This window comes from Streptomyces sp. NPDC031340 (assembly GCF_055569945.1).
On sequence record NZ_JBVIIE010000003.1, the window covers coordinates 169235 to 224066 of the forward strand.

Sequence of the window (54832 nt, forward strand, 5' to 3'; positions counted from 1 at the left end):
CCCAGGCCGGGGCGGTCCGGTGCCGTGAGCGCTCCCTCCGACGCCGCCCGGACCGGCGGCCGACGGCCGCGGCTTCACGGTCGCCAAGGGAATTCCGACCAGCACGGATGGGGTCGCGCATCCCGGGAACTCGGCTGGCCCACGATCCGGATCAGCTCGGGAGGCGACGACGTCATGGCAGGGGAGAAGTCGACGAGTGACCTGCCGGAGCCACTGCGCACCACCGTTTCGGTACTGCGCAAGGTGCCCGGCGTCGGGCTGCTGGAAAGGGCGGCCCAAGGAACGCTCGACAAGGTCGAGGAGATCACACCCCGGGGCCGGCGGCTGGCGGTGTACACCGGCGCCGGAGTCCTCGGCATCGCGGGCGTGGTGGAGTGGCCCGTGGCGATCACCGGAGCGGCGGTGGCCTGGCTGACCCAGCCGCGCCACGAAGAAGAGCGCGGCCCTGAAGACGGGGAGGCGGCCCGGGCGCCGTCCGCGGCCGAACCGTCCGAGGCGCCCGAGGCAGCCGAGGTCTCAGAGACCGCAGCGGCGGGGGAGACCCCCGAGGCCCCGGAGGCCCCCGGCGTCTCCGAGCCGACCGCGGCGGAGAGCGCGGAGATGGCGGAGACGGCGGAGGGTGCCGCGGTGCCGCCCGCGCCGGCCCACGCGGTGCCGACGCCCCCGCCCTCCGCCCCGCCCAGGGCGGCCGCGATGGCGTCCACGCCGTCCGACAAGCTGCCCACGCTGCCCGCCGGCACCTCGGCCCCGAAGCCGTCCCAGACGCCGGCCGCGAAGGCCCGCGCCAAGCGGGCCGGCGGGACCAAGGCCGGGACCAAGGCCAAGGCCAAGGTCAAGGCGGCCGCCGCCGAGACCGCCCCGACCGCGCCGCGCGGCCGCGGCAAGGGCTGAGGCCCGCCATGGCGCTCGGACTGCCGAGGATGCCCTCGGCCGTGGCCGGCCTGGCGCTGGCGGGCCCCCGGCTGCTGGCGCAGGGCACCGCGCCGGCCGCCGGGGCGGTGGCCGGGGCGGTGGCCGGAACGGCCAGGGCGGGCGTACGTGGCGCGGACGCCGGCGTCAGAGTCACCCGGGTGGCCCGCAACGCCCTGCCGGGCGGCCATCGCCACTGGCGCTCCGGACGGCGTGCCCACCTCGCGCTGCGGCCCGCCGATCCGGACGTCGTGCGGCGGGCGGGCGGGACGGCGCAGGTGGCGCGGCGGGTGGCGAAGGCCCTGGCCCAACGGCCGGACGTCGCCTACGCCTACTGGGACGGCGGACTGGCCCGCCTGGTGGTGGCCGCCGGGGAGGACGCCGTGACCGACCGGGTCCTGGAGCGGGCCACCGACCTCGCGGAACAGCACGGCCTGGGCGCGGACGACGAGGCGGTGGAGGAGTTCCCGCACCCGGGCGACCCGGCCGGAGTGCGCACCGCCGCGGCGGCCCTGCTGGCGGACGCCGCCGGCATGGGCGCCGGGCTGGCCGGATACGCCCTGCGCCTGCCTGCCTCGCCCCGCCTGGTGACGGCACTGGTGACGCTGCTGCGCGAGAACCCGCGCTTCCGCCGTCTGCTGCGGGAGCGTTACGGCCGTTCCCGCATGGACCTGCTGCTGGCCTCCGTGAACGCTGTCGCGCACGGAGCGGGCCAGACTCCCACCGCCCTGGCGTTGGACGGCGCCCTGCGCGCCTGCCAGCTGGGCGAGACCGTGGCGCGGGCGGCCGCGTTCGACACGCTGCACGACCGGCTGTGCGTTCCCGACCGCCCCGGCGTGCCGGCGGGCGCCTGCCCGCGCCCGCCCCTGCGCGGCTCCCCGGCTCAGGAGTACGCCACCCACGCGGGCACCGGCAGCCTGCTGGGTGCCGCGGCGACGCTGCTGGTCAAGCACGACGTGACGGAAACCGCCGAGGCGGTGCTCGCGGGCTCGCCCAAGGCCGCGCGCTACGGCCCCTCCGCCTTCAACGCCGTCCTGGGCGGCATGCTCGCCCGCGCGGGCATCCTCGTACGGGACACCGAGCGGCTGGGGCAGCTGGAGACGACCGAGTCGGTGCTGCTGCACCCCAGCGCTCTGCGCGGCCGGGGCGCGGGCGCCGACCCGTGGGTCGAGGCAGTCCTCGACGCGGCCCGCACCGCCGGACTGCGCGTCGTGGTGGTGGACGACCCGGCGCTGGCGGATTTCACCACCCTCGCGGACCACCTGATACCGGCCGACCGTCCGCTGCGCGAGGCGGTGGACGTCCTGCGCCGGCGCGGCGGCGTGCTGACCGTCGCCCGGCCGGAGCGGGCGGAAGCCGCCGACGAGTTGTCGGGGCTGCTGGCCGGCGACGTGGCCGTCGCGCTCGCGGACGGGGACGCCCCGGTGGTGTGGGGCGCCGACGTGGTCGCCCCCGGCGGCCTGCCGGACGTGTGGCGGCTGCTGACCGCGGTGCCGGCCGCCCGCGCCGTCGGCCACCGGTCGCAGACCCTGGCCAAGTCCGGCGCGGCCCTGTCCGGGCTGCTGGTGGCCATCGGCGAGGCCCGCCGCGGTCGCCGCGGCCGCGTCATCCCCGGGCTGCGGCACATCCCCGTCGACGCGAGCGCCGCCGTGGCCCTGCTCGGCGGCGCCCGGGCCGCCCTCGGCGTGGCGGTGGCCCGCGCCCCGCATCCCCGGCCCCGGGTGGCCTGGCACGCCCTGTCCCCGGGGGACGTGGAGAGCAGGCTGGCGGACACCCACGAGGAACCGCCGGGCACCTACGAGGACGCGGCCTCCCGGATGCGCCGCGCGGCCGGCGCCGCGGGCCGCGTCCCCGCGCTGGCGCCGGCGCGGTGGACGTTCCAGCTCGCCCGCGCGGTACGCAGCGAACTCCACGACCCGCTCACCCCCGTCCTCGCCGTCGGCTCGGCGGCCGAGGCGATCCTCGGCTCCGCCGCGGACGCCCTGCTGGTCGTCGGCGCACTCGATGTGAACGCCCTCGTCGGCGGCGTCCAGCGGCTGCGCGCCGAGCGCGCGCTGTCCGGGCTGTTCGCGGAACACAAACAGAAGGCCCGCATCGCCCCGGAGGACGAGGAAAGGGCGACGCGCACCGTGGACGCCGCCAAGCTCCACCCCGGCGACGTGATCGCGCTGCAGGCGGACGACGTCGTGCCCGCCGACGCGCGGCTGCTGTGGGCGGACGCCCTGGAGGTCGACGAGTCGGCCCTCACCGGCGAGTCCCTGCCCGTCGACAAGCAGACCGAGCCGACCCCGCGCGCCGCCGTGGCCGACCGGCGGTGCATGGTCTTCGAAGGCACCACCGTCGTCGCCGGGCACGCCCGGGCCGTCGTGGTGGAGACCGGCGAGCGCACCGAGGCGGCCCGCGCCGTCCACCTCGCCGCCCGCACCCCGCCGGCCGCCGGGGTCCAGGCACGCCTGCAGGAGATCACCCGCAAGACACTGCCGCTGACCCTGGCCGGCGGAGCCGCGGTGACCGGGCTGTCGCTGCTGCGCGGCACACCCATCCGCCGGGCCGTGAGCGGCGGTGTCGCGGTGGCCGTGGCCGCCGTCCCCGAGGGGCTGCCGCTGGTGGCCACCGTGGCGCAGCTGGCCGCCGCCCGCAGGCTCAGCCGGCGCGGCGTCCTGGTACGGGCCCCGCGCACGCTGGAGGCGCTGGGCCGGATGGACACCGTCTGCTTCGACAAGACGGGCACCCTCACCGAGAACCGGCTGCGCCTGGTCCGGGTGGCCGACGCCGACGGCACCGTGCACTCCCCGCGGGAGGCGGCTGACAACACCGTGCTGCGGACCGCGGCACGCGCCTGCCCCCGCCTCAACGGCGGCTCCGGCCGGCCCGTGCACGCCACCGACGGGGCGGTTCTGGACGCGGCCGGCGAGGACCCGGAGTGGACGCAGACCGAGGGCCTGGCGTTCGAGGCCGGCCGGGGCTACGCCGCCGCGGTGGGGCACGCCGCGGACGGCACGCGCCGGCTGGTGGTCAAGGGCGCCCCGGAGACGGTCCTGCCGCTGTGCGCGGACCTGGCCGGCACGGCGTCCGACACCGCCCACGCGCTGGCCCGCGACGGGCTGCGCGTGCTGGCGGTCGCCGAACGCGTCCTCGACGACGCCGAGAAGGACCCGGACGTGCTCGGACAACCGCTGGAGCAGCTACGGTTCACCGGGCTGGTGGCGCTGGCCGACGTGCCGCGGGCCACGTCCACCGAACTCGTGCGCGGGCTGCGCGAGGCGGACGTGCGGCCGGTGATGCTGACCGGCGACCATCCGCAGACCGCGCGGGCGATCGCCGTCCACCTGGGCTGGCCGGAGGACACCGAGGTGGTCACCGGCGACGAACTGGCCGCCGCCGACCGGTCCGAGCGGGCCCGGATGCTGCGCGACACCGGCGTCGTGGCCCGGGTGGCGCCCGAGCAGAAGCTCCAGGTCGTGGAGGCCCTGCGGGATGGCGGCCGGGTGGTCGGCATGGTCGGCGACGGCGCCAACGACGCGGCCGCCATCCGCACCGCCGACATCGGCGTCGGCCTCACCACCCGTGGCTCCGCCGCCGCCCGCAACGCCGCCGACATCGTCCTGACCGAAGACGACCTGACAGTGCTCGTCGAGGCCGTCCGTGAGGGGCGCGCCCTGTGGCACAGCGTCGCCGACGCGATCGCGATCCTGATCGGCGGCAACGCCGGCGAGATCGGCTTCGGCATCCTCGGCACCGTCCTCGGCCGTTCCGCCCCGCTGTCCACCCGGCAGATGCTGCTGGTGAACCTGTTCACGGACCTGTTCCCGGCGATGGCCGTGGCGGTCACCCCGCGCGAGGACCATGAGGACCCCGAGCATCCGCTCGGCACCTCCATGCTCGGCACCCCGCTGATGGAGCAGATCCGGCACCGCGCCCTGACGACGTGTCTCGGGGCCACGGCCGCCTGGCTGTTCGGCCGCTTCACACCGGGCACCGCGCGGCGCTCCACGACGATGGCGCTGTGCGCGCTGGTGGGCACCCAGCTCGCCCAGACCCTCGCCGACCGCCGCGACAGCCCGCTGGTGCGCGCCACCTCCCTCGGCTCCGCCGCCGCCCTGGTCGCGCTGGTGCAGGTCCCGGGGGCGAGTCACCTGTTCGGCTGCACGCCCCTCGGCCCGTTCGCCTGGGCCGGTGTGCTCGCGGCGATCGGGCTCGCCGTCACCGGTCAACGCGCCCTGCCGAGGCTGGAGGAGACGGTCCTGCGGCTGGCCGGCCGCCCCGCCGCCACGACGCCGGCCGCCGCCGGGTGAGGTGACACAGGTGCCGGCCGTCGGACGTCCGTACGTCCGACGGCCGGCACCCGGCTGCTCGGCCGCGGACCTACGAACCGAGCTGAGGCTCGGCCGTCTGCGGCTCCTTCGCCCCGACGGCCTCCTCCGGGGACGGCCCGGCCGGCTCCTCCCCGCCGCCGACCGGCAGGCCGACGGGGTCGGGGAGGGCCGGACCTGCCTTCCCGGGAAGGTGGTTGAAGAGCAGGTTCAGCACGATCGCGGTGAGGCAGCCCGCGCTGATCCCGCTGTTCATGACCGTCTGGAACCAGTCCGGGAACTTCTCGTACGCCGTCGGCACCCCGACCGGCAGCACGCCCATGGCCACCGAGACGGCCACCACCGTCAGGTTGCTGTTGCCCTTGAAGTCCACCTCGGACAGCGTCCGCAGGCCGCTCGCCGCGACCGTCCCGAACATCACCAGGCCGGCGCCGCCCAGCACCGGCGCCGGGATCGCCGCGACCACCGCGCCGAGCTTGGGCAGCAGGCCGAGCAGGACCAGGATGCCGCCCGCCGTGGCGACGACCCAGCGGCTGCGCACCCGGGTCATGCCGACGAGGCCCACGTTCTGGGCGTACGCCGTGTACGGGAAGGTGTTGAAGACGCCGCCGAGGACGGTGGACAGGCCGTCGGCGCGCAGCCCGTCGGACAGCGAACGCGGCTGCACCTTACGCCCCGTCAGCTCGCCGACCGCGATGAGGTCCCCGGTCGTCTCGGTCATCGTCACCAGCGCCACCACCAGCATGGAGACGATCGCCGACGCCTCGAAGGCGGGCATGCCGAAGTGGAACGGCGTGCTGACGCCGACCCAGTCGGCGTCCGCGACCGCGCCGAAGTCCGTGAAGCCGAAGGGCACCGCCACCACCAGGCCCACCGCGATGCCGGTCAGCACCGCGATCCGGCGCAGGAACGCCGGCGCGAACCGCTGCACGCCCAGCACCACCACCAGCACGAAGAGGGCCAGGGCGAGGTTCTTCGGCTCCCCGAAGTCCTTCGAACCGACGCCGCCCGCGGCCCAGTTGCCCGCGACCGGCAGCAGCGAGATGCCGATGATCAGGATGACGGTGCCGGTGACCAGCGGCGGGAAGAAGCGCAGCAGCCTGCCGAAGACCGGCGCCAGCAACATGATCGCCAGCCCCGCGACGATCACGGAGCCGTAGACCGCGGGCAGCCCGCCACCCGTCGTGCCGATGAGCACCATCGGCGACACCGCCGCGAACGTGCAGCCCTGCATGATCGGCAGCCGCACGCCGAACCGCCAGAAGCCCACACACTGGATGAGCGTGGCGATGCCGCACACCAGCAGGTCGGCGGTGATCAGATACGCCAGGTCCGCGGGCGACAGCTTCATCGCGCTGCCCACGATCAGCGGAACCGCGACGGCGCCCGCGTACATCGCGAGCACGTGCTGCAGACCGAAGGCGGCCAACTGCCGTGCGGGTGGTACTTCGTCGACGGGATGGAGGGGAGCGGTCGTCGTCATGGGCACTCCAGAGCGGCGGCGAGGAGGAATGAGAATTCCGGACAGCACGAGACCGTATGCGGCTTGAACAGTTTGTTGATTTCTGGCCTGTTGCCGCCCGGTGTCCCGACCCGCAGGTCCGGCGCCGGTCCGATGTCGGTCCGCCGGTGCTCTGCCGGCGCTCCGCCGGGTGCTCCGCCGGCAGGGTGCCGTGCGCGGTGCGACGGCGCGTTCTGTTCCTGCGTTAAGTGATGATGCGGTTACGTTGCGTATGTGCTGAACGCATCATTTCTTGATCTCTCCGCTCGTCGCCCCACGGACGGCACTGTGTCCGTGCGGCCCGCCTGGAGGCTGCGGGAGAGCGAGGGCCCGGTGACGACGGCCTGGTTCGAGGTCCGGCTGACGTTCGACGACGGCGCCCGGGTCGACGCGCTCGCCGTGGTCCGGGACGGAGGCGTGTGCATCGAGGACGTGAAGGCGCAGCCGGCGCTGTCCCTGGACGACCTCGCGGTGCTCGCCGACTGGCTGGAGGATCCGCTGGCCGAGGCGTGCGGCGCGGACGGCGAGCCGCTCTGCGCGCCGGGCGAGCCCTCCGGAGCGCGCCGGGCCCGCCCGGCGCCGCGCGGCATCGAGGAGCGGTGGCTGGTCGCACGGGAGTACCGGGCGGCCCAGGCGCGGGGCGCCGATCCGGTCCTGGCGGTGATGTGCGCGACCGGCCACAGCCGCCGCACCTCGCTCCGGCTGATCGGCCGGGCCCGGGACGCGGGCCTGCTGACGCCACGTCACACGCGACGCTGACCGGCCCGCCCGTCCTGCGGTCCGGCCGTCGCTGCTCGCCGTCGGACTGCTGACCGTCGGACTGCTCGCCGTCGGACTGCTAACCGTCGGACTGCTCGCCGGTGGCGAAGTACCGCGACAGGTCCGTCTCGCACGACGTCTCGCCGGACACCGCCCCGGCGTCCGGCGGGAAGCCCATCTCCCAGTCCAGCCGGTAGCGCTTGAACAGCTCGGCGCGCAGGGTCGCCGGCGGCATCGGCACGTTCGGCAGCACCATCGCGTAGACGGCGCCCATGAGCAGCGAGCGCAGCATCGGATAGTCCGCGTCGACGTCCGGCGACCCGTGCCGGGCCGCCGTGTCCCGCAGCAGCTCGGCCAGGCGCTGCTGCTCCGGGCACTGCACGAAGCCCTCCGCCTGCAGCATCCCCGCCATGTGCTGGCGCATCAGCACCGGCCGGTCCCGGGCCAGTCCCAGGATCGCGTCGATGGCCCGCGCCATCCGCTCACGGCCGTCCTCGGTGCGCGGCTCGCGCTCCAGCCCCTCCTCCAGCGTGCGGTGCATCAGCCGGTGCACCGCGGACTGCACGAGCTGGCGCTTTCCCGGGAAGTAGTACGACACCAGGCCGCGCGCCGAGCCCGCCCGGTCCGCTATGTCGGCGAGCGTCGTGGCCTCGTAGCCGCGCTCTCCGACCAGCTCGACGGCCGCCTGCAGGAGCCGCTCCCGGGAACGTCTCCGCAACTCTTCATTGACCGAGGCGCTGCGCGGGGACATGCTTGACTCCTGCGTTGACTGGCTGCCAGCCAACTATACTCAGCTGGTCCGCATCGGCCCCCAGAGGGCTGTTCAGGGCTGCCGTCCGTCTGGGGCGACGCGGGGGATCGTCTCAGGCGGGCGGCTGATTCGTCAGCGGCCGTCAGGTCGGGCGGCCGGAGCGCCGGCCCGACCCGACGGCCGCGCGGGCGCCGGACCGTCCGGAGCGCGGGGCGGCTCCGGGCTCCGTCCACGCGGCTCGGGGCTCAGCCCACGAGGTCCAGTACCGGCCGCAGTCCGTCCGGCCGCTGCCCGGCGGGCAGATGGTCCACGAAGTGCACCCGGCACCCCAGGGCCGCCGCTCCGCCGTCCGCCCGCCGGTCGTCGCCGACCATCAGCGTCGCGGCCGGGTCGGCGCCCAGCGCCTCGCAGGCGGTCGCGAACAGCCGGGGATCGGGCTTCTGGACGCCGTGCTCGTACGACAGGACGTAGGCGTCCACATACCGGTCGAGGCCGTGCTCGCGGAAGACCGGGCGCAGGTCCCAGCCGATGTTGCTGACCACGCCCACGGCGATCCCGCGCTCGCGCAGCGTGCGCAGCACCTCGGGGGCGTCGGGGTAGCAGCTCCACGCCTGCGGCGTCATGTGCCGGTCGTAGAGGGCGTCGTACAGCTCCGGCTCGGGGAGCGGGACCTGCCGGGCGAGCGCGGTGTAGGCGGCGCGGTGTTCCCCGGCGCTGCGATCGCGCACCGTCCACAGTCCGGCCGCCTCCGCGGGCACCCGCACCGGGGCCGGCCCGCCCGGCAGCGCCCCCGCCGCCTCCAGGGCCCGCGCCGTCCGCGCCACCTCCGGCTCCGCCGGCGTGATCCCGGCCTCGTCCAGGACCGCGCGCAGCCAGGACTCGGCGGACTCGATACGGAACAGGGTGCCGGAGAAGTCGAACAACACGGCGGTCATGAGCGGATCCTACGGCGCGCCGGGACCGTCGCCGGGCCTCACGGCCGCCACCGCCGGTGCGCCGCCACCGCCAGCGCCACCAGCGTCGCGCCCAGCAGCCAGCCGCCCAGCACGTCCGACGGCCAGTGCACCCCCAGCCACACCCGGGTCAGGCCCACCCCGGCCACCGAGACCACGGCGACCGTCACCGCCGTACGCCACAGGGCGCGGCCCACGCCGTAGTGGTGGAGCAGCCACAGCAGGAGGCCGCAGACGACCGTGGCGGTCATGGCATGGCCCGAGGGGAAGGCCGCGTAGTGGGCGGAGTCGACCGGGTCCCGCCACACCGGCCGCGGGCGGTCCACCGCGGCCTTGAGGGACTGCTGCAGCACGGTGCCCACCGCGCAGACGGCCGCCAGCCAGACCCCCGTCCACCACGCCGAGCGCCGCCACACCAGCCACACCACGACGGCCGCGGCCAGCAGGCGCATCGTCGTCGGGTCCCAGACCCAGTCGGTCAGGATGCGGCAGACGTGGGTCACGCCGGGTTCGTCGACCGCCCAGCGGTGGGTGGTGCGGGAGACGTCCCCGTCGAACCCGGTCAGCGGGCGCCAGCGGGCCGCGACCAGGATCAGCAGCAACGCCGAGCACAGCGCGAGGACGGTCGCGGCGCGAAGGGCGGTACGCGGGGCCGGCGGACGGGGCGGGGAGTCGACGGACTGGGTGTGCATGGGGCGATCCTCGTCGACGTCCGGGGCGGGAGGCGAACGACGCCTCGGATCCCGGTTACCCCACGACCCGCAACACAGGCCCGCGCGGCACGCGCGGCACGTGCGGCAATGGTCACAGGGCGAGCAGCATCGCCACCATGGCGATCCCCATCGACAGCCGGCACGCCCGCGACAGCTCCGGCCGGTCGCCCCACCCCGCCGCGGCACCGACCGCGCCGACGGGCACCAGCCGGACGCCGGAGCGCAGGACGTAGCCCGCGAAGTACAGCAGCAGCGCGCCCGTCACGAGCGGGACCCCGGACGAGGCGCCGTGTTCCGCGTGGTGCCCGGGGGAGGTGGCCATCACGACCGCCATGTAGGCCATGGCCGAGGTGCCGACCAGGTGGTGCAGATGGTGCACGCTGGTCCGCGCCGCCCACAGGGCGCGCAGCGCGGCCACGCCGAACACGCCCGCGTAGACCGGCCACGTCCACGCCGGAGGGCTGAACGCGGCCGCGGGCACGGCCATCGCCGCCATGCCGAAGCCCATCAGCGCCTCGCCGCCCGCGGCCCGGCGCTGCTCCTCGACGGTGCTGCGCATCCGCAGCAGGCAGTAGGCGCCGGTCGCCGTACAGAGCGCGACCAGCAGCCAGCCGTACGAAGCCGCTCCGTGCACGCGCGCCTCCCCGCTCGACGGTGTCGGACAGTGCGTCGATGCCCTCACGACGCGGCGCGCACGCGAGCGCAAGGGTGTATGCGGGGAGCACCGGACGGAGCACGGCAGGTCACACTGGATGCTTTACAGGTAAAACACCTGCTAATCTCGTGGATATGATCAGTGCGCCTCCTGCCTCCGCGACCCCGCGCGTGCGCCGCCTCCCGCTCGCCGGCGTGCTACGCGTGGGCCGGCCCTCGGACATCTGGTTCAAGCCCGCCCTGAGCGTGATCGTCTCCGTCGCGCCGCCCAACCTGCTCCTGCTGGCGCTGGGCCGGCTCGACCTGGCGATGTACACGATGGCCGGATCCCTGTGCGCGCTCTACGCGCACAACCGCCCGTACGCCGCCCGGGCCCGGGCGCTGGCCTGGGTGGTCCTCGGCATGGTCGGCGGCCTCGCCGTCGCCCTGGTCACGGCCTCCGTCACGACCGGCGCCGTCGTCCCGGTGGCCGTCGGCGCGCTGCTGGCCGCGGCGCAGAAGGCGCTGTGCGACGCGACCCGCATCGGCCCGCCCGGCAACGTGATCCTCACCTTCATCACCTCCGCCTCCCTCTTCGCCCCGCAGACCCTCGGCCAGGTCCCCGGCCACCTCGCGCTGGCCCTCGCGGCGGGCGCCTGGGCCTGGACCGTCGGCATGGCGCCCGCCCTGGTGCGTCCGCACGGCCCGGAACGCCGGGCCACCGCCCACGCCCTGATCGCCGCCGCCTCCTACGCCGAGAGCCACCGCGAGGACCCGCACGGCCGGACCCGCGCCGCCGCGGCCGCCGCGGTCCAGGCCGCCCGGCACACCCTCCTCACCCTCGGCACGCGCTCCACGGACACCCGGCACGCCCTCGAACGGCTCGTCGTCCGCGCCGAGGTCGCCCTCGCCGCCCCGGCCGACACCGACCCGCGGCGGCTGCGCGAGTGGGCCCGCGGCCTGCGCGGCACCGGCCGCATCCCGCAGCCCGGCGCGGCGCAGGCCGATGCTGACGACGTCCTCGGCACGGACGCCGCGCCGGCCGCGCCGCACCGCGCCTGGTGGCACCACCTCGGCCCGCTCGCCCCTATCGCCGCGCGCTGCGCCCTGGGCTGCGCCCTCGCCGGCTACGCCTCCCTCGCCCTGGGCGTCGGCCGCCCGTACTGGGCCCTGGTCACCGCCGCCTCGCTCTACCAGGCGAACCTCGCCCTCACCTTCAGCAGGGCCGTTCAGCGCGTCGTCGGCAACCTGGCCGGCGTCCTGCTGTTCGCCGCCGTCGTCCCACTGGCCCACCTGGGGCAGGCGGCCCTGGTGCTGTGCTGCCTCGCCTTCAACTTCGGCGCCGAGGCGCTGATCGGCCGCAACTACTGGCTCGGCAACGTCTGCGTGACCCCGATGGCGCTGCTCATCACCGAGTTCGCCGGCTTCCAGCAGCCGGGGCGGCTGATCACCGAGCGGGTGGCGGACACCGTCGTCGGCGCGCTGGTCGGGTTCCTCGCCGGGGTGGCCGTCACCAACCGGCGCGTGGCCGACCGGGTCGAGTCGGCCCTGGCCGCCGCCGAACGCTCCCGCGAGCGCACGGCCCGCCTCCTCGCGGAACCGGCGCCCGCCCCCGCGGCCCTGGAGGCCGCCCGCCGCGCCCTCGCCGCGGCCCTGACCGACCTGCGCGCCACGGTCGACGCCGCGTCCGGCGAGTGGTGGCAGCGCGCGCTGCCCCAGGAGAGGGTGGTGCGCGCCGAGCAGGCCGGACACCGTACGCTCGCCGCGACGGTACGACGCCAGGGACTGCACCTGGACGGGGACACGGCAACGAGCACGGAGGGCATTCGGCCATGACGGGGACGGCAGCGGGCGCACGGGACACGACCGGGGGCGACACCGTCTCGGCGGTGGTCCGCCAGTGGCGGGCCGTCCATCCGGAGCTCGACACCGGCCCGATGGAGATCATCGGCCGCATCAACCGCTGTTCCGCGCTCCTGCAGCAGGCCGAGGACGCTCCGCTGCGCCGGGCCGGACTCAGCCGGGCCGAATTCGACCTGCTGGGCGCGCTGCGCCGCACCGGCCACGAACTGACCCCCAGCGAACTGGCCCGCGAGACCTTCTCCTCCGGCGCCGCCGTCACCAAGCGCCTCAAGCAGCTGACCGAGCGCGGACTGGTCGAGCGCCGCGGCGACACCCGCGACCGCCGCGTCGCCCACGTGCGCCTCACGGACGCCGGCCGCGACCTGGTCGACGGCATCCTCCCCGAACAGCTCGCCTACGAGACCGCCGTGCTGTCCGTACTCGACCCGCGGGGTAGAGGCGAACTCGCCGGCCTCCTCGGCGAACTGCTCGGCCGCCTGGAGGGCCGCCTGGACGCCCTGCGCGCCTGAGCCGCCCCCGCCCTCGCCTTCCCTTCGCCGGGGAGCCCTCCTCGTCGGCCCGCCCGGAGGCTCGACTCAGACGCCCGGCCGGTAGCGGATCGGGTGGTCGGCCGGCACCTCCACCAGGACGATCCGCGTCCCGTCCGGGTCCGCGATCCACATCTCGATCAGCCCCCACGGCTCCTTCACCGGGCGCCGCACGATCTGCACGTCCTTGCCGCGCAGCTCCGCGTGCGCCGCGCCCATGTCCTCGACCTGGAGCCAGAGCCGCGGGGGCGGCGACGGCGGGGTCTCGGAACGCCCCGAGACCTCCAGGAAGCCGCCGCCGAGGAAGTAGACCGTGCCACGGTCCGGGCCGGTGCCGAACTCGCGGTAGACGGCCAGGCCCAACTGATCGCCGTAGAAGGCGCGGGAGCGCTCGGGGTCGGTGGGGCGCAGGAGGATCCGGCTGCTCAGTACGTGCACCATGCACCGGGAGCCTAGCGGCAGGGATACCCTCATTCCTGCCCAGCCGTGCCCGAGAGCGGAGAAAGCCCCCATGGAGACCAGCGCGACCACCGCGACCGGCGCGACCGCCGCGTCCGCCGCCGGACTGACCTTCCGTGACGCCACCGACGCCGACGTGGACGCGCTCGTCGCGCTGATCGAGTCGGCGTACCGCGGGGACGCCAGCCGGGCCGGGTGGACCACCGAGGCGGACATCCTCCAGGGGCAGCGGACCGACCCCGAGGGTGTGCTCGAGGTCATCGAGTCGCCCGACAGCAGGCTGCTGACGGTGGAACGGGACGGCCTCGCCGTCGCCTGCTGCCAGCTCGAGCACCGCGGCGACCACGCCTACTTCGGGATGTTCGCTGTCAGCCCGCGGCTGCAGGGCGCGGGCCTCGGCAAGGTGATCATCGCGGAGGCGGAGCGCACGGCCCGCGAGACCTGGGGCGTGAAGGAGATGCACATGACCGTCATCTCCGTACGCGAGGACCTGATCGCCTGGTACGAGCGGCGCGGCTACCGCCGTACGGGCAAGACGTCCCCCTTCCCGTACGGCGACGAGCGCTTCGGCATCCCGCAGCGGGACGACCTGGAGTTCGAGCTGCTGGTCAAGGAACTCGGCTGACTCCCGGGCCGTGAACGCGGCCCTGCGGCCGTGAAGCCGGCTCTCAGGCTGTGAAGCGGCCGGTGCGTTTGATCTCCGGGAAGTCGGTGGTCACGCCGTCCAGTCCCAGGGCCCGTGCGAGCCGCAGGTGGTCCTGGGTGTTCACCACCCAGCCGATGATCCGCATGTCCGCCTTGCGGGCCGCCTCCACGATCTCCAGCGTCAGCCGGCGGATGTTGAGGCAGACGGTCGCGGCGCCGGCCTCGACGGCGCGTTCCACGATGCCGGTGTGGTAGCGGCTGCCGATGAGCGCGGTCCGCACGCCGGGCACCAGCCGGGCGATCTCGGCGATCGCCTCGTCGTGGAACGAGGACACCTCCACCCGGGGGACCAGGTCCCGGTCGAGCATGACCTCCGCCAGCGCCCGTGCCGCCCGTACGTCCTTGATCTCGGCCTGCAGCGGCGTCGTCACCGTGTCCAGGACCTCCTCGAGGACGGGGACGCGCTCCGCGCGGCCCGCGTCCAGGAGGCGCAGCTCGGCGAGGGTCTTCCCGGCGATCGGGCCGCTTCCGTCGGTCGTGCGGTCCACGTCGGTGTCGTGCATGACGACGAGCGCGCCGTCGCTGCTGAGGTGGAGGTCGAGTTCGATGACGTCGAGGCCGGCCTGCTCGGCGGCGACGAAGGACCGGAGGGTGTTCTCGGGTTCGACACCCATCACTCCGCGGTGACCGATGGTGAGGAAGTTCAACGTTCGACTCGCTTCCCGTCGACGGCGGCTCGGAGCCCGCCCGGGCCGGCACGGGCGGCCGCGCGGGCAGATCCGCAGCCTAACCGCCCCGCCCCGCGTTGAACCCCGGTCGGCGAGGGGATCGCCGTCCCGGGTCGGCCGAGGGGTTCGGGTACCCGGAATCTTCGTGCTTACGGCACCTGACAGGAAAAAGTTCGGCGACTGCGGGGGGTGGGCAGGATAATTTGCTGAGGCTCCCCTTGCTGAGGGAAACCTCATGTGTATACGGTCTTCGTACGCGAGGTTCTCCCGTGGAGGGTGAGACATGACGGAAATTCTTGTGCAGGCGGCTGTGGAGGAGCAGGTTCCTCCCGCGACCAGGGTGGTCGAGCACCCGGCGTGGCCTGTGCTCAAGGATGCCGTGGAGCTGATCCGGCCATGGCAGTCCAAGGACGGGTCGATCGACTTCGAGGCCGAGGGCGCCCCCGGCCGCGCGGACGCCGAGGCGGCCGTACGGCGTGTCGCCGCGGCGGTCGAGGAGCTCTCCCCGCTGCTCCCGCACGACCGCGCCTACCATGAGGCGCTGGTCAAGGACCTGGACCGGTGGATCGTCGACGGCTTCCAGGTGCCCGACTTCCTCGACTCACTGCTGGCCTTCCAGCCCGCCGCCAACCGCGTCGACGGCCTGCAGCACCTGGTCGTCTTCCCGATGTACACGCAGAACGGCAACCCCGACCGCAACCTCGAGGCGGTCGTGCTGCGCATGGTGTGGCCGGACTGGCTGGCCGAGCTGGAGCGCACCCGCTACGACAACCCGCTGTTCTGCGGCATCACGTTCGAGGACTTCACCTCCGGCTACGACACCAACTCCGCCGTGCTCTTCCCGGAGACCATAGCCGTGCGCGAGGCGCCGGAACGCTTCACCTGGGGCGCCATCTTCTGCGACCGCGAGGCCGCCCGCTTCCGCCGCGTCACCGCGGCCGCCGTCGACATCCTCGGTCTCGAGCTGCCCGAGGACGTCGCCGCGATGGTCCACGACCAGAAGCGCTGCGAGGAGGCGTTCGTGCTGTGGGACATGATCCACGACCGCACCCACAGCCACGGCGACCTGCCCTTCGACCCGTTCATGATCAAGCAGCGCCAGCCGTTCTGGATGTACGGCCTGGAGGAGCTGCGCTGCGACCTCACCTCCTTCAAGGAGGCCGTCGAACTGCAGGCCGAGGGCGTCCCGCAGGCCCGTGACGTGCAGTACGCGGTGCTGTTCGACCGCATGTTCCGCTTCCCGGTCACCGGCGAGCGCGTCCGCAACTACGACGGGCTCGGCGGCCAGCTGCTCTTCGCCTACCTGCACCGGCACGACGTCGTCCGCTGGACCGACAACAGGCTGTCGATCGACTGGGAGCGCGCCCCGCAGGTCACCAACCAGCTGTGCGCCGAGATCGAGAAGCTCTACCGCGACGGCATCGACCGCCCCAAGCTCGTGCACTGGTTCGCCGGGTACGAGCTGGTCTCCACCTACCTCGCCCCGCACCCGGCCTCGCGCTGGGCCAAGGGTCCTGAGGCCCTGGACCTGAGCCGGCCGCCGCGGAAACTCGTCGACGACGTGCTTCCGGACGAGTTTCCGCTGAGCATGTTCTATGAGGCCCTCTCCAAGAAGCTGAAGAATGTGATCTCCTCGACCCGGGGTATCACGGCGGAGAGTGCCGAGCGGATCGCCGCGTGAGCGATCGCACCGTCCGTAGTGAGCCGGAGGGGCGCGTCAGCAGCGGCGAGGGTGCGAGCACGGTCGCGCCCCAGCCGTCGACTGCGGCGCCCCTCCGGCGAGCGGGCAAGCAACAGCGGAACACTGCTCAGGAGGCGAAGAACATGGGGAACGGGGCTCTTGGCGGCGCGGTGATCGCGGTCGCCGGTGCGGGCGGGCCCGCGGGGCGGGCGACGCTGCTGCGGCTGGCCGAGGCGGGTGCGACCGTCGTCGGCGCGGACAACGATCCCGAGCGGCTGGCGGAGGCCGTGGACGCCGCCCGGTACGCCTCCGGCGGCGCCACCGTCACCGGCGAGCCGGTCGATCTGCTGGATCTGGATTCGACCCGCGAATGGGCCGCGCACATCGAGAAGGACTTCGGACGCGTCGACGGCCTGGTCCACCTGGTCGGCGGCTGGCGTGGCAGCGAGACGTTCGTCAAGACCAGCCTCGACGACTGGGACTTCCTCGAACTGCTGCTCATCCGCACGGTGCAGCACACCTCCCTGGCCTTCTACGACGGCCTGCAGCGCAGCGACCGCGGGCGGTATCTGCTGATCAGCGCGGCCGGCGCCTCCAAGCCGACCGCGGGCAACGCCTCCTACGCCGCCGCCAAGGCCGCCGCCGAGGCGTGGACGCTGGCGCTGGCCGACGCCTTCAAGAAGGCCGCGGGCGCCGGGGGTCCGACGTCGGCGGCCGCGATCCTGGTGGTGAAGGCATTGGTGCACGACGCGATGCGCGCCGAGCGTCCCAACGCGAAGTTCGCGGGCTTCACGGACGTCAAGGACCTGGCCGAGGCCATCGTCGACGTGTGGAGCAAGCCCGCCGCCGAAGTGAACGGAAAGCGTCTGTGGCTGACCGAGCAGCCGTGAACCCCCCGAAGACCGACGCGCGCCGCCGGCACGATCCGGAGGTCCGCGGTTTCGCCAGTGACAACTACGCCGGCGCCCACCCCGAGGTGCTCGCCGCCCTGGCCCTGGCCAACGGCGGGCACCAGGTGGCGTACGGCGAGGACGTCTACACCGACAACCTCCAGCGGATCGTCCGCAGCCACTTCGGGCCCACCGCCGAGGCGTTCCCGGTCTTCAACGGCACCGGCGCCAACGTCGTCGCGCTCCAGGCGGTCACCGACCGCTGGGGCGCGGTGATCTGCGCCGAGAGCGCGCACATCAACGTCGACGAGGGCGGCGCCCCCGAGCGCATGGGCGGCCTGAAGCTGCTCACCGTGCCCACGCCCGACGGCAAGCTCACGCCCGACCTGATCGACCGGCAGGCGTACGGCTGGGAGGACGAGCACCGCGCCATGCCGCAGGTCGTCTCGATCACCCAGAGCACCGAACTCGGCACCCTCTACACGCCGCAGGAGATCCGCGCGATCTGCGAGCACGCCCACGCCCGCGGCATGAGGGTGCACCTGGACGGTTCCCGGATAGCCAACGCCGCCGCCAGTCTGGACGTGCCGTTGCGGACCTTCACCAACGCGGTCGGCGTCGACATCCTCTCCCTGGGCGGCACGAAGAACGGCGCGCTGTTCGGCGAGGCGGTCGTCGTCATCGAGCAGGACGCGGTGCGGCGGATGAAGCACCTGCGCAAGATGTCGATGCAGCTGGCGTCCAAGATGCGTTTCGCGTCGGTGCAGTTGGAGGCCCTGTTCGCCAAGGACCTGTGGCTGCGCAACGCCCGCCACGCCAACGAGATGGCGCAGCGCCTGGCCGAGGGCGTGCGGGCGGTGCACGGCGTGGAGATCCTCCACCCCGTGCAGGCCAACGGCGTCTTCGCCCGGCTCCCGCACGACGTGTCCGAGCGCCTGCAGCGGCGGTTCCGTTTCTACTTCTGGGACGAGGCGGCCGGCGTGGTGCGCTGGATGTGCGCGTTCGACACCACCGAGGAGGACGTGGACGCCTTCCTGGCGGCTCTCAAGGAGGAGATGGCCCGCTAGCACGGATGGTTGCATAGGTATGCGGTCGCCTGAAACGTCATTGACTCTCGGGTGATCGCATTTCTATGCTCTGCGGGCATGGAGATGATCCAGAACGCCCCTGATCTGTCCGCGTATCTCGCCGCTGACGAGGCCATCGATCACCATCACCCGGTGGTGCGGAGCGCCGCCGCACGGCTCGCCGGAGGCGTCGAGGATTCGTATGCCTATGCGCGCGCCGCCTACGAATTCGTCCGCGACGGCATCCCGCACTCCGACGACAGCGGCGATCCGCGCGTCACCTGGCGCGCCTCCGACGTCATGGCACAGCGCACCGGCATCTGCTACGCCAAGGCGCACGCCCTGGCCGCCCTGCTGCGGGCCGAGGACATCCCCACCGCGCTCTGCTACCAGCGGCTGCTGCACGACGACGGCGGCGGGCACGCCGTCCACGGCCTGGTCGCCGTCCGCCTCGACGGCGCCTGGCACCGGCAGGACCCGCGCGGCAACAAACCGGGCGTCGACGCCCGGTTCTCCCTGGACGGTGAACGCCTGGCCTGGGTCCCCGATCCGAAGTGCAGTGAGGTGGACTACCCGGTGCTGTACGCTGAACCGCACCCTGCCGTGCTCGGCGCGCTGCGATCCGCGCCGGACCGGCCCTCCCTGTGGCGGAACCTCCCCACCGAACTCTGAGGCAAGGCGGACCAGGACCATGACCCTCACGCTGACCGTGTCGGACGAGGTGCGCGCCCTCGCGCCCGGCTTCACCCACGTCGCGATCGAGGCGCACGGCCTGGTCAACGGCCCGAGCACGGAGGCCGGCGCGGCCTTCCTGGACGACGCGGCCCGCCGTCTCGCCGTACGCCTGGACGGACGCCCGCCGCACGAGGACCCGCACATGGCCGCCTGGCGCGCCGTCTACACCGCGTTCGGCTCCAAGCCGTCACGCACCCGCAACTCCGCGGAGGCGCTGGCGAAGAGGGCCCTGTCCGGGGCCGGCCTGCCCCGCATCAACCTGCTGGTCGACCTCTACAACGCCGTCAGCGTCGCCCACCTGATCCCCGTCGGCGGCGAGGACGCCGACCGCGTCGAGGGCGGAATGCGCCTCGTGCGGGCCGCGGGCGACGAGGACTTCGTGACCGTGGCGGGCGGTGAGGAGGTCGTCGAGCACCCGGACACGGGGGAGGTGGTGTGGTGCGACGAGGCGGGCGTGACCTGCCGCCGCTGGAACTGGCGCCAGGGCCCGCGCACCCGGCTCACCGAGGCGACCACGTCGGCGATCTTCCTCCTGGAGAGCCTGCCCCCGGTGCCGGTTGCCGACGTCGAGGCGGCAGCGGGCGAACTCGCCGAACTCCTCGAGAAGTTCAGCCCGGGCGCGCGGATCGAGATGCACGCGCCGCGGTCCGCGGACTGAACCGGCGCGCCTCAGCGCGATTCCGACTCCCGCACCTGCTCCGGCGTCGGGGCCGTACCGCCCAGATGGGCCGGCATCCACCAGGTGTCGTCGGCGTCCTTGGGGCGCACCGGGTAAGCGCGCTGGGCGGCCTCCAGCAACTCCTGGACGCGTCCGCGCAGACGACGGGTGATCGCCCCGGCGTACTGCTCGCGCGAGGCCTCCAGCGGCTCGCCCACGCGGATGGTGATCGGGGTGTGGCTGCGCTTGAAGTTGCGCGGGTGGCCCTTGGTCCACAGTCGCTGGGTGCCCCACAGCGCCATCGGGATCATCGGCACGCCCGCCTCCTGGGCCAGGCGGGCGGCGCCCGACTTGAAGCTCTTGAGCGTGAACGACTGCGAGATCGTGGCCTCGGGGAAGACCCCCACCACCTCACCGGACCGCAGCGAGTTCAGCGCGTGCTCGTAGGCCGCCTCGCCCTGGTTGCGGTCCACCGGGATGTGCTTCATCCCGCGCATCAGCGGGCCGGAGATCCGGTGGCGGAAGACGGACTCCTTGGCCATGAAGCGGACGAGGCGCTTCTGCGGGAGCGCCGCCAGTCCGTCGAAGATGAAGTCGAGGTAGCTGATGTGATTGCTCACCAGGACAGCGCCGCCCGAGCGCGGGATGTTCTCCGACCCCTTGCAGTCGATCTTCAGGTCCCACGCTTTGAACAGGGTGAGCGCGAGGCCGATGACGGGACGGTAGACAAGCTCTGCCATGGACGGGGTGAGCCCTTCCTTCTCTGCCGGGCAGGGGATGTCCCGGCGGAAAGTTACGCTGCCGTAGGTTTACGGCCTGTGGCAGATCGTGCCCGAATAACGGCCCGGGGGCCAGCCTAAGTGCCGGGGCGCGGCGAGATCCTCGTCACGCCCGCTCCACTGGTCGACCTCGTGGTCCTGCCCCCCTCACTCCGCGCGCACCGTCACCCGCCGCAGCAGCAGATACGTCTCGCATCCCAGGCAGTACCGAACGCGGCGTTGAGGAAGGCCGCCGCGAGCGCGGCCCCCGTCGCGGCGAGGCCCAGCCAACCGGGTCCCAGCCCGTAACCGACCAGCCCCACGCCCGCGAAGACCAGTCCCACCGCCTGCGCGAACCGCGGCGGCTCCGGCGCCTCCCGCTCGCTCGGCGGCCCGAGCCGCGGGCGCACGTACCGGCGGAACAGCCAGCCGTACGGCGAACGTCCCACCCCGCCCGCCGCGCCCAGTGCGAACGCCAGCGTCTGCCAGGCCAGCAGCCACACGTTCCCGGTGACCAGCACGACCGCCAGGACGACGGTCGTCACGGTGGCCCCGAACCGGGGTCCCCTCACATCGATTTCCATGAATCAAGCATTCCGCAGCGGAAAAGATGACGGGAGACGGGAATCTTTGCAGTCTCGTGAACGCTTGTGCAGGTCATGACCGGACTGGTGGTGTGCGTTGCGGTGCTCGCGGCGGCGAGTGGGTACGGCTTGCTGCATCGGCGGCGGAGCGGGAGGGTGCGCGTGCGAGGACGCGACGACGGCAAGCGGCTCGGCCCCGCCGAACTGGGTGAGCGACTCGGGGAGCGAGCCACCCTGGTGCAGTTCTCCAGCGCCTTCTGCGCGCCCTGCCGGGCCACCCGGCGGATCCTCGCTGAGGTGGCCGGCCTGGTTCCGGGCGTGACCCATGTCGAGATCGACGCGGAGGCCCACCTCGCGCTCGTCCGCGACCTCGACATCCTCAAGACGCCGACCGTGCTGGTCCTCGACGCCGACGGCCGCGTCGTCCGGCGCGCCACCGGCCAACCCCGCAAGGCCGACGTCATCGCCGCGCTGGGCGAGGCGGTCTGACGGGTGCGGCGGCGGGTGAGGTCGTGGCTGAGGCCTTGGGTGAGGCTCCCACATGACGGGACGTACTTGACTGCACGGGCCAGCTATCGTCAGCCTGACCGTATGCCGTCAGAACTCCTTCTCCACGGGCGGGTCCACGTCGACCTCGTCCGCACCGCGAGCGCGTGCTGTCCGGGCTGCTGAGCAGCCACGGACCCCGACGGCCACTTCTCGCAGAAGGACAGCCCCTTGACGGCCACACCCGACCTCACCGCCCCCCAGCTCGCCTCTCCCGACCTGCTGCGCTCCGTCTTCCGGCGGCACGCGGCCGGAGTGGCGGTGATCACCGCCCGCGGCGACGCGGGCCCGGTCGGCTTCACCGCGACCTCGCTCACCTCCGTCTCCGCGGAGCCCCCGCTGCTGTCCTTCGGCATCAGCACCGGCGCGTCCAGCTGGCCGGCGATATCCCGGACCGAGCATCTCGGGGTCCACGTACTCGGTGAGCACCAGCAGGAGCTGGCGGCCACCTTCGCCCGCAGCGGAGCCGACCGCTTCGGCGCGCCCACCGCCTGGCGCGAGGGGCCCGAGGGCGTCCCCGTCCTCGACGACGTCCTGGCCTGGCTGGTCTGCCGGGTCGTCGCGCGCGTGCCCGCGGGCGACCACCGCATCGTCCTGGCCGAGGTTGTCCTCGGCGATCCCACGGGTCCCGGACGGCCGCTCCTCTACCACCAGGGGCGCTTCAGCGGCCTGCGCGACTGACCGGCTGCCGACCGGTCTCGCGAGGCTCGGCGGTTCCGGTTACGCTGCGTTGCACAGGTCACAGTTCAAAGCGCTTGCTTAGCGGGAATGAACTGGGTGTACTGGCGAGTAATGTTTCGCTCGGAGCGCGGATCGCCCCGATCGGGATCGGCCGCTTGTGGCGCCTATGCTGCCTTGCAAGCAGGCAGCACTGAAAAGACGATGCAGTAGGAGAGCCGGCGTGAGCTTGAGGATCGTTGTCACTGTGAAGTACGTGCCCGACGCCACTGGCGACCGGCACTTCGCCGATGACCTGACCGTCGACCGGGACGACGTGGACGGTCTGCTCTCCGAGCTGGACGAGTACGCGGTCGAGCAGGCGCTGCAGATCAAGGAGAACGCGGACGACGACGTCGAGGTGACCGTCCTGACGGTGGGTCCGGAGGACGCGAAGGACGCGCTGCGCAAGGCGCTGTCGATGGGCGCGGACAAGGCGGTCCACGTCGAGGACGACGACCTGCACGGCACCGACGCGATCGGTACCTCGCTGGTGCTGGCGAAGGCGATCGAGAAGGCCGGCTACGACCTGGTGGTCTCCGGCATGGCCTCCACCGACGGCACGATGGGCGTGGTGCCGGCGCTGGTGGCGGAGCGCCTCGGCGTGCCGCAGGTGACGCTGCTGTCGGAGGTGTCGGTCGAGGACGGCACGGTCAAGGGCCGCCGTGACGGCGACACCGCGTCCGAGCAGCTTGAGGCGCAGCTTCCGGCGGTGGTGTCGGTGACCGACCAGTCGGGCGAGGCGCGTTACCCGTCCTTCAAGGGGATCATGGCCGCGAAGAAGAAGCCGGTCGAGTCCTGGGACCTGTCCGACCTCGACATCGAGGCCGAGGAGGTCGGCCTGGAGGGCGCGTACACGGTGGTCGAGTCGGCCGCCCAGCGTCCGGCCCGCACGGCGGGCACGATCGTCAAGGACGAGGGCGAGGGCGGCAAGCAGCTCGCCGAGTTCCTCGCGGGCCAGAAGTTCATCTGAGCCCGACTCGCTGACCGCCCCTCAACTTCGTTTCGCAGGAGAGCAATCCCATGGCTGAAGTCCTCGTCTACGTCGATCACGTGGACGGTGCCGTCCGCAAGCCCACCCTGGAGCTGCTGACGCTGGCCCGCCGCATCGGCGAGCCGGTCGCCGTCGCCCTCGGCGACGGCGCCGCCGGCACCGCCGCGGTGCTCGGTGAGCACGGCGCGGTGCGTGTGCTGACGTCCGAGGCGTCCGAGTACGCCGACTACCTGGTCGTGCCGAAGGTGGACGCGCTGCAGGCCGCCGTCGCGGCCGTCTCCCCGGCCGCCGTGCTGGTGCCGTCGTCCGCGGAGGGCAAGGAGATCGCCGCCCGTCTGGCGCTGCGCATCGGCTCCGGTGTCATCACCGACGCCGTCGACCTGGAGGCCGGCGAGGAGGGCCCGGTGGCCACCCAGTCGGTGTTCGCCGCGTCGTTCACCACCAAGTCCCGCGTCTCCAAGGGCACCCCGGTCATCACCGTCAAGCCCAACTCGGCCGCTGTGGAGGCCGCCCCGGCCGCCGGTGCGGTCGAGGCGCTGGAGGTGTCCTTCTCCGCACTGGCCACCGGCACCAAGGTCACCGCGCGTACGCCGCGTGAATCGACGGGGCGTCCCGAGCTGACCGAGGCGGCGATCGTGGTCTCCGGCGGCCGCGGTGTCAACGGCGCGGAGAACTTCGCGATCGTCGAGGCGCTCGCCGACTCCCTCGGCGCGGCCGTCGGCGCCTCGCGTGCCGCCGTCGACGCGGGCTGGTACCCGCACACCAACCAGGTCGGCCAGACCGGCAAGTCCGTCTCGCCGCAGCTGTACATCGCCAACGGCATCTCCGGCGCGATCCAGCACCGGGCCGGCATGCAGACCTCGAAGACGATCGTGGCCGTCAACAAGGACCCCGAGGCCCCGATCTTCGACCTGGTCGACTACGGCGTCGTCGGCGACCTCTTCGACGTCGTCCCGCAGCTCACCGAGGAGATCAAGGCCCGCAAGGGCTGATCGTCCCCGATCACGGCCCGAGGCCCCCGCGACCGCGCGAACGGTCGCGGGGGCCTCGGCTCGTTCACCCCACGACGAGCGGCGACGGCGGACCGCGGCGAGGCGGGTGTTGACCGGCGGGAAGACGCGCGGATACCGTCATTCAACGGATTGTTGATTCCGCTTGGCGGAAGCGGCGGCGGCAGGCGGGAGGCGTGGCATGGGGCAGGGCCGGCGATCGGAGGTGCCGACGAGCCTCCCGGGCGCCGTCAGCGAGGAGATCGGCGCCTTCCTCGCGCCGGTCGACGCCGAACTGGAGCGCCGTTACCCCGGCGACCCGGGCACCCGCCAGCCCGTCCACACGGTCTACGTCCCCGGTGACGTGTTCGCCGCCGACACCGTCCGCTCCTGGGGCGACCAGGCCCTCGCCGCCCTCGACGAGCACGCCCCGGACGCCGCCTCCTTCGCCGCCGTCCTCGGCCTGTCCGGCGACCTCGCCGAGGCCGTCCACGCGCGCGTGCGCGCCAAGCTCGAACGCGAACCGGTGGAAGACCTGCGCATCGACTTCGAGGACGGCTACGGCCCGCGCCCGGACGCCGAGGAGGACGAGGCGGCCGCACGGGCGGCCCGGCTGGTCGCGCAGGCGTACGCGACGGGCACCGCGGCCCCCTGGACGGGGATCCGCATGAAGTGTCTGGAGGCGCCGGTGCGCGACCGGGGCATCCGCACCCTCGACATCTTCCTCACCGGCCTGACGGAGGCCGGCGGCCTGCCCGACGGGCTGCTGCTGACGCTGCCGAAGGTGACCTACCCCCAGCAGGTCACCGCCATGGTGCGGCTCCTGGAGGCCTTCGAGGAGGCGCGGGGACTGCCGCCCGGCCGGATCGGCTTCGAGATCCAGATCGAGACCGGCCAGGCCGTCCTCGCCGCCGACGGCACCGCGACGGTCGCCCGCCTGATCCAGGCGTCCCGGGGCCGCGCCACCGGCCTGCACTACGGCACCTTCGACTACAGCGCGGCCCTCGGCGTCTCCGCCGCCCACCAGGCCCCCGACCATCCGGTCGCCGACCACGCCAAGGCGGTCATGCAGGTCGCGGCCGCGGGCACCGGCGTGCGGGTGTCGGACGGGTCGACCAACGTGCTGCCCGTCGGCCCCACCGAGCAGGTCCACGAGGCCTGGCGGCTGCACTACCGCCTCACCCGCCGCGCCCTGGCCCGCGCCTTCTACCAGGGCTGGGACATGCACCCCGGCCACCTGCCGACCCGGTACGCCGCCGTCTTCGCCTTCTACCGGGAGGGCTTCCGGCAGGCCGCCGACCGCCTCTCCTGCTACGTCGCCCGGACCGGCGGCGATGTCATGGACGAACCCGCCACCGCCAGGGCCCTCAGCGGCTACCTGCTGCGCGGACTGCACTGCGGCGCGCTCGACGACGCCGAGGTCGCCGCGGCGACCGGTCTGACCAGGGGCGACCTGGAGGGCTTCGTGGCCCCGCGCAGGCCACTACAGGGGCCCGGCACCGGCACCGGCACCGGCACCGGCACCGGCGATCAGCCGGCCGCTCGCTGAACCCGTACGTACTCCTCCAGCCCGGAGGAGGCGACCAGTCCCTCCTCCGCGAACAGTGCCGTGCCCCGCGCGCACAGCCGCCGGTCGGCCCGCGCCCGGGCGCAGAACTCCGCGGGCGTGACCCCGAACAGCTCCCTCAACCGGCTTGATCGCAGCAGGAGTTCGGTCAGCAGCGGGCGCTGGCCCGGATGCGCGCGCGGCACCCCGGCGCCGTCGTGCAACACCCCGCGACGGTTGACGTACGCGAACGCGCCGGGCAATACGGTGCCGTGGGCCGGCTCGATCCGGGCGACGGCCGAAGGCAGCCACGCGCGGCGGTAGTTGCCGTGCGGCAACGGCACGCCCTCGCTCGTGTCGATCACCGCCAGCTGTTCGGCGTCCAGCCAGAGGACGAACAACTCCCGTACCTTCCCCGGGGATCCGACCGGTGACGCGGCCACGTAGCCCATCCGGCTGACGTGCGCGGAGACGCCGACGTCGATGCCCGTGACCTTCGACCGCACCATCGGCACCGGGGAGGTGATCCCGGCCTCGGCCATCTTGCGGCGCAGCTGACCGGGACAGGCGTTGGAGCCGATCGCGAGGACGGGCACGCGGTCGTCGTGCACCAGCCGGTCCAGCGGCAGCAGCCGGCCGCCGTCGAGGAGGCCGGACTCCGCGGGCCAGGCGCCTCGAGAGTGCGGTCCCGCACGGGCACGGGCCGCTCAGTCCGCCGGCGGCAGCTCGCCCGAGCCGCGGGCGATCAGCCGGGTCGGCACGTCGATGCGCTCCGGGACGACCAGGGTCCCGTCGAGCTGGCGGAACAGGCGCTCGGCCGCGGTACGGCCGATCGCCGCCGGGTCCTGGGCGATCACGGTGACGCCGGGCCGCAGCAGGTCGGCGAGCTCGATGTCGTCGAAGCCCACGAGGGCGACCGGGCGGGACTGCTCGGCGAGCACGCGGATCACGGTGACCGTCACCCGGTTGTTCCCGGTGAAGATCGCTGTGACCGGGGCCGGGCCGGAGAGCATCTGCTCGGCCGCCCGGCGCACCCGCTGCGGGTCGGTGACGCCCAGCGACATCCAGGAGTCCGCCACCGGTATGCCCGCGTCCTCCATCGCGGCCCGGTAGCCGCGCAGCCGCTCGGCGGCCGTGTGGATGCGGGGCATGTCGCCGATGAAGCCGATCCGGCGGTGGCCGTGGGCGATGAGGTGGGCGACGCCGTCGCGGGCACCGCCGTAGTTGTCCGACAGGACCACGTCGGCGTCGATCTTCCCGGCCGGACGATCGACGAAGACCACGGCGACGCCCGCCTTGATCTCGGGCTCCAGATAGCGGTGGTCGTCACCGGCCGGGATCACCACCAGCCCGTCGACCCGCCGCGCGCACAGCGCGAGGGCCAGTTCCTGTTCACGGTCCGGGTCCTCGGCGCTGGAGCCGTTGATCAGCAGTGCCCCGTGCGAGCGGGCCACCTCCTCGACCGCGCGGCTGAGCGGGCCGTAGAACGGGTCGGCGAGGTCCTCGAGTATCAGGCCGATGCTCGCCGTGCGCCCCTTGCGCAGCACGCGCGCGCTGTCGTTGCGGCGGAAGCCGAGGGCGTCGATGGCGTCCTGGACGCGGCGCTCCGTCTCCGGGGTGACGCCGGGCTCACCGTTGACCACGCGGGAGACGGTCTTCAGGCCGACACCGGCGCGCGCGGCGACGTCCTTCATGGTCGGGCGGTTGCCGTAACGCGTCCCGGGGTGACGGTCTGTTCGGCGTGCGGTCTCGGGCACGATGCGCTGTCCTGTCCTGTCTCGCCCACGGGGCTGCGTCGAAGCATGGGCTTGTATGAGGATGTGGCGTCGAGCATAGAGCCTGGACAACGTTGTCATGGACGAGAGAGACTGTCCACCGCAAACTTCGGGCCCGCGCCCCCACCGCGAGACCGGTTCACCTTACATCGATGGTTGACGGGGGAACTTTCCCCTGGCTGACGGGAGATTCGATGGTTGACGGGGAGATCAGACACTGATGCACACCGACCTCGTGGCCGCGCTCGACATCGGCGGCACCAAGATCGCCGGCGCCCTGGTGGACGGCCTCGGCCGGATCCTGGTGCGAGCGCAGCACGCGACGCCCGCTCAGGAGGACGGCGAGACCGTCATGGGAGCGGTGGAGGAGGTGCTCCGCGAACTGACCGGCTCGCCGCTGTGGCCGAGGGTCACGGCCCTCGGCATCGGCAGCGCCGGGCCGGTGGACGCCTCCGCGGGCACGGTGAGCCCGGTGAACGTGCCGGGCTGGCGGGCCTATCCGCTGGTGCGGCGGGTGCGGGAGGCGACCGGTGGACTGCCCGTGTCGCTGATAGGCGACGGCGTGGCGATCACCGCCGCCGAGCACTGGCAGGGCGCCGCACGCGGACACGACAACGCGCTGTGCATGGTGGTCTCCACGGGCGTCGGCGGCGGTCTGGTGCTGGACGGCCGGCTGCACCCGGGCCCGACCGGCAACGCGGGCCACATCGGCCACATCAGCGTCGACCTCGACGGAGACGCCTGCCCGTGCGGCTCGCGGGGCTGCGTCGAGCGCATCGCGAGCGGGCCCAACATCGCCCGCCGCGCCCTGGCCGACGGCTGGCGGCCCGGCCCCGACGGTGACGCCTCCGCCGCCGCGGTCGCCGCGGCCGCCCGCGCCGGCGACCCGGTCGCCCTCGCCTCCTTCGAACGGGCCGCCCAGGCGCTGGCCGCCGGCATCGCGGCCACCGCGACCCTGGTCGAGATCGACATCGCCGTGATCGGCGGCGGGGTGGGCAAGGCGGGCGAGGTGCTGTTCACGCCGCTGCGCAAGGCCCTCGGCGACTACGCCACCCTGTCCTTCGTACGGCAGCTGACCGTCGCGCCGGCCCAGATGGGCACGGACGCGGGCCTGGTGGGAGCCGCCGCGGCGGCCCTCGCCGGACACCCGGACACGGCCCCGGTCTGACCGGAGCCCGGCAGACGGGAAGGCAGGAACGTTCCCGCGACGCCGCGTGCCGCGCCGTCGCGCGCTGAGCTCCGTGGCCTGAGCCCCGTGCCCGGCCCGGGGCACGGTGCCCGGGCGTCGGGGGTCCGGTGCCGAGCCGTGTCTGCGGGCGCTGAGTTCCGTGCCGCGGTACTGCGCCCACGTGCCTCGTGCCTGAGCATCCTGGGCACGGTGGTTCCCGCGCGCTGCGTGCTGCGCTCCCGCGCGCTGAGTCCCGTGTCCCGGGCCCGGGGCACGGTGCCTGGGCGTAGGGAGCCCCGGTGCCGAGCCCTGTTTGCTGGGGCGCTGAGCTCGGTGCCGGGCCTCGTGTCCCGTGCCTGGGCATCCTGGGCCCGGGGCCGACACCTGTGTGCCGGCCCCGGCCCGGTGGACGGGCTCGGTGGGGCGGCGGCGCGCACCCGCGCACCCCGGCGTCGTGCTTCGAGTCGTCGTATGCCCGCCTCGGCGGGCGGCCGTGGGGGCGGTGGGCGTCGCGACGGTGTTGGGGGCGCGGCGGACTTGTCGGTGACGTGGTCGGGCAGGAAGGGCCCGGACGCGGCGGCTCGTGGGCCGGCGGAGCGGCCGCCGTGGCGTCGGCGGGCGATCACGTCATTAGGAACGGTCCCATGCGACGCGACGAGCACGGGAGCGTGACCCGGATGCCGTCCGCGCAGTTGGGACGGGCATGAAGAAGCGCAGCATGCTCGCCATCGCCTCCCTCGCCACCGGCTTCGTCGTCGCGGCCGTGACCCCGTCCCACGCCCACCCGGCGGACGCCCTCGGAGACCTGAACGTGCCGGACGCCGTCGGCAGCGTCGACCACACCGTCGCCCACGACAGCCTGGCCCTCGACGACGCAGCCGTCGGCAACGACGCCTGAGGCGGCCGGACGGCCGGAGCGGCGCCGGCGCCCCAGGGACGGGGACTCCGGCGCCGCTCCGTGTGCCCTCAACTGGGGCTGGTTTCCGTGGCAGGGTGGAGCGGGCAAGCCACAGGGGGCCAACAGAAGAGGGGGACCCGTCCGTGATCGTGTGGATCAACGGAGCGTTCGGTGCGGGAAAGACCACCACCGCACGGGAACTGATCGAACTGATCCCGAACAGCACGCTCTTCGACCCCGAGGTCATCGGCGCGGCGCTCACGCACCTGCTGCCGCCCAAGCACCTCGCCGAGGCCGGCGACTTCCAGGACCTGCCGATCTGGCGGCGGCTCGTGATCGACACCGCGGCCGCGATGCTCGCCGAGCTGGGCGGGACCCTCGTGGTGCCCATGACCCTGCTGCGCCAGGAGTACCGCGACGAGATCTTCGGCGGCCTGGCCGCGCGCCGCATCGCCGTGCGGCATGTCCTGCTCGCCCCGGCCGAAACGATACTGCGTGCGCGCATAGCCAACCGGGAGGTCCCCGACGACCTCCCGGACGCGGACGTACGGGCCCGGCAGTGGGCGTACGACCACATCGCCCCCTACCGGGCCGCCCTGGCCTCCTGGCTCACGGCCGACGCCCACCTGGTGGACACCAGCGGCTTGAGTCCCTACGAGACGGCGGTGCGCATAGCGGGGGCCGTGAGCAGCGGCGACGTGCCGGTGTGCGACATCGTGCAGACGCCCGAGCCCACCGCCGAGACGCTCGCCGCCGGCGTCCTCCTCTTCGACGAGCAGGACCGTGTGCTGCTGGTCGACCCCACCTACAAGGCGGGCTGGGAGTTCCCCGGCGGCGTCGTCGAGCCGGGCGAGGCCCCCGCACGGGCCGGTATGCGGGAGGTCGCCGAGGAGACCGGCATCCAGCTCGACGACGTACCGCGCCTGCTCGTCGTCGACTGGGAGGCGCCCGCGCCGCCCGGCTACGGCGGGCTGCGTCTGCTCTTCGACGGCGGCCTCCTCGACTCCGCGGAGGCGGCCCGGCTCCTGCTGCCCGGTCCCGAACTGCGCGACTGGCGCTTCGTCACCGAGCAGGAGGCCGCCGACATGCTCCCGCCGGTCCGCTACGAGCGGCTGCGCTGGGCCCTGCGGGCGCGGGAGCGCGGAGCGGCGCTGTACCTGGAGGCGGGCGTCCCGTGCGGCTGAGCCGGCGACGGCCGCCGCCCCGGCTCGCAGCTGGCCGAGTTCAGCGGGCGTCCGCCTGCCGGTCCGCCGCCCGCCGGAGCACGGTGGAGGCCCCGCCGTTCACCGGGTCGCCGTGGCCGAAGCACGCCACGTCCGCGTCGAGCGCCGCCGGCCGGCGGAACGAGTCGCGCCCCACCGTGCTCGGGTTCGCCTCGCAGCTGCACGCGCCGGACCCCGCTCGGGTCGGCCACAAGGCACCGCGCCTCACAGCCGACCTGATCCGAACGAAGGGCCCAGCTGCCGGCAGAGCGGTCAGCTCGCCGCGTAGTTGCGCAGGAACAGCGCCTCCGTCACCGACAGACGCTCCAGTTCCGCGGGCGACACGCTCTCGTTCACGGCGTGGATCTGCGCCTCCGGCTCGCTCAGCCCGATCAGCAGGATCTCCGCACGCGGGTAGAGGGACGCGAGGGTGTTGCACAGCGGGATCGAGCCGCCCTGGCCGGCGTACTGCATCTCCTGGCCGGGGTAGGCGACCGCCATCGCGTCCGCCATGGCCTGGTACGCCGGGCTGGCGGTGTCCGCGCGGAAGGGCTGACCCTGGCCGATCTGCTCGGTGCTCACCCGCGCGCCCCACGGCGTGTGCGCCTGGAGGTGGGCCTGCAGCAGCTTGGTCGCCTCGGCCGCGTCCACGCCCGGCGGCACCCGCAGGCTGATCAGCGCACGGGCGCTCGCCTGCACGGACGGGGTGGCGCCGACGACCGGCGGGCAGTCGATGCCGAGCACCGTGACGGCCGGACGCGCCCAGATCCGGTCGGCGACCGCGCCGGAACCGATCAGCCGTACGCCGTCGAGCACCTTGGCGTCCTGGCGAAACTGCTCCTCGTCGTAACTCAGCCCCTCCCACGGCGTGGCGGGGGCCAGACCGTCGACCGTCGTCGAGCCGTCCTCGGCGCGCAGTGAGTCGAGGACGCGGATCAGCGCGGCCAGCGCGTCCGGCGCGGCGCCACCGAACTGCCCGGAGTGCAGGTTGCCTTCGAGGGTGTCGATCTGCACGCGGACCATGGTCATGCCGCGCAGGGTCGAGGTGACCGTCGGCAGGCCCACCCGGAAGTTGCCCGCGTCGCCGATGACGATGGTGTCGGCCGCGAGCAGGTCCGGGTGCTCCTCGGCGTAGCGCTCCAGGCCGCCCGTGCCCTGTTCCTCCGAGCCCTCGGCGATGAACTTCACGTGCACGGGTATGCCGCCGTCGGCCTTGAGGGCGCGCAGCGCGAGCAGGTGCATGATCACGCCGCCCTTGCAGTCGGCGGCGCCGCGCCCGTACCAGCGGCCGTCGCGTTCGGTCAGCTCGAAGGGCGGGGTGGTCCAGGCGGATTCGTCCAGCGGGGGCTGCACGTCGTAGTGGGCGTACAGCAGCACCGTCCTGGCGCCTTCGGGGCCGGGCAGGAAGCCGTAGACCGACTGGGTGCCGTCCGGCGTGTCGAGCAGGGCGACGTCCTGGAAGCCCTCGGCGGCGAGCGCGTCGGCGACCCAGCGGGCGGCGCCCTCGCTCTCGCTCCTGGGGAACTGGTCGAAGTCCGCCACCGACTTGAAGGCCACCAGCTCGGCGAGCTCCGTCCTCGCCCTCGGCATCAGCGAGGCGACGGTCTCGGCGACCGGATTCGACGACATGGGCACGCTCCTTGTGGGTGCGACGTTGTACGAGTGAAGTGCAGCGATCCTCCCACAGCGGCCTGCGACGACGTCCGCCGTAGGATGCACGGGACAGGTGCGGCAGCGGCTTGATCGGAGCAGTAGACCATCGTGAGCGGCGAGAACTCTTCGGCGGACGACGTGCAGCGGGTGTGGGACGTCGTCGTGGTGGGCGCGGGACCCGCGGGGGCCTCGGCCGCCTACGCGGCGGCGGTCGCGGGGCGGCGCGTGCTGTTGCTGGAGAAGGCCGAACTGCCGCGCTACAAGACGTGCGGCGGGGGCATCATCGGCCCCTCGCGCGACTGTCTGCCGCCCGGGTTCGAGCTGCCGCTGCGCGACCGGGTGCACGCGGTGACGTTCTCCAACAACGGCCGCTTCACGCGCACCCGTCGCTCCAAGCAGATGCTGTTCGGGCTGATCAACCGGCCCGAGTTCGACCAGCAGTTGGTCGAACACGCGCAGAAGGCGGGCGCCGAACTGCGTACCGGCATCACCGTGCTGCGCGTCGAGCAGCACGGTTCGGCGGTGCCCGACCGGCGCACGGTCGCCGTGGTCCTGCAGGGCGGCGAGACGCTGCTGGCGCGGGCGGTCGTCGGCGCGGACGGCAGCGCCAGCCGGATAGGGGCGCACGTCGGCGTCAAGCTCGACCAGGTCGACCTCGGTCTGGAGGCCGAGATCCCGGTGCCGGAGACCGTCGCCGAGGACTGGAAGGGGCGGGTGCTCATCGACTGGGGCCCGATGCCCGGCAGTTACGGCTGGGTGTTCCCCAAGGGCGACACTCTGACGGTCGGTGTGATCTCCGCGCGCGGCGAGGGCGCCGCCACCAAGCGGTACCTGGAGGAGTTCGTCGGCCGGCTCGGCCTCGCCGGCTTCGAACCGAGCGTCTCCTCCGGCCATCTGACGCGCTGCCGGGCCGACGACTCGCCGCTGTCGCGGGGGCGGGTGCTGGTGTGCGGCGACGCGGCGGGGCTGCTGGAGCCGTGGACCCGGGAGGGGATCTCCTTCGCGCTGCGCTCCGGCCGGCTGGCGGGGGAGTGGGCGGTGCGCATCGCCGAGGCGCACGACGCGGTGGACGCCCGGCGCCAGGCCCTGAACTACGCGTTCGCGATCAAGGCGGGCCTCGGTGTCGAGATGAGCGTCGGCAAGCGGATGCTGGCCGCCTTCGAGCGCCGCCCCGGGCTGTTCCACGCGGCGCTAACCGGTTTCCGCCCCGCGTGGAACGCGTTCAAGGACATCACCCAGGGCTCGACCTCGCTCGGCGAGCTCATCCGCAGCCATCCCATGGCGCAGCGGGCACTGGGCGTGCTGGACCGCCGTCCCGCCGCCGAGGGCGAGGTCACCCCGTGACGGTGATGCGGAAGACGGGGTGGTCGGGGGCGATGCGGCGCAGTTCGGCGTCGGGGGAGTCGGGGCCGACGCCGTTGAAGAACACCCCCACCTCGGCCTTCCAGCGCTTGAGGTAGGCGCGCAGCAGCGGGACCTTGTCGTCGTCGGCGACCTCGACGGCGGTGAACACGTCCACGCGCTTGCCGAGATGCAGCTCGCCCCCGCCGGCCGCGCGCATGTTGTGCGTCCACTGGACGTGCCCGCGCGGGGCGAGCAGGTACTGCTGTCCGTCCACGGTCAGCAGGTTCACCGGGGTGGTCCGCCACTGTCCGCTCTTGCGGCCGCGGACCGCCAGCACCCTGGAGCCCCAGACGCTGACGCCCCGGCGGGTCATCCACGCGACGAAGCGGTTCATGACGTTGACGGTGAACCAGCCGGGCTTCTGGACGTGCGTGGACATGGTGATCCCCATCTGCTTCAGAGCGTCGCTCTCTTTTGTGAGCACTGCTCTCGCTCGTAGGACAGTCTGCACGCGTCGGCGTCCCACCGCAAGAGCACTGCTCTCTTTTGTGTTCACTGCTCCTGTCTGTGTGCACTGCTCTCGTTCCGTGCGAGACTGCTTCCATGAGCACCGCACACAGCGCCCGCGCCCGCGCCCGGATCGAGGTCACCGCGGCCATCAAGGACGCGGCCCGCAGACAACTGGCGGCCGACGGTGCCGCCAAGCTCTCGCTGCGCGCCGTGGCCCGCGAGCTCGGCATGGTCTCCTCGGCGCTCTACCGCTACTTCCCCAGCCGCGACGACCTGCTGACCGCCCTCATCATCGACGCCTACGACTCCCTCGGCGAGGCCGCCGAGGCGGCGCACCGAGCCCTCGCCGACACCGCCGCCCCCCTCCACCGCTGGACCGCCGTGTGCGGGGCGGTACGCGACTGGGCACTCGCCAACCCGCACGAGTACGCGTTGATCTACGGCACGCCGATCCCGGGCTACGCCGCCCCCGACACCACCGTCCCGGCCGCCGCCCGCGTCCCCCTCCTGCTGATCGGCGTCGTGCGCGACGCGCACCGGGACACCGGCCTGAGCGAGCCCCCACTGCCCGCCGAACTGCGCACCGAGGCCGAGCGGATGACCACCGACGTCGCCCCGGACCTCCCACCGGCCGTGGCGGCGGCCCTGGTCGCGGCCTGGGCCGAGCTGTACGGGCTCGTCGGGTTCGAACTGTTCGGCCAGTTCAACCGGGTCGTCGAGGACCGGGAGCCGTTCTTCCGGTACGCCGTGGACCGGCTGGGCCGCGCGGTGGGCCTGACATAGGCCCGTGGGCCGGCGGGCGTACTTCCGGGGGAGTACGTGTGATCACCTCGTCCGGCCGACGCCCGCCGCGCCGCGCGCCGTCTAGCGTGGCGGTCATGGCGAAGCAGTGGATGCCCGGCGCCGGAAGCCCGCCGTGGTGGCGCTCCGGGCCGCCACCGTGGCCGGGCCGTCGGGGCGAAGAGGAGCGGACGGACCCCCGGGGCGAAGGGGAGCGGACGGACCGCCTGCCGTGGCGCTCGACCCTGCTGCTCACCGCGTTCGTGCTGGCCGGCTCCGCCTTCGTGGCCCGCGGACAGCCCGAGCGGGCCCCGCTCGACGTCTTCGCGCGGGTGCTGCTGCTGGTCGGCTCGGGCCTGCTGCTGTGGCGGGGGCGCCACCCGGTGGCCGTCGTGTTCGGCACGGCCGGGGCCGCCGTGCTCTACCTGGGCGCCGGGTATCCGTACGGCCCGGTCCTCCTCACCGTCGTGGTGGCCTGCTTCGGCGCCGTGGTCTCCGGGCACCGCCGGGCCGCCTGGGCCGCGGTGGGGATGCTCTGGGCCGGTCACGCGCTGGTGGCCCATCTGCTCTACCGGTGGCTGCCGCCGGCCGGGGACGGGCCGGCCTCCTGGGGGCAGGAGGCCGTGATCGCCGCCTGGGTGGCCGCGATCGCCGCGGTGGCCGAACTGGCCCGGACGCGGCGTGAGCAGTGGGCGCGGGAACGGGCCGAGCGGGCGCAGGCGGCGCGCCGCCGGGCCGACGAGGAGCGGCTGCGGATCGCCCGCGAACTGCACGACGTCCTCGCCCACAGCATCTCCGTGATCCATGTCCAGGCGGGCGTCGGACTGGCCCTCCTCGACACCGACCCGGAGCAGGCCCGCACCGCGCTCACCACCATCAAGGCCGCCAGCAAGGAGGCGCTCGGCGAGGTGCGCCAGGTGCTCGGCACGCTCCGCACGCCGGGCGACGCGCCGCGCGCCCCGGCGCCGGGCCTGGCGGGGCTGCCCGAACTGGTACGGCAGGCGGCGAGCGCCGGACTCACCGTCACCGTCGAGGGCGAGACTCCCCGGCTCGCGCCGGGCACCGACCTCGCCGCCTTCCGCATCGTCCAGGAGGCGCTCACCAATGTCGTACGGCACTCGGGCTCGCGCGACGCGCGGGTGCGCGTGGAACGCGACGGCCGAGTGCTGCGGCTGCGCGTCGACGACGACGGGCCGGCGACCGGCGCCGACGCGGGCGGCAGCGGCAACGGACTGGCGGGGATGCGGGAGCGGGCGGTCGCGCTGGGTGGCACGATCGACGCGGGGCCGCGCCCCGACGGGGGGTTCCGGGTGCTCGCCGTACTGCCGTTTCGGGGTAAGGCCGAGGAGGACGACCGGTGATCCGCGTACTGCTCGCCGACGACCAGTCGCTCGTGCGCGCCGGTTTCCGGGCGCTGCTCGACGCCCAGCCGGACATCGAGGTGGCGGGGGAGGCCGCCGACGGCGAGGAGGCGCTGCGCGAGGTGCGCGAACTGCGCCCGGACGTCGTCCTGATGGACATCCGCATGCCGTTGCTGGACGGTCTGGCCGCCACCCGCCGCATCACCGCGGACGCCTCGTCGCGGGACGTCAGGGTGGTCATGCTGACCACGTTCGAACTCGACGAGTACGTCTTCGAGGCGATCCGCGCCGGCGCCTCCGGCTTCCTGGTCAAGGACACCGAACCGGACGAACTCCTGCGCGCCGTGCGGGCGGTGGTCGCCGGGGACGCGCTGCTGTCGCCCGGCGTCACCCGCCGTCTGATCGCCGAGTTCGCGGCCCGCTCCAAGGAGCCCGCGGCCGAGGCGGCGCTCGCCCGACTCACCGAGCGGGAACGGGAGGTGATGGCCCTGGTCGGCCTCGGCCTGTCCAACGACGAGATCGCCCGCCGCCTGGTCGTCAGCCCGCTCACCGCCAAGACCCACGTCAGCCGCACGATGGTCAAGCTCGGCGCCCGCGACCGGGCCCAACTGGTCGTCCTCGCCTACGAGTCGGGCCTGGTGCGCCCCGGCTGGCTGGGCTGACCCGACCGCTGGAAACGCAGCAGCACGCTGACCACCCGGACGGCGAACAGCACGGCCGCGATCACGAGACCCGCGCGCACCAGCAGCACCGAGAAGGCCGGGGGCAGCTCGAAGGCCAGCGCCGGGCCCGCCACCGCCCCGAAGACCACCGCCGCCGCGAACGCCGCACTGCACAGCGCGTACCCGATCTCGACGGTGATCGCGTCCCGCTCGGCCTGATCGCGTCGTCCCCCGTGATGCTCCATGGGACGAGTCAACAGCCGGGCGCCCGGCGAAGCAACCGGCTCCGCCGGGCGCCCGCGGGGAGAGCACCTTCGGGCCGAGCCGAGCCCTGCCTCAGGCCCCGGCGGACCGATCCCGCCTCGGGCCCCGGCGGACCGATCCCGCCTCGGGCCCCGGCGGACCGATCCCGCCTCGGGCCCCGGCGGACCGATCACGCCTCGGGCCCCGGCGGACCGATCACGCCTCGGGCCCCGGCGGACCGATCACGCCTCAGACCCCGGCGGACCGATCCCGCCTCAGACCACCGGGGACAGCTCCCGCCACAGCTCGGCGACCGACGCGTCGCCGCTCACGTCCGGCAACGGCGCCCGGTTCCACAGCGCGAGGTACAACCGCTCGGCGGGCCCGGCCACTTCGCAGTCGGCGGGCTCCTCGCCGCCCCGCTCGGTCACCGGCGCCTCCGGCGACAGCCGCACGGTCCACACGGCGCCGTCCACGTCCGTCGCCCGCACCCGCAGCACCCTGGGCTTCTCACTGCGGACCCGGCTCCTGGTGCGGGCGTGGAAGCCGCGCAGCAACTCGTCGATGCCGTCCGCCGCGAAGGCGGGGGAGATCCCGGTGGGCGTGCCGCCGCTCGCCGTCTCCACGTCGACGCGGTGCACGGTCGTCTCGTGCGCCTGGCGACGCGCCCAGAAGGCGAGCGGTGACGGGGCGGGCAGGAAGTGCCAGCACTCGACGCCGGGCGCGGCGGATGCCAACGTGCCGACCAGGCTGCGGTGCGACTCGCGGTACCAGTCCACCAGTTCGGCGCCGTCCTCGCCGGGCTCGTCCGGCATGGGCCGGAAGGAGGGGTGCCGCTCGGCGACGAACGCCGCCGCCCACCGGTGCACCACCCCGGTGTGCCGCAGCAGGTCCCGCACCTGCCAGCCCGGGCAGGAGGGGACCTCGGCGTCGCTCCCCGCCGCCTCCGCCGCCGCGGCCAGCAGGCGGCCCTCCCGGTCGAGGATGCGCACGAACTCGGCTGTCTCCATGGGGGGAGTCTGCCGGACGGAGTACGGTCGAACGCAAGCGGACCCGCGCCCGGCACGCACGCGCCGCACGCCGCGCCCGGCGCCCGGGACCCCGCGCTGCGCGCCCGGCGCACCCCGCCCCGCATGCCGCGTCCGCCCCGCAGCCACGCCTGGCACGCACGCCACGCCCCGCGCCCGGGACCCCGCGCTTCCGGGCCTGGGACCCCGGGCTCAGCGCCCGGCACGCCACGCCCCGCGCCCGGCGCACCCCGCCCCGCACGCCGTGACGCGCGGCGGTCGCCGCCGGACACGCCGCCGGATGGCTCAAAAGCCCTGAATCGGCATAAACGGGTCATATCTTGCTCGGCATGGCGAAAATCCATATCACCTGCCTGGCATGTACCGCGGCGGTCTTCGCGACCGCGTTCGGCGCGGCCTCGCCGGGCGCCGGTCACAAGGTCCCTACGGTCCATAAGGTCCGTCCGGGACAGTCGATCCAGAAGGCGGTGGACGCCGCCGCGCCCGGAGACACCGTCGTCGTCGAACCGGGCGTCTACCGCGAGAGCGTCGAGGTGACCACGCCCGGGCTCACCCTGCGCGGCAGCGGCGGCAGGACCGTGCTCAAGCCGGGCGCGACCCCCGTCACGACCGCCGGCACGGGCACCGGCGGCGGCCCGGCCGAGAGCCATGGCAAGGAGCCGGGCACGGTTCCGGGCAAGCGCGGGGGCGCCGAGAGGTCCGCCGTCAGCTGCGCCGCGGGCGGCAACGGCATCTGCGTGGTGGGCACCAAGGGCCACGAGGTGAAGGGCGTCACCGTCGCGTCCCTGACGGTGACCGGCTTCGCCAGGGCCGGCGTGTACAGCACGTACACCACCGACCTCACCGTCCGCGACGTGGCCGCGGTCAGGAACACCGTGTGGGGCATCGCCCAGGAGCGCTCGGTCCACGGCGTGTTCCAGGGCAACACCGTGCGGGACAACGGCGACGCGGGCCTGTTCATCGCCAACACCGTCAAGACCGAGGAAGGAGCCGTGGACACCCGGGGCACGGTGGTGGAGTACAACCGGCTGCAGGGCAACCGCACCGGCCTCACCGTCCGTCGCCTGCGTGACGTCGACGTGGTGCGCAACGACATCACCGGCAACTGCGTGGGCGCCTTCCTCGTCGGCGACGAGAACAAGCCGAAGTCCGGCGACCTGGTCGTCGCCTACAACCGCATCGTCCGCAACAACAAGTCCTGCCCCAAGACCGCGCGCCTGCCCGCCCTGCAGGGGTCCGGTGTCGTCCTCACCGGCATCGAGCAGACCGCGGTGCGGGACAACTGGATCACGGACCACGCCGGCACCTCTCCGCTGTCGGGCGGCATCGTGCTGTTCAAGAGCTTCGTCGGCGCCACCAACGACCACAACCGCATCAGCGACAACGTGCTGCGGCGCAACTCCCCGGCCGACCTGGTCAACGCGGACACCGGCAGGGACAACAAGTTCGTCGACAACACGTGCCGGGTGTCGAAGCCCGCGGCACTGTGCTGACCGGCCGCCCGCGGCCGGCTGTGAACCACCCAACGAAGGAAGGCGGCACATGACGACCGAACAGACCGCACCACCGCCGTCCATGCGGCTCAGGGAGCTCGCATTCGGGGCGGCGTGCGCCGCCGCCCTCCGCGCGGCGGCCCGGCTCGGCGTCGCCGACGCGCTCGGCGACGGTCCCGTGAGCGTGGAGGACCTGGCGGCCTCGGTGAAGGCCGAACCCCGGCCGCTGCGACGGCTGTTGCGCGCCCTGTCCTGCTACGGCGTCTTCGCCGAGCGGCCGGACGGGACGTTCGAGCACACGGACATGTCCCGGCTGCTGCGCGAGGACGACCCGCACAGCCTGCGCTACATCTCGCTGTGGTGCACCGAACCGTGGACCTGGGACGCCTGGCCGAAACTGGACGAGGCGGTGCGCACCGGCCGCAACGTCGTGGAGGACCTGTACGGCAAGGAGTTCTTCGTCTACCTCAACGAGGACGCCCCCGAGTCGGCCGACGTCTTCAACCGCGCCATGACGACCTCCAGCAGGCAGTCCGCCCAGGAGGTCGCGGACGTCCTCGACCTGTCGGGCAGCACGTCGGTCGTGGACATCGGCGGCGGCCAGGGCCACGTCGTGGCGAGCCTGCTCGACAAGTACCCCTCGATGCACGGCACCCTGCTCGACCTGCCGCAGGTGGTGGAGCGGGCCGATCCGCGGCTGCGCGGCTCGGGCGATCTCGCCGGCCGGGTGAGCATCGTCCCCGGCGACTGCCGTGAGGCGGTCCCCGTCCGGGCCGACGTGTACGTCATCAAGAACATCCTGGAGTGGGACGACGACAGCACCGCCCGCACCCTGCGCAACGTCATCGAGGCGGGCGGCCCCGGCGCCCGGGTCGTCGTCATCGAGAACCTGGTGGACGACACCCCCTCGATGCGGTTCAGCACCGGCATGGACCTGCTGCTGCTCCTCAACGTCGGCGGGGCCAAGCACACCACCGAGAGCATGGTCGGCCGACTGACCGACGCGGGACTCGTCATCGACGACATCCGCCCGGTCAACCCCTACCTGCACGCGTTCGACTGCCACGTCCCCGCCTGACCGGGCACACCCGACCGCACAGACCACCGACCGCACAGACCACCGACCGCACAGACCACCGACCGCCGGGTCCGCAGCGCCACGGACCCGGCGGCCGGTCGTACGGGGCCGGCATCACCGGACCGAGTCGCGCTCCCAGAGGTAGAAGCGCTTCGCCATGGCGTCCTCCGGCGTACGCCAGGTCTCCGGGTCGTAGGCGGAGACGTGCGCCTGGAGCCGCTCGCTGAGGTCCCGGAACTCGGGGTGACCGGCCACCTCGGCGATGACCGGCCGCGGGTCGTGCTCGGTCTCGATGAGGTGCAGGTACACGTCGTTGAACTGGAAGAGGCTGCGCCGGGAGACGCCGACCAGGTGTGGCAGTTCCCCCCGGTCGGACTCCGCGAACAGCTTGGCGATGTCCGGGGCCGAGCCCGGGGCCATCCGGGCGACGATCACTGTCTGGTGCATGGGGCTGTCTCCGTTCGGTTCAGTGGTCCAGGCCCGGCGCGGACCCGCGTTCGGCGGCGGTCTTCTCGACGCGGTCCCGGATCAACGCCATCTGCACCTGGGAGTTGCGGTTGATGTTGTCCGTCATCCAGGCGTCGTCGACGGGCGCGTCCGGCTTCATCGCGAAGTCCTGCGTCCACACCATCCGCACGCCCTCGGGCGTCTCCTCGTACTCCCACAGGATGTTCATGTAGGAGAAGGGGCCGGTCTCGACCCGGCGGGCGCGCACGGTCAGCGCCTCGCGGTCCGGCTCCCGCTCCGAGACCCAGCTCCACACGGTGCCGTTCTCGTCGGGGTGCATGGTCAGCCGGAACCGGGTGCGGGCGCCGTCCCGGGACAGGATCTCCACGGAGGCGTACTCGCTGAACAGCTGCGGCCAGCGCTCCAGGTCGTTGGTCATGTCCCACACCAGGTCCAGCGGTGCGGCGATGACGATCTCGTTCTGCGTGTGTCCGGCCATGTCACACTCCTGCCACGAGGGCGCTGTTGACGAGGTCGAGGAACTCCCGCGGCGTCTTGCAGCGCTCCGCGTCGGGGGGCAGCGACGTGCCGTAACGGTTCTCCAACTCGCCGACGACGCCGAGCAGTCCGAGCGAGTCGATGCCGATGACGTCGAACCCGGTGTCGTAGCGCTCCTGCAGTTCCTCGGGAGCGACGGTGACGCCGGCGGCCTTCTTCATCAGCTCGGCCAGCTCTTCCACCGTGATGCGGTCACTCATGTGGTTGTTCTCCTTGGCTTGTCGGTGCCTCACTGGGAGGCGTCGGCGGCGCCGCGCCGCAGCACGAGCGCCGAGTTCGACCCCATCAGTCCCCGGCTGAGGACCAGCGCCGTGCGCAATTCGGCGGGACGGGCCCGCCCGGTCACGAGGTCGAGGTCGTGGCAGACGTCGAAGACGTTCGGGGTGGGCGGTATGAGGCCGTGCTCCATCGCGAGCACCGCCGCGGCGGTGTCCAGCACCGGCGCCGCGCAGTAACTGCGGCCGATGCCGGTCTTGGGCGCGGTCACGGGCACCCGGGTGCCGTGCGCCCCGAGTGCGTCCGCGATCGCCAGGGCCTCGGCGCGGTCGGCCTCCGGCACGCCGAGCGCGTCGGCGAAGACGACGTCGATCTCCTCCGGGGCGCAGCCGGCCTGGGCCAGCGCGCCGCGGACGGCGTGGGCGAGTCCCTGCCGGGACTCCTCCCAGCGGGAGGAACCGGTGAACGTGGCCGCGTGCCCCGCGATCAGCGCCCGCGCGGGCGCGCCCCGGTCGCGGGCCGCGTCCTCGTCCTCCACCACGAGCATGGCGCCGCCCTCCGCGGGCACGAAGCCGCAGGCTCCCGCGGTGAACGGGCGGTAGGCCCGCTCCGGGTCCTCCGCCGTGCTCAGCTCGGGATAGCCGAGCTGACACACGATCGAGCACGGGGCCAGCGGCGCCTCGGTCGAACCGACGACGACCGTGTCGGTGCCGTTGCGCACCACGCGTGCCGCCTGGGCCAGGGCGTCCAGGCCGCCGGCCTCGTCGGCGGCCACCACCGAGCAGGGGCCCCGGAAACCGTTGCGGATGGAGATCTGGCCGGTGCTGGCGGCGTAGAACCAGGCGATGGACTGGTAGGGGCCGACGAACTTGCTGCCCTTCCCCCACAACGCCTGCAGCTCGCGCTGCCCGAACTCGCCGCCGCCGGAGCCCGCCGCGGTGACCACCCCGACGGAGAACGACGCCTCGCCCGAGTCCGCCGGGCCGAGGCCCGCGTCGTCCAGCGCGCGGTCGGCCGCGGCCATCGCGAAGTGCGTGAACCGGTCGGTCTGGACGAGGTAGCGCTCCTCGACAGCCGAGGACGGCTCGAAGCCCCGGATCTCGCCGGCCACCCGCAGTGGCAGGTGCGTACAGCCCTCGCGGCTGACCCGGTCCAGGACGCTGAGGCCCTCCTGAGTGGCCTTCCAGAAGGTTTCGGTGCTGGTTCCGTTCGGCGCCACCACACCGATGCCGGTGACGACGGCGCGTCGTGGTCGCGGTTGGCTCATGGTGTCCTCTCCCTCGGCCGGGTCAGGACCACCGCCGACTGGAATCCGCCGAACCCGCTGCCCACGGACAGGACGCTGTCCAGTTTCCGCTCACGGGCGACGCGGGGGACGTAGTCCAGGTCGCACTCCGGGTCCGGCGTCTCGTAGTTCGCGGTGGGCGGTACCACCTGGTGGGCCAGGGCCAGCACGCAGGCGACGACCTCGATGGCGCCGATCGCGCCGAGGGAGTGGCCCACCATGGACTTGATGGAGCTCATGGGGGTGTCGTAGGCGTGCTGGCCCAGGGCCCGTTTCACCGCCGCGGTCTCGTGCCGGTCGTTCTGCTGGGTGCCCGATCCGTGGGCGTTGACGTAGTCGATCGCCGTGGGGTCGAGCCGGGCGTGGTCCAGGGCCGTCTCGATCGCCCGGGCCATCTCCACGCCCTCCCGGGTCAGACCGGTCATGTGGTACGCGTTGCCGAAGCTGGCGTAGCCTCCGATCACGCAGTAGACGGGCGCGCCGCGGGCCAGGGCGTGCTCGAGCTCCTCCAGGACCAGGACGGCGCCGCCCTCGCCCATGACGAACCCGTCCCGGTCGGCGTCGAAGGGGCGCGAGGCGTGAGCGGCGTCGTCGTTGTTCGGGGAGGTGGCCTTGATCGCGTCGAAGCAGGCCATCGTGATCGGGGAGATCGGGGAGTCCGAGGCGCCGGCCAGACAGACGTCGGCCCGGCCCTCCTCGATCGTGTGGAACGCGTAGCCGACCGCGTCCAGGCCCGAGGTGCAGCCCGTGGAGACGGTCTGCACCGGTCCGTGTGCCCCGAACTCCTCGGCCACCGCCGAGGCGAGGGTGCTGGGCGAGAACGCGCGGTGCAGGTGCGGCTCGGCCCGGTGGTGGTCCGCGTCCCACCGCTGGCCGCGGTGGGAGACCAGGACGTAGTCGTGCTCCAGCCGGGTGGTGCCGCCGACCGCCGTGCCCAGTGACACCCCGACCCGCCAGGGGTTCTCCCGTTCCAGGTCGAGGCCCGCGTCCAGTACCGCCTCCCGGCCCGCCACCAGGGCGAACTGGATGTACCGGTCGCTGCGCGCGATCTCCTCCGGGCCGAGCCCGTGGGCCGCCGGGTCGAAGTCGCACTCGGCGGCGATGCGCGAACGCAGGCCGGCCGGATCGAAGAACGTGATGCCCCGGGTCGCGGTACGACCGTGGGACAGCAGGTCCCAGAACGCCGGTACGCCGATACCGCCGGGTGCGACCACGCCTATGCCGGTGACCGCCACACGCCTGGTCATGACGGGACCTGACGTCGCTCGGCCTTCCGGCCCTCGGCCGCGGCGGCCGCGGGCTGCTCGGTGTCGACGTGACCGAGCTCCGGACGCGGCGCCAGCGGGCCGAGGTGGAAGACGACCCGGGCCTCCACGTCGCCCACATTGCGGAAGCGGTGGCGCATGTGAGTGGGGATCAGGAGTCCCTGCTCCGGCCGCAGCGGCTGGGGCTCGCCGTCCAGGTCGACCTCCAGTTGCCCGCAGACGACGTAGATGAACTCCTCGGAGTACGGGTGGTAGTGCTCGGCGACGCTGTCGCCGGGCTGCACGATGGCCACTCCCATGAAACCGCTGGTGGAGCCGACCGTGGTGGGGGTGAGCATGGCGCGCAGATCGCCGCCGCGCCGAGTGTTGGGCTCGACGTCGCTGAGATCCACGATTCTTGGGCGGGGTTTGGGCACGACGTTGCTCCGATCATGTGCTGTTTCGAGAGGGGCCGTGGCAGAGGGCCGTGGCCGCTGCGATCCGGGCCGGACGGGTTCAGCCCTCGGCGGAGCTGCGGTCGGTGACGAGCTGCATGCGGGCGAGCTTCAGCAGGCGCGCGAGGTCGCCGTCGCCCGGCAGCGTCGTCAGCTCGGCCAGCGGGCCGGGGTCCGGGATACCGAGGACCAGCGCGGGGTCGGCGGCGTCGAGCCCGCCCCGCACGTCGATCAGCCGCACCACGACCTGGTCCCGCTCGAAGAGGGTGCTGCGTACGACGGGGCTGCGCGGGTCGTCCGCCACCGCCTCGTCCTGCCGGGCCAGCAGCTCGGCCAGCCGCAGGCCGCAGCCGGGCCGGGCCGGGAAGTACAGGGCGTGCCGCTCCGTCTCCGCGTCCGGCTCTCCCGCCGTCACGTGGTGCACGGCGGGGAGCGCCGCCCGGGTGAAGAAGACCCGCGCGGACTCGGGGTCGTCGAGGTCGCGGTCCTGCTCCAGGTACGGGTTGATGGCCTCCTCGACCGCCCGCACCTCCGGCTGCCGGGCGACGTGACGCAGCGCCGCCATCAGGTCGCCCCGCACCTCGATGGCCCGGAACACGCGGTTGCCGTGCATGAACAGCGAGGTGCGGCACAGCCGGGTGGTGTCGTCGACCCGCGCCTCGGGCGGGTCGTAGTCGGACAGGATCGCCGCCACCGCCGCCTCGCTGCCCGGCTTGACGGTGAAGGTCAGCGCGTGCCGGATGAGGCCGTCACCGATCCGCGGCTCGGCCTGCAGCCGGCGTTCGCCGGGGTCGGCCTGCGACGGGCCACCGGTCTCGCGGACGATGTGGAAGCGCAGCGACCTGGTGTCCCGGACACAGCTGTGCAGTGGCTCCACCATCCGCACGTGCTCCTCGCTGTTGACCCAGGTGAGGAACGGCGGGGCGCTCTCCCACTCGCTGGTGATCAGCCACTGGGAGGGGTTCTCGACCGACTGGCACAGCTGGTCGCTGACGTGTCCGGGTACGGACGCCACCTGGTTGCACAACTGCTCGTAGGCCTCCAGGAACTGCTGCTGGGCTCCGTCGTAGACGTCCACCAGCAGGACGACACGGAGCCTGGAGCCGTCGAACACGGACTGGGAGACCCGGTTCGACATCTGACGTGCCAGTGATTCTGCGGCCGTCGTGGACGTGGTGGTCATGTGCGCAAATCTCCTTCGGGGGCTGTGGGGCGTCGGCCGCGGTGACGCGACGTCAGCGTGCCTCGATCCTGTGCCCGTCCCTGGAAGGCCGCGACTCGGATGAACTATGCGGGTGACCCGCTCCCGGCGCGCCGGGGTTCACCGGAGATGGGCGAAGACCACCAGGTTGTCCGTGTAGTCCCGGACCGTGCGGTCGTAGTCGCCCGCACAGGTGATCAGCCGGACCTGGGCCTGAGGCGTGTCGGCGTAGACGCGATCGCTGGGGAATTCGTCCTTGCGGAAGGTCTCCGTGTCGTCGACGACGAAGGTCGCCTTGCGCCCGTCGGCGCGCACGACGGAGAACTGGTCCCCCTTGGTCAGCTCGCTGAGCCCGGCGAACACTGCCGCGGACGTCGTCGTGTCGACGTGGCCCGCGATGATCGCGGTGCCCGCTTCGCCGGGGGAGGCGCCCTTGGCGTACCAGCCGACGAGGTTGGTGTCGTGTGCGGGCGGGGGTTCGAGCTGGCCGGTGGGACCGATGTCGAGGTCCGTGAAGGGGGCGTCGACCGAGATCTTGGGGATGAGCAGGCGCACCGGCCGGGACCGGGGCAGGTGCCGGTCCGCTCCCTGCGCGCCTGACGAGGCCGGCGCGTCGGCCTGCGAGGAGGCCTCCGGGGCAGCCTGCGGCACGGCCTGCGTGGAGGCGGCGACCGGCACGCGGGGCTCGTCGGACTTCTTGTCCTGGCTGCCGAGCAGGCTCACCGCGAGGACCAGGAGGCCGGCGGCGCACAGCATGGTCAGATTCGAGGCGGACTTCTGTCCGGGGGGACGGGGCGAAGCCGGCTCGTGGTCGGGGGCGGGCGGAGCGGGGGCTGCCATGGAAAGGACCACCTCACTTGGACGCGGCAGCGGGACGCGAGGGTACGAAAGGGCCGGCCGGGCCGCCACCGGGCACGCGGGTGGCGGCCACGGCGGCTATCGCATCCGGCATGGATCAGGCCAGGCCTGCGGCGCTCTTCTTACGGCGCGCCGTGTACAGACCGGCACCGGCGACCGCCAGGACGGCCAGGCCGCCCGCCGTCACGCCCGGGTTGGCGAGGGCGCCGCCACCGGTGTGCATCCCGCCCTTCGGCTTCTTGTACTCGCCGCCCCACGACTTCTCGCCGCTCCAGTCCTTCTCCTTCTCCTTGCCCTTGTCCTTGTAGGACTCGTCGCCGCCCCAGTCGCCGTTGACCGCGGTCAGCGCGCCGCCGCCGGTGTGCATCCCGCCGTGGGGCTTGCCGTACTCGTCCTTCTCCTTCTTGCCGTAACCGTCCTCCTTCTTGCCGTCCTCCTTCTTGCCGTAGCCGTCCTCCTTGCCGGAGTCCTCCTTGCTGTAGCCGGAGTCCCCGTGGCCGCTGTCACCCCCGTAGGCGTAGGCAGAGACGCCCGGGGCGCCGAGGGCGAGGACGGCCGAGGCCGCCCCGGTGGCCAGGAGCATGCGAGCAGAACGCATCTGATGTTCCTTCCGTCTCGGGCCGGGCAGCTGGTGCTTCGTCAGCTGGAATGACCCGGCCTCGATATGAACCACCGTCAGGCAGTCCGCCGCCGCTCACCACTCGGGGCGCTCACCCGGGTGACGGCCGGCCCGTCTCCGGCTCCGCGTTCACCGGCCCGGCCGAACGTCCCGGCCGGATGCGGGCAGGGCCAGCAGCGTGGTCAGCACCTCGCGCAGCGCCGCTTCGGCATCCGCCGCCGGACCCGTCGACCGCCAGGCCACGAACCCGTCGGGGCGGACGAGCACGGCGCCCCCGGCCGCCGTGCCGTGGCGCTCCGTCCAGCCCGCGCCGTCCTCGGGCACCAGCTCGGCGTCCGGCCCGGTCCCCACCTGGTAGGAGACCAGCGGGACGGACAGCCGCTCGGCGAGCCGGACGGCGGCCTCGTGCCATCCGTTCGGCACGTCGGCGTCGCTGAGCAGGACCAGCGAGCGTTCGTAGAGGTCGAGGGTGGAGATCCGGCGGCCCCGGTGCGCCATCCACAGATGGGGCGCCCGGCTGCCGGATTCCCCCGTCAGCTCCAGCCGCTCCGGCACGACCGGGGTCGCGGGATCGGCGCCGACGACGGCGCCGCGCGGATAGCGGTAGCCGAGGGCGACGTTCAGCAGTCCGCGCTGGGGCCCGCCACCGCTGCCGGGCGGCGGGGCGAAGCCGGGGTGGCTGTGCTCGGCGGACCGGGCGGCCGCCCGGGCGCTGGTCGCCTCCGCCACCGGACGCCGCTCGGCGTCGTAGGAGTCCAGCAGCCCTTCCCCCGCCCAGCCGCCGAGCACCGCGGCCAGCTTCCAGGCGAGGTTGTGCGCGTCCTGGATGCCGGTGTTGGAGCCGAAGGCGCCCGTGGGGGACATCTCGTGGGCCGAATCGCCGGCCAGGAACACCCGTCCGGACCGGTAGCTGCGCGCCACCCGCTGCGCGGCGTGCCAGGGGGCCCGGCCGGTGATCTCCACGTCGAGGTCCGGGTCGCCGACCGCCCGGCGGATGTGGCCGGCGCAGCGCTCGTCGGTGAACTCCTCCAGCGTCTCGCCGTGTTCGGGGTGCCAGGGGGCGTGGAAGACCCAGTTCTCGCGGTTGTCCACCGGCAGCAGCGCGCCGTCGGCGTCCGGACGGGTGAGGTAGCAGACGATGAACCGCCGGTCGCCGACGACCTCGGCGAGGCGGCGGGAACGGAAGGTGACGCTGACGTTGTGGAACAGGTCTCCCGGTCCGCTGTGGCCGATGCCGAGCTGCTCCCGGACGGGGCTGCGCGGGCCGTCGGCGGCGACCAGGTAGTCGGCGCGGATCGTGGTGTGCTCGCCCGTGCGCCGGCTCTTGACCACCGCGGTGACACCCGCCGCGTCGGTGTCGAACGACATCAGTTCGGTGGAGTAGCGCAGATCGCCGCCGAGCCCCGCGGCATGGTCGAGCAGCACCGGTTCCAGGTCGTTCTGGCTGCACAGGCACCAGGAGGTGGGGCTGAAGCGGGCCAGCCCGCCGCCCGGGTCGATCTCCTTGAACAGCCATTCACCCTCCTCACCGACGAGGGCCGGCGTCTGCAGGATGCCGTGGTTGCCGGCGAGGGTGACCGCGGCCGCGTGGATCGCCGGTTCGACGCCGGCCACCCGGTAAAGCTCCATCGTGCGCACGTTGTTGCCCCGGCCGCGGGGATGGATGGAGGTGCCGGCATGCCGCTCGACGAGCGTGTGCCGCACCCCCAGCCTGCCGAGGAACAACGAGGTCGACAGGCCGACCAGGGAACCGCCGACGATGAGGACCGGGACGCGCTGCTCCGTCCCGTCCGCCCGTTCGGCTCTTGCGTTCATCACGTGCCTCCAGCGTGTCGTGTCCGCCGTCCCGGCCGGATACGGCGGGGATCTTCATCCATGCCCCGCGGCGCGGAGGGCGGCTCAGGCTTCACCCGCTTACGTGACACGGGCCCGACCGGTCCCGGAACCACCCCGCAGGGTTGACGTGTACTTGGCGAAGATGGCTTCATGGGAGCGCTCCCACATTCAGTCCCGTTCCTCTTCCGACGCCCGAGTCATCCGGCGCTCACTCCCCTGGAGCCGCAGTGAGAACACCCAGAACCACGACCGCACCGAGGAGCACGGCACGAAAGCGCCCGCTGGAGGGCCTGTTCACCGTGCTGGCGAGCCTGCTCGGGCTCGTCCTCGTCACCGCCGCCTTCCCCGCCGTCGCACACGCCGAGCCGCCCGGTGTCCGCGCGGCCGGCCTGCACATCAGCGACGGCCGCCTGGTCGAGGGCAACGGCAACGACTTCGTGATGCGCGGCGTCAACCACGCCCACACCTGGTACCCCGGCCGCACCCGGCAGTCGCTGGCCGACATCAAGGCGCTGGGCGCCAACACGGTGCGCGTCGTCCTGGCCGACGGCCACCGCTGGAGCGCGAACAGCCCCGCCGACGTGGCCGACGTCGTCGCGCAGTGCAAGGCCAACCGCCTCATCTGCGTCCTGGAGGTGCACGACACCACCGGCTACGGCGAGGACAGCGCGGCCGGCACGCTGGACGAGGCCGCGGACTACTGGATCGGCCTGAAGGACGTGCTCGCTGGCCAGGAGGACTACATCGTCGTCAACATCGGCAACGAGCCCTGGGGCAACACCGACCCCGCGGGCTGGACCGAGCCGACCGTCGCCGCCGTGAAGAAGCTGCGCGCCGCCGGCCTCGCGCACACCCTCATGGTGGACGCGCCCAACTGGGGCCAGGACTGGCAGGGGGTCATGCGCGCCCAGGCCCGGTCGGTCCACGACGCCGACCCCACCGGCAACCTGATCTTCTCGATCCACATGTACAGCGTCTTCGACACCGCCCAGGAGATCACCGACTACCTGAACGCTTTCGTCGACGCCGGACTGCCCATCCTCATCGGCGAGTTCGGCGGCCCCGCCGACCAGTGGGGCGACCCGGACGAGGACACCATGATGGCTGCCGCCGAGCAGCTGGACCTCGGCTACCTGGCCTGGTCCTGGAGCGGCAACACCGACCCGGTCCTGGACCTGGCCACCGGCTTCGACGCCACCCGGCTCAGCTCCTGGGGCGTGCGCGTCTTCAACGGCGCCGACGGCATCGCGCGGACCGCGAAGGAGGCCACCGTCTACGCCGGGCAGAGCTCCGGCGACACCCAGGCGCCGACCGCCCCCGGCACCCCGAGCGCGTCCTCGGCGACGGCCAGGTCGGTCACCCTCACCTGGGCCGCCGCCACCGACGACGTCGGCGTCGCCGGCTACGACGTGGTGCGCGTCGCCGGCGACGGCACCGAGACCAGGGTCGCCACCTCCACCACCGGGACCGCCACGGTGACCGGCCTGACCGCCGCCACCGCGTACACCTTCGCCGTCCGCGCCCGCGACGCGGCCGGGAACCGCTCGCCCCGCTCGGCGACGGTGGACGTCACCACGGCCGAGGGCGCCAAGGCGTCGTGCTCCGTCGGCTACCGCATCGTGGGGGAGTGGCCGGGCGGCTTCCAGGGCGAGATCACCATCGGCAACACCGGCACCACCGCCATCGACGGCTGGACGCTCGGCTTCGCCTTCGCCGACGGCCAGACGATCTCCAACATGTGGGGCGGGACGCCCACCCAGAGCGGCGGCACGGTCAGCGTCGCGGCCGCCTCCTACACCAGCAGCGTCCCCGCCGGTGGCAAGGTCACCGTCGGCTTCACCGCCGCCAAGGGCACCGCGAACACGGCCCCGACGGCGTTCACGCTGAACGGGGCCGCCTGCTCCGTGAGCTGACCCGGCCTGCGCGGCGTCACCCGGCGCCGCGCAGGGCGGCCCAGGTGTCGTGTCCCACCTCGCCGTCGGGCCGGAGCCCCTGGTCGCTCTGGAAGCCGCGCACCGCGGACTCCGTACCGGCGCCGAACTCGCCCTCGGCGTCCGAGCCCGCCCCGCCGTAGCCGCGTTCGGCCAGCAGGCACTGCACCTCCAAGACCCGCCGGCCGCTGTCCCCGCGGCGGGTGAGGCCGCTGCCGGAGTAGTACGCGCACTCCGAGGGCTCCGGCTCGGTCGTGGGCTCCGAGGGTGAGGCGGTGGGCGACACGCCCGGCGACGACGGCGTCGCGGCGGCCGACGTCCCGTCGGCCGGGGCGGCGTTCGAGCGGGTGGCCGCCGCGGGGCCCGACACCGGGGGCCGGCCGGCCTCGTGGGCGAGCGCGGCGCCGTCCGCGCTCTTGCCGGACGTGCCCGGCGCGCGGTCCGACACGCCGGGCACGGGCAGCAGGCCGGGGCCGCCCGAGCCGCCGCCCGCGCCCGCCGTGGGGCGGGTCCAGGGGGCGGTGGCGGTCGCGGTGGCGTGGTGGTGATGGGCGACGACGAAGGCGCCCGCGACGGCGCAGAGGGCCAGGCCGGCGGCTACGGCCGTCGCCGGCCGTAGCCGCGCCCGGGAGCGGGCCTCCGCCGGGGGTGGAGCCGGCGCCTCCTCCGCCGCCCCGGTCCCCGCAGCCCCCGCCCGAGCCTCCGCCCCCGCAGCCCCCGCCCCCGCCTTCGACGGCTCCGGGCGGGCCTGCCGCCCGGCCGGGAGGCGGCGCAGCACCTCGTACGCCCGGTGCCGGGCCAGCACCCGGCTCTCCAGCGACTGGGGCCACACGGACGACGTGCCGGTGTGCTCCTCGGCCGCCTCGATCAGCTCCTGCGGAGCGGGCCGCAGCCCGGGTTCCTTCACCAGGCACACGGACAGCAGGGAGGCGAGGTCCGCGTCGCGGGCCCGGACCTCGTCGAGCAGGTCCTGGTCCGGCTCCTCGAACGCCACCCGGTGCATCACGTCGACGCCGGTGCCGTCGCCGAACGGGGCCCGGCCGGTGGCCGCGTAGGCCAGCGTTCCGGCCAGCGAGAACACGTCCGACGCGGTGTCGCACTGACCGGTCCTCAGGTGTTCCGGGCTCATGTAGGCCGGGGTGCCCACCCGGTTGCCGGTGCCGGTGAGGGCGCTGGAGTCGACCGCCTTCGACAGGCCGAAGTCGATCACGTACGCGCCCCAGGGGGAGAGCAGGACGTTGGACGGTTTCAGGTCGCGGTGCACGATCTCCGCGGCGGCGAGCGCCGCGAGCGCCTGTCCGACGTCGGCCACCAGCCGCCAGACGGCCGCGGTCTCCAGGGCGCCGCCCTCCCGCACGGCCGCCGCCAGGTCGAGCCCCGGCACGTACTCGGTGGCCATCCACAGCGACTCGTCGTCCCCGAAGCCCGTGCCGCACAGCCTCGGCGTGTGCGGGGTGCGGACGCGGTGGTGCACCGCCGCCTCGCGCTCGAACCGGCGCCGGAAGCCGGGGTCGTCGGCGTACTCGGGCCTGATCACCTTCACCGCGGCCAGGACGGGACTGCCGTCCGCGGGGCGGGCGAGGAAGACCCGCCCCATGCCGCCGCTGCCCAGGAGGGCCAGCGGCACGTAGGGGCCGACGCCGTCCGGGTCGCCGGCGCGCAGGGGAGAGGCGCCGACCTGCCGCAGCACGGCGGCCTCGTCCGCCGCCGGGTCCGGTACCGGCCGCTGATGTGACACTGATCCCCCGAAATTCTCTTCGACGTATGCCAGTTCGCTGTCCAGGGGAAGACGAGGCTAGCCCAGCCGCGGCGCGGATCCGGGGTTTCTCCCACTTCCGCCCCCGCGCGTCGGGCGGGATGGCTTGTTCCGGTCCCTGAGACGCGGGCCCCGTCACCGGGCGGGGGGTTGTCCTGACAATCACCCGCCGCCTACTGTCACCTGTAGGGCAAGCGCTTTCTGCATGCCATCGGTCGTCGGCACCCCGAGGAGGACCCCGCATGTCCCCACGCCCCGCTCCCCGCCGCGTCGCCGTCGTCGGCACCGGCGCGATCGTCGCGGGCAGCCATCTGCCCGCGCTGCGCGCCCATGCCGGCCGGGTGGAACTGGTCGCCGCCGTCGACGTGGACCGGGGCAGGCTCGACGCGTTCCGGGAACTCGCCGGGAAGGACGTCGCCGGATACCCGTCGACGGACGCCATGCTGGACGCCGTACGGCCCGACCTGGTCCTCATCGGCACGCCGCCCTCCCTGCACCGCGAGCAGACGGTGGCCGCGCTGAAGGCGGGTGCGTGGGTGCTGTGCGAGAAGCCGCTGTGCCTGTCGCTGGCCGAGTACGACGAGATCGCGGAGGCCGAGGAGGCGTCGGGGGCGTACGCGTCCGTGATCTTCCAGCACCGCTACGGCTCCGGGGCCGCGCACGCCCGCGAGCTGATCGCGAGCGGAGAGCTGGGCGCCCCCCTGGTGGCCCACTGCCAGACCACCTGGTACCGCGACGCCGCCTACTACGCCGTGCCGTGGCGCGGGACCTGGGCGAGCGAGGGCGGCGGGCCGACGATGGGGCACGGGATCCACCAGTACGACCTGCTGCTGGACCTGCTCGGCCCGTGGGAGGAGGTGCGCGGCATGGCGGCGCGCCTGGTCCACGACATCGAGAGCGAGGACGTCTCCACGGCCCTGGTGCGCTTCGCCAACGGCGCCGTCGCCACGGTCGTCAACAGCGCGCTGTCCCCGCAGGAGGTCAGCCGGATCCGGGTCGACTGCGCGGACGCCACCGTCGAACTCACCCACCTGTACGGGCACCGCAACGAGGACTGGGTCTACACCCCGGCGCCGCACGTCGACGCCGGGCGCGCCGCCGCCTGGCGCAGCCCCGCGGCCGACGTGCCCAGCTCGCACACCGCGCAACTGGGCGCCCTGCTGGACGCCTGGGACAGCGGCGTCCGGCCGCCCGGCAGCGGCCCCGACGCCCGTGCCACCCTGGAGTTCGCCGCCGCCCTCTACAAGTCGGCGTTCACCGGACACCCGGTGCACGCGGGCGAGATCGGCCCCGGCGACCCCTTCTACGCGGC

General features: G+C 73.6%; 54 protein-coding genes and 1 pseudogene (1 of these 55 only partly in view). 28 read left to right on the forward strand and 27 right to left on the reverse strand.

The window, feature by feature from the left end:
* The first annotated feature begins 174 nt into the window (after positions 1 to 174).
* Entirely contained in the window at positions 175 to 891 is a 717-nt protein-coding gene (locus tag ACZ5GT_RS03275) for a hypothetical protein (protein ID WP_469013599.1), read from the forward strand.
* 8 nt (positions 892 to 899) lie between these two features.
* Positions 900 to 5204, forward strand: a complete 4305-nt coding sequence (locus tag ACZ5GT_RS03280; protein ID WP_469013601.1) for an HAD-IC family P-type ATPase — start codon at positions 900 to 902, stop codon at positions 5202 to 5204.
* A gap of 70 nt (positions 5205 to 5274) precedes the next feature.
* Here ACZ5GT_RS03280 and ACZ5GT_RS03285 read toward each other — a convergent pair whose 3' ends face one another.
* Positions 5275 to 6705 carry a nucleobase:cation symporter-2 family protein gene (locus tag ACZ5GT_RS03285; protein ID WP_469013604.1) on the reverse strand — a complete coding sequence of 477 codons (1431 nt, stop codon included), beginning with the start codon at positions 6703 to 6705 and terminating at the stop codon, positions 5275 to 5277.
* A gap of 306 nt (positions 6706 to 7011) precedes the next feature.
* Between ACZ5GT_RS03285 and ACZ5GT_RS03290 the strand changes: the two genes are divergently transcribed.
* Complete coding sequence (locus tag ACZ5GT_RS03290; RefSeq protein ID WP_469013606.1) at positions 7012 to 7482, forward strand: DUF6214 family protein; 471 nt, start codon at positions 7012 to 7014, stop codon at positions 7480 to 7482.
* Between the two features lie 79 nt (positions 7483 to 7561).
* Here ACZ5GT_RS03290 and ACZ5GT_RS03295 read toward each other — a convergent pair whose 3' ends face one another.
* The 4 genes from ACZ5GT_RS03295 to ACZ5GT_RS03310 form a co-directional block, all read right to left on the reverse strand.
* Positions 7562 to 8233, reverse strand: coding sequence for a TetR/AcrR family transcriptional regulator (locus ACZ5GT_RS03295; protein ID WP_469013611.1), 672 nt, complete (start codon positions 8231 to 8233; stop codon positions 7562 to 7564).
* 245 nt (positions 8234 to 8478) lie between these two features.
* Positions 8479 to 9168, reverse strand: a complete 690-nt coding sequence (locus ACZ5GT_RS03300) for an HAD family hydrolase (protein WP_469013616.1) — start codon at positions 9166 to 9168, stop codon at positions 8479 to 8481.
* Between the two features lie 38 nt (positions 9169 to 9206).
* Complete coding sequence (locus ACZ5GT_RS03305) at positions 9207 to 9878, reverse strand: phosphatase PAP2 family protein (RefSeq protein ID WP_469013620.1); 672 nt, start codon at positions 9876 to 9878, stop codon at positions 9207 to 9209.
* 112 nt (positions 9879 to 9990) lie between these two features.
* Entirely contained in the window at positions 9991 to 10533 is a 543-nt protein-coding gene (locus ACZ5GT_RS03310) for a DUF5134 domain-containing protein (RefSeq protein WP_469013625.1), read from the reverse strand.
* A 155-nt stretch (positions 10534 to 10688) separates the two neighbouring features.
* Between ACZ5GT_RS03310 and ACZ5GT_RS03315 the strand changes: the two genes are divergently transcribed.
* Both ACZ5GT_RS03315 and ACZ5GT_RS03320 read left to right on the forward strand, forming a co-directional pair.
* Complete coding sequence (locus ACZ5GT_RS03315) at positions 10689 to 12368, forward strand: FUSC family protein (protein ID WP_469013630.1); 1680 nt, start codon at positions 10689 to 10691, stop codon at positions 12366 to 12368.
* The gene (locus tag ACZ5GT_RS03320) at positions 12365 to 12904 is read left to right on the forward strand and encodes a MarR family winged helix-turn-helix transcriptional regulator (protein ID WP_469013632.1); all 540 of its coding nucleotides are present in this window, start codon (positions 12365 to 12367) and stop codon (positions 12902 to 12904) included. The genes ACZ5GT_RS03315 and ACZ5GT_RS03320 overlap by 4 nt, the downstream gene beginning before the upstream one ends.
* Before the next feature lie 66 nt (positions 12905 to 12970).
* Here ACZ5GT_RS03320 and ACZ5GT_RS03325 read toward each other — a convergent pair whose 3' ends face one another.
* Positions 12971 to 13363 carry a VOC family protein gene (locus ACZ5GT_RS03325; protein ID WP_469013634.1) on the reverse strand — a complete coding sequence of 131 codons (393 nt, stop codon included), beginning with the start codon at positions 13361 to 13363 and terminating at the stop codon, positions 12971 to 12973.
* A 70-nt stretch (positions 13364 to 13433) separates the two neighbouring features.
* Here ACZ5GT_RS03325 and ACZ5GT_RS03330 point away from each other — a divergent pair, with 70 nt between their 5' ends.
* A complete protein-coding gene (locus ACZ5GT_RS03330) occupies positions 13434 to 14006 on the forward strand; it encodes a GNAT family N-acetyltransferase (RefSeq protein WP_469013636.1) in 573 nt (190 codons plus the stop codon).
* A gap of 43 nt (positions 14007 to 14049) precedes the next feature.
* Here ACZ5GT_RS03330 and ACZ5GT_RS03335 read toward each other — a convergent pair whose 3' ends face one another.
* Positions 14050 to 14733 carry a glycerophosphodiester phosphodiesterase gene (locus ACZ5GT_RS03335; RefSeq protein WP_469013637.1) on the reverse strand — a complete coding sequence of 228 codons (684 nt, stop codon included), beginning with the start codon at positions 14731 to 14733 and terminating at the stop codon, positions 14050 to 14052.
* A 304-nt stretch (positions 14734 to 15037) separates the two neighbouring features.
* Between ACZ5GT_RS03335 and ACZ5GT_RS03340 the strand changes: the two genes are divergently transcribed.
* The 5 genes from ACZ5GT_RS03340 (at position 15038) to ACZ5GT_RS03360 (ending at position 19785) form a co-directional block, all read left to right on the forward strand.
* Positions 15038 to 16435: a DUF6421 family protein gene (locus ACZ5GT_RS03340; protein ID WP_469013639.1), complete on the forward strand. Its 1398-nt coding sequence runs from the start codon at positions 15038 to 15040 to the stop codon at positions 16433 to 16435.
* 143 nt (positions 16436 to 16578) lie between these two features.
* Complete coding sequence (locus ACZ5GT_RS03345; RefSeq protein WP_469013641.1) at positions 16579 to 17325, forward strand: SDR family NAD(P)-dependent oxidoreductase; 747 nt, start codon at positions 16579 to 16581, stop codon at positions 17323 to 17325.
* Positions 17322 to 18392 (forward strand): threonine aldolase family protein, encoded by a 1071-nt coding sequence (locus ACZ5GT_RS03350; RefSeq protein ID WP_469013643.1) that lies wholly within the window; start codon positions 17322 to 17324, stop codon positions 18390 to 18392. The genes ACZ5GT_RS03345 and ACZ5GT_RS03350 overlap by 4 nt, the downstream gene beginning before the upstream one ends.
* Before the next feature lie 78 nt (positions 18393 to 18470).
* Positions 18471 to 19064 carry a transglutaminase domain-containing protein gene (locus ACZ5GT_RS03355; protein ID WP_469013644.1) on the forward strand — a complete coding sequence of 198 codons (594 nt, stop codon included), beginning with the start codon at positions 18471 to 18473 and terminating at the stop codon, positions 19062 to 19064.
* Between the two features lie 19 nt (positions 19065 to 19083).
* Complete coding sequence (locus tag ACZ5GT_RS03360) at positions 19084 to 19785, forward strand: B3/B4 domain-containing protein (protein WP_469013645.1); 702 nt, start codon at positions 19084 to 19086, stop codon at positions 19783 to 19785.
* 11 nt (positions 19786 to 19796) lie between these two features.
* Here the strand turns inward: ACZ5GT_RS03360 and ACZ5GT_RS03365 are convergent, their stop codons facing one another.
* Both ACZ5GT_RS03365 and ACZ5GT_RS03370 read right to left on the reverse strand, forming a co-directional pair.
* Entirely contained in the window at positions 19797 to 20525 is a 729-nt protein-coding gene (locus ACZ5GT_RS03365; RefSeq protein ID WP_469013648.1) for a lysophospholipid acyltransferase family protein, read from the reverse strand.
* Positions 20526 to 20711: 186 nt separating this feature from the next.
* Positions 20712 to 21127 (reverse strand): annotated as a pseudogene (locus ACZ5GT_RS03370) (DUF4395 domain-containing protein).
* 75 nt (positions 21128 to 21202) lie between these two features.
* Here ACZ5GT_RS03370 and ACZ5GT_RS03375 point away from each other — a divergent pair.
* The 6 genes from ACZ5GT_RS03375 (at position 21203) to ACZ5GT_RS03400 (ending at position 25922) form a co-directional block, all read left to right on the forward strand.
* Positions 21203 to 21616 (forward strand): thioredoxin family protein, encoded by a 414-nt coding sequence (locus ACZ5GT_RS03375; protein WP_469013651.1) that lies wholly within the window; start codon positions 21203 to 21205, stop codon positions 21614 to 21616.
* A gap of 102 nt (positions 21617 to 21718) precedes the next feature.
* Entirely contained in the window at positions 21719 to 21799 is an 81-nt protein-coding gene (locus ACZ5GT_RS03380) for a putative leader peptide (RefSeq protein ID WP_383875100.1), read from the forward strand.
* A 45-nt stretch (positions 21800 to 21844) separates the two neighbouring features.
* A complete protein-coding gene (locus ACZ5GT_RS03385) occupies positions 21845 to 22354 on the forward strand; it encodes a flavin reductase family protein (protein WP_469013654.1) in 510 nt (169 codons plus the stop codon).
* Between the two features lie 220 nt (positions 22355 to 22574).
* The gene (locus tag ACZ5GT_RS03390; RefSeq protein WP_469013656.1) at positions 22575 to 23363 is read left to right on the forward strand and encodes an electron transfer flavoprotein subunit beta/FixA family protein; all 789 of its coding nucleotides are present in this window, start codon (positions 22575 to 22577) and stop codon (positions 23361 to 23363) included.
* A gap of 50 nt (positions 23364 to 23413) precedes the next feature.
* Entirely contained in the window at positions 23414 to 24376 is a 963-nt protein-coding gene (locus ACZ5GT_RS03395; protein WP_469013658.1) for an electron transfer flavoprotein subunit alpha/FixB family protein, read from the forward strand.
* Between the two features lie 199 nt (positions 24377 to 24575).
* Positions 24576 to 25922: a DUF6986 family protein gene (locus ACZ5GT_RS03400; RefSeq protein ID WP_469013660.1), complete on the forward strand. Its 1347-nt coding sequence runs from the start codon at positions 24576 to 24578 to the stop codon at positions 25920 to 25922.
* On the opposite strand, the gene ACZ5GT_RS03405 is transcribed toward ACZ5GT_RS03400, so the two are convergent.
* A complete protein-coding gene (locus ACZ5GT_RS03405; protein ID WP_469013753.1) occupies positions 25904 to 26551 on the reverse strand; it encodes a hypothetical protein in 648 nt (215 codons plus the stop codon). The two genes, ACZ5GT_RS03400 and ACZ5GT_RS03405, sit on opposite strands and share 19 nt — an antisense overlap.
* 75 nt (positions 26552 to 26626) lie before the next feature.
* Positions 26627 to 27676, reverse strand: coding sequence for a LacI family DNA-binding transcriptional regulator (locus ACZ5GT_RS03410; RefSeq protein WP_469013662.1), 1050 nt, complete (start codon positions 27674 to 27676; stop codon positions 26627 to 26629).
* Between the two features lie 238 nt (positions 27677 to 27914).
* On the opposite strand from ACZ5GT_RS03410, the gene ACZ5GT_RS03415 reads away from it, so the two are divergent.
* From ACZ5GT_RS03415 to ACZ5GT_RS03425, 3 genes are all read left to right on the forward strand, one after another.
* On the forward strand, positions 27915 to 28862 hold the full coding sequence (locus ACZ5GT_RS03415) for an ROK family protein (RefSeq protein ID WP_469013663.1): 948 nt from the start codon (positions 27915 to 27917) through the stop codon (positions 28860 to 28862).
* Between the two features lie 703 nt (positions 28863 to 29565).
* A complete protein-coding gene (locus ACZ5GT_RS03420; RefSeq protein ID WP_469013665.1) occupies positions 29566 to 29760 on the forward strand; it encodes a hypothetical protein in 195 nt (64 codons plus the stop codon).
* Between the two features lie 143 nt (positions 29761 to 29903).
* Complete coding sequence (locus ACZ5GT_RS03425) at positions 29904 to 30944, forward strand: NUDIX hydrolase (protein ID WP_469013667.1); 1041 nt, start codon at positions 29904 to 29906, stop codon at positions 30942 to 30944.
* Positions 30945 to 30984: 40 nt separating this feature from the next.
* Here ACZ5GT_RS03425 and ACZ5GT_RS03430 read toward each other — a convergent pair whose 3' ends face one another.
* Both ACZ5GT_RS03430 and ACZ5GT_RS03435 read right to left on the reverse strand, forming a co-directional pair.
* Positions 30985 to 31119, reverse strand: a complete 135-nt coding sequence (locus ACZ5GT_RS03430; RefSeq protein ID WP_469013671.1) for a hypothetical protein — start codon at positions 31117 to 31119, stop codon at positions 30985 to 30987.
* 116 nt (positions 31120 to 31235) lie between these two features.
* Positions 31236 to 32591 carry a M20/M25/M40 family metallo-hydrolase gene (locus tag ACZ5GT_RS03435; RefSeq protein WP_469013673.1) on the reverse strand — a complete coding sequence of 452 codons (1356 nt, stop codon included), beginning with the start codon at positions 32589 to 32591 and terminating at the stop codon, positions 31236 to 31238.
* A 132-nt stretch (positions 32592 to 32723) separates the two neighbouring features.
* Here ACZ5GT_RS03435 and ACZ5GT_RS03440 point away from each other — a divergent pair, with 132 nt between their 5' ends.
* Positions 32724 to 33959 carry a geranylgeranyl reductase family protein gene (locus ACZ5GT_RS03440; protein ID WP_469013674.1) on the forward strand — a complete coding sequence of 412 codons (1236 nt, stop codon included), beginning with the start codon at positions 32724 to 32726 and terminating at the stop codon, positions 33957 to 33959.
* Here ACZ5GT_RS03440 and ACZ5GT_RS03445 read toward each other — a convergent pair.
* On the reverse strand, positions 33949 to 34398 hold the full coding sequence (locus ACZ5GT_RS03445; RefSeq protein ID WP_469013676.1) for a nitroreductase family deazaflavin-dependent oxidoreductase: 450 nt from the start codon (positions 34396 to 34398) through the stop codon (positions 33949 to 33951). The genes ACZ5GT_RS03440 and ACZ5GT_RS03445 overlap by 11 nt on opposite strands.
* 164 nt (positions 34399 to 34562) lie before the next feature.
* Here ACZ5GT_RS03445 and ACZ5GT_RS03450 point away from each other — a divergent pair, with 164 nt between their 5' ends.
* From ACZ5GT_RS03450 to ACZ5GT_RS03460, 3 genes are all read left to right on the forward strand, one after another.
* Positions 34563 to 35252, forward strand: a complete 690-nt coding sequence (locus ACZ5GT_RS03450) for a TetR/AcrR family transcriptional regulator (RefSeq protein ID WP_469013677.1) — start codon at positions 34563 to 34565, stop codon at positions 35250 to 35252.
* 95 nt (positions 35253 to 35347) lie between these two features.
* Positions 35348 to 36610: a sensor histidine kinase gene (locus ACZ5GT_RS03455; protein WP_469013679.1), complete on the forward strand. Its 1263-nt coding sequence runs from the start codon at positions 35348 to 35350 to the stop codon at positions 36608 to 36610.
* Entirely contained in the window at positions 36607 to 37272 is a 666-nt protein-coding gene (locus ACZ5GT_RS03460; protein WP_469013681.1) for a response regulator, read from the forward strand. The genes ACZ5GT_RS03455 and ACZ5GT_RS03460 overlap by 4 nt, the downstream gene beginning before the upstream one ends.
* Here the strand turns inward: ACZ5GT_RS03460 and ACZ5GT_RS03465 are convergent.
* A complete protein-coding gene (locus ACZ5GT_RS03465) occupies positions 37233 to 37517 on the reverse strand; it encodes a DUF6332 family protein (RefSeq protein ID WP_469013683.1) in 285 nt (94 codons plus the stop codon). The genes ACZ5GT_RS03460 and ACZ5GT_RS03465 overlap by 40 nt on opposite strands.
* Positions 37518 to 37790: 273 nt before the next feature.
* Positions 37791 to 38525: a maleylpyruvate isomerase family mycothiol-dependent enzyme gene (locus tag ACZ5GT_RS03470; RefSeq protein ID WP_469013684.1), complete on the reverse strand. Its 735-nt coding sequence runs from the start codon at positions 38523 to 38525 to the stop codon at positions 37791 to 37793.
* A gap of 347 nt (positions 38526 to 38872) precedes the next feature.
* Between ACZ5GT_RS03470 and ACZ5GT_RS03475 the strand changes: the two genes are divergently transcribed.
* Both ACZ5GT_RS03475 and ACZ5GT_RS03480 read left to right on the forward strand, forming a co-directional pair.
* The gene (locus ACZ5GT_RS03475) at positions 38873 to 40036 is read left to right on the forward strand and encodes a right-handed parallel beta-helix repeat-containing protein (protein WP_469013685.1); all 1164 of its coding nucleotides are present in this window, start codon (positions 38873 to 38875) and stop codon (positions 40034 to 40036) included.
* A gap of 49 nt (positions 40037 to 40085) precedes the next feature.
* The gene (locus tag ACZ5GT_RS03480; protein WP_469013687.1) at positions 40086 to 41114 is read left to right on the forward strand and encodes a methyltransferase; all 1029 of its coding nucleotides are present in this window, start codon (positions 40086 to 40088) and stop codon (positions 41112 to 41114) included.
* A gap of 114 nt (positions 41115 to 41228) precedes the next feature.
* On the opposite strand, the gene ACZ5GT_RS03485 is transcribed toward ACZ5GT_RS03480, so the two are convergent.
* From ACZ5GT_RS03485 to ACZ5GT_RS03530, 10 genes are all read right to left on the reverse strand, one after another.
* A complete protein-coding gene (locus tag ACZ5GT_RS03485) occupies positions 41229 to 41561 on the reverse strand; it encodes a TcmI family type II polyketide cyclase (protein WP_469013689.1) in 333 nt (110 codons plus the stop codon).
* 19 nt (positions 41562 to 41580) lie between these two features.
* The gene (locus ACZ5GT_RS03490; RefSeq protein ID WP_469013691.1) at positions 41581 to 42060 is read right to left on the reverse strand and encodes an SRPBCC family protein; all 480 of its coding nucleotides are present in this window, start codon (positions 42058 to 42060) and stop codon (positions 41581 to 41583) included.
* Between the two features lies 1 nt (position 42061).
* On the reverse strand, positions 42062 to 42319 hold the full coding sequence (locus tag ACZ5GT_RS03495) for an acyl carrier protein (protein WP_469013692.1): 258 nt from the start codon (positions 42317 to 42319) through the stop codon (positions 42062 to 42064).
* A 29-nt stretch (positions 42320 to 42348) separates the two neighbouring features.
* Positions 42349 to 43602 carry a ketosynthase chain-length factor gene (locus ACZ5GT_RS03500; protein WP_469013695.1) on the reverse strand — a complete coding sequence of 418 codons (1254 nt, stop codon included), beginning with the start codon at positions 43600 to 43602 and terminating at the stop codon, positions 42349 to 42351.
* Entirely contained in the window at positions 43599 to 44867 is a 1269-nt protein-coding gene (locus ACZ5GT_RS03505; protein WP_469013697.1) for a beta-ketoacyl-[acyl-carrier-protein] synthase family protein, read from the reverse strand. The genes ACZ5GT_RS03500 and ACZ5GT_RS03505 overlap by 4 nt, the downstream gene beginning before the upstream one ends.
* Positions 44864 to 45277, reverse strand: coding sequence for a cupin domain-containing protein (locus tag ACZ5GT_RS03510; protein ID WP_469013699.1), 414 nt, complete (start codon positions 45275 to 45277; stop codon positions 44864 to 44866). The genes ACZ5GT_RS03505 and ACZ5GT_RS03510 overlap by 4 nt, the downstream gene beginning before the upstream one ends.
* Before the next feature lie 103 nt (positions 45278 to 45380).
* A complete protein-coding gene (locus ACZ5GT_RS03515; RefSeq protein WP_469013700.1) occupies positions 45381 to 46502 on the reverse strand; it encodes a SchA/CurD-like domain-containing protein in 1122 nt (373 codons plus the stop codon).
* Between the two features lie 138 nt (positions 46503 to 46640).
* Positions 46641 to 47360 carry a class F sortase gene (locus ACZ5GT_RS03520; RefSeq protein WP_469013702.1) on the reverse strand — a complete coding sequence of 240 codons (720 nt, stop codon included), beginning with the start codon at positions 47358 to 47360 and terminating at the stop codon, positions 46641 to 46643.
* 115 nt (positions 47361 to 47475) lie between these two features.
* On the reverse strand, positions 47476 to 47976 hold the full coding sequence (locus ACZ5GT_RS03525) for a hypothetical protein (protein WP_469013703.1): 501 nt from the start codon (positions 47974 to 47976) through the stop codon (positions 47476 to 47478).
* A 150-nt stretch (positions 47977 to 48126) separates the two neighbouring features.
* The gene (locus tag ACZ5GT_RS03530; RefSeq protein ID WP_469013706.1) at positions 48127 to 49812 is read right to left on the reverse strand and encodes an FAD-dependent oxidoreductase; all 1686 of its coding nucleotides are present in this window, start codon (positions 49810 to 49812) and stop codon (positions 48127 to 48129) included.
* 248 nt (positions 49813 to 50060) lie between these two features.
* Here ACZ5GT_RS03530 and ACZ5GT_RS03535 point away from each other — a divergent pair, with 248 nt between their 5' ends.
* Entirely contained in the window at positions 50061 to 51746 is a 1686-nt protein-coding gene (locus ACZ5GT_RS03535; RefSeq protein ID WP_469013708.1) for a cellulase family glycosylhydrolase, read from the forward strand.
* 16 nt (positions 51747 to 51762) lie between these two features.
* On the opposite strand, the gene ACZ5GT_RS03540 is transcribed toward ACZ5GT_RS03535, so the two are convergent.
* Complete coding sequence (locus ACZ5GT_RS03540) at positions 51763 to 53502, reverse strand: protein kinase domain-containing protein (RefSeq protein ID WP_469013710.1); 1740 nt, start codon at positions 53500 to 53502, stop codon at positions 51763 to 51765.
* Positions 53503 to 53762: 260 nt separating this feature from the next.
* On the opposite strand from ACZ5GT_RS03540, the gene ACZ5GT_RS03545 reads away from it, so the two are divergent.
* Positions 53763 to 54832, forward strand: partial view of a Gfo/Idh/MocA family protein gene (locus ACZ5GT_RS03545; RefSeq protein ID WP_469013712.1) — the 5' portion only. 46 nt of this gene lie beyond the right edge of the window; 1070 of the gene's 1116 nt are visible here — the first part of the coding sequence; its start codon is at positions 53763 to 53765; its stop codon lies off the right edge, out of view.

Bases quoted from the DNA above. Each gene is read 5' to 3' on its own strand.
- ACZ5GT_RS03395 (WP_469013658.1), top strand. From the start codon at position 23,414: ATGGCTGAAGTCCTCGTCTACGTCGATCACGTGGACGGTGCCGTCCGC.
- ACZ5GT_RS03530 (WP_469013706.1), bottom strand. From the start codon at position 49,812: ATGAACGCAAGAGCCGAACGGGCGGACGGGACGGAGCAGCGCGTCCCG.
- ACZ5GT_RS03340 (WP_469013639.1), top strand. From the start codon at position 15,038: ATGACGGAAATTCTTGTGCAGGCGGCTGTGGAGGAGCAGGTTCCTCCC.
- ACZ5GT_RS03500 (WP_469013695.1), bottom strand. From the start codon at position 43,602: ATGAGCCAACCGCGACCACGACGCGCCGTCGTCACCGGCATCGGTGTG.
- ACZ5GT_RS03315 (WP_469013630.1), top strand. From the start codon at position 10,689: ATGATCAGTGCGCCTCCTGCCTCCGCGACCCCGCGCGTGCGCCGCCTC.
- ACZ5GT_RS03420 (WP_469013665.1), top strand. From the start codon at position 29,566: ATGAAGAAGCGCAGCATGCTCGCCATCGCCTCCCTCGCCACCGGCTTC.
- ACZ5GT_RS03435 (WP_469013673.1), bottom strand. From the start codon at position 32,591: ATGTCGTCGAATCCGGTCGCCGAGACCGTCGCCTCGCTGATGCCGAGG.
- ACZ5GT_RS03525 (WP_469013703.1), bottom strand. From the start codon at position 47,976: ATGCGTTCTGCTCGCATGCTCCTGGCCACCGGGGCGGCCTCGGCCGTC.
- ACZ5GT_RS03305 (WP_469013620.1), bottom strand. From the start codon at position 9,878: ATGCACACCCAGTCCGTCGACTCCCCGCCCCGTCCGCCGGCCCCGCGT.
- ACZ5GT_RS03325 (WP_469013634.1), bottom strand. From the start codon at position 13,363: ATGGTGCACGTACTGAGCAGCCGGATCCTCCTGCGCCCCACCGACCCC.
- ACZ5GT_RS03485 (WP_469013689.1), bottom strand. From the start codon at position 41,561: ATGCACCAGACAGTGATCGTCGCCCGGATGGCCCCGGGCTCGGCCCCG.
- ACZ5GT_RS03295 (WP_469013611.1), bottom strand. From the start codon at position 8,233: ATGTCCCCGCGCAGCGCCTCGGTCAATGAAGAGTTGCGGAGACGTTCC.
- ACZ5GT_RS03495 (WP_469013692.1), bottom strand. From the start codon at position 42,319: ATGAGTGACCGCATCACGGTGGAAGAGCTGGCCGAGCTGATGAAGAAG.
- ACZ5GT_RS03275 (WP_469013599.1), top strand. From the start codon at position 175: ATGGCAGGGGAGAAGTCGACGAGTGACCTGCCGGAGCCACTGCGCACC.
- ACZ5GT_RS03490 (WP_469013691.1), bottom strand. From the start codon at position 42,060: ATGGCCGGACACACGCAGAACGAGATCGTCATCGCCGCACCGCTGGAC.
- ACZ5GT_RS03360 (WP_469013645.1), top strand. From the start codon at position 19,084: ATGACCCTCACGCTGACCGTGTCGGACGAGGTGCGCGCCCTCGCGCCC.
- ACZ5GT_RS03400 (WP_469013660.1), top strand. From the start codon at position 24,576: ATGGGGCAGGGCCGGCGATCGGAGGTGCCGACGAGCCTCCCGGGCGCC.
- ACZ5GT_RS03380 (WP_383875100.1), top strand. From the start codon at position 21,719: ATGCCGTCAGAACTCCTTCTCCACGGGCGGGTCCACGTCGACCTCGTC.
- ACZ5GT_RS03415 (WP_469013663.1), top strand. From the start codon at position 27,915: ATGCACACCGACCTCGTGGCCGCGCTCGACATCGGCGGCACCAAGATC.
- ACZ5GT_RS03465 (WP_469013683.1), bottom strand. From the start codon at position 37,517: ATGGAGCATCACGGGGGACGACGCGATCAGGCCGAGCGGGACGCGATC.
- ACZ5GT_RS03300 (WP_469013616.1), bottom strand. From the start codon at position 9,168: ATGACCGCCGTGTTGTTCGACTTCTCCGGCACCCTGTTCCGTATCGAG.
- ACZ5GT_RS03480 (WP_469013687.1), top strand. From the start codon at position 40,086: ATGACGACCGAACAGACCGCACCACCGCCGTCCATGCGGCTCAGGGAG.
- ACZ5GT_RS03320 (WP_469013632.1), top strand. From the start codon at position 12,365: ATGACGGGGACGGCAGCGGGCGCACGGGACACGACCGGGGGCGACACC.
- ACZ5GT_RS03375 (WP_469013651.1), top strand. From the start codon at position 21,203: ATGACCGGACTGGTGGTGTGCGTTGCGGTGCTCGCGGCGGCGAGTGGG.
- ACZ5GT_RS03280 (WP_469013601.1), top strand. From the start codon at position 900: ATGGCGCTCGGACTGCCGAGGATGCCCTCGGCCGTGGCCGGCCTGGCG.
- ACZ5GT_RS03520 (WP_469013702.1), bottom strand. From the start codon at position 47,360: ATGGCAGCCCCCGCTCCGCCCGCCCCCGACCACGAGCCGGCTTCGCCC.
- ACZ5GT_RS03330 (WP_469013636.1), top strand. From the start codon at position 13,434: ATGGAGACCAGCGCGACCACCGCGACCGGCGCGACCGCCGCGTCCGCC.
- ACZ5GT_RS03455 (WP_469013679.1), top strand. From the start codon at position 35,348: ATGGCGAAGCAGTGGATGCCCGGCGCCGGAAGCCCGCCGTGGTGGCGC.
- ACZ5GT_RS03505 (WP_469013697.1), bottom strand. From the start codon at position 44,867: ATGACCAGGCGTGTGGCGGTCACCGGCATAGGCGTGGTCGCACCCGGC.
- ACZ5GT_RS03450 (WP_469013677.1), top strand. From the start codon at position 34,563: ATGAGCACCGCACACAGCGCCCGCGCCCGCGCCCGGATCGAGGTCACC.
- ACZ5GT_RS03470 (WP_469013684.1), bottom strand. From the start codon at position 38,525: ATGGAGACAGCCGAGTTCGTGCGCATCCTCGACCGGGAGGGCCGCCTG.
- ACZ5GT_RS03515 (WP_469013700.1), bottom strand. From the start codon at position 46,502: ATGACCACCACGTCCACGACGGCCGCAGAATCACTGGCACGTCAGATG.
- ACZ5GT_RS03445 (WP_469013676.1), bottom strand. From the start codon at position 34,398: ATGTCCACGCACGTCCAGAAGCCCGGCTGGTTCACCGTCAACGTCATG.
- ACZ5GT_RS03355 (WP_469013644.1), top strand. From the start codon at position 18,471: ATGGAGATGATCCAGAACGCCCCTGATCTGTCCGCGTATCTCGCCGCT.
- ACZ5GT_RS03365 (WP_469013648.1), bottom strand. From the start codon at position 20,525: ATGGCAGAGCTTGTCTACCGTCCCGTCATCGGCCTCGCGCTCACCCTG.
- ACZ5GT_RS03285 (WP_469013604.1), bottom strand. From the start codon at position 6,705: ATGACGACGACCGCTCCCCTCCATCCCGTCGACGAAGTACCACCCGCA.
- ACZ5GT_RS03475 (WP_469013685.1), top strand. From the start codon at position 38,873: ATGGCGAAAATCCATATCACCTGCCTGGCATGTACCGCGGCGGTCTTC.
- ACZ5GT_RS03345 (WP_469013641.1), top strand. From the start codon at position 16,579: ATGGGGAACGGGGCTCTTGGCGGCGCGGTGATCGCGGTCGCCGGTGCG.